Source organism: Streptomyces chryseus (assembly GCF_014650755.1).
GTDB lineage: Bacteria > Actinomycetota > Actinomycetes > Streptomycetales > Streptomycetaceae > Streptomyces > Streptomyces chryseus.
The window spans coordinates 1-57,671 of record NZ_BMVO01000018.1 but is presented as its reverse complement, the minus strand read 5'-3'; the positions used below and the strand labels follow the sequence as shown (position 1 = coordinate 57,671).

Genomic DNA, 57,671 nt, shown 5'->3' with positions numbered 1-57,671 from the left:
CGAGGGAACCGCACGACCACCCCGTGAGCGCCGTGGTGACGCCGGGGGGTGTCAGGCGCTTCACCGCCTGACGCCCCCCCGCGCCCTCGCGGCTACGGCCTGAGCACCAGCTTGTCGGTGGTGCTCTTCTCGACCGCCTCGTCGCTGAACGACCAGTCGAGCAGCTCGCCCTTCGCCCACTTGTCGGTCTGGTCGGTGTAGTGGGCGCTGTACGCGTGCCCCGACGCGCCGGTGAGGTTGATCCAGCGGGACTTGTCGAGGTCGTTGAGGTTGACGACCATGCGCATGGACGGCACCCAGATGACCTCGTAGCCGCCCGCCGCGTTCCAGCCGGTGGCGTTGACCGCCGCCTCGCCGCCGCCCAGGTTCCAGGGGCCGCGGTTGAGCAGCGACTGGACGAGGCCGGGGCCGCTCGTGCCGAGCGTCTGGTTCTTCAGCTCCAGCTGGTGCAGGCGGCCCCAGCTCCAGGAGTCGACGTCCTTGCCGAGCTTGGCCGTCAGCTCCCAGCGGGCGTCCTTCAGCGCGCGGGCGAGCAGTTCGTCACGGGTGTCGGTGGCCTCGTCGAGGCGGGTGCTCGGCGCCTGCCACCACTCGTTCTTCTCGTCCGTCAGCATCGTGCGGACGACCTCGTACCAGCGGTCGCCGCCGTCGGGCTGCGCGGAGTCCTTGGCGCGCTGCCCGCACTCGCGGACCCGCTTGTCGGGGTCGTCGACCGGCCCGGTGCTGTCGGCGGGACGGACGGAGAGGCACTGGCCCTTGACCCGCAGCTCCTTGGGGAGCTTGTTGCCGAAGGCGAGCTTGAGGACGTTGCGCCAGACGGCGTTGAAGTACGCGGCGGCGCCGGAGTCCGGCTCCTGGGTGTAGTCCCAGCCTTCGAGCAGCTTCTGCGTCTCGCGGACGTTCGGGTCCGACACGTCGATCTTGAGCAGGTGGGGGGTGAGCAGCTTGGCGATCTCGCTGCTGTTGTCCATCTGCATGGTGCGCATGTCGTCGGTGGAGATCCGGCCGCCGTCGGCGATCTTCGACTCGATGAGGTCGTTGATGCGCTGGCTGCGGGCGCCGTAGCCCCAGTCCTCGGTGAGGAGGTACGGGTACTTCTTCTTGTCGATCACGGCCTGGTTGGCGGTGACGATGTAGCCGCGCTTCGGGTTGTACTCGTACGGCAGCTCGGCCTGCGGGATGAAGCCCTTCCAGCCGGAACGCGGGTCCCAGCCGGCGGCGGGCAGGGTGCCGTCGTGGCTCGCGCCGCGGACCGGGATGCGGCCGGGGGCCTGGTAGCCGATGTTGCCGGCGGTGTCGGCGTAGATGAGGTTCTGCGAGGGGACCTCGAAGTGGGCGGCCGCGGCGCGGAAGCTCTTGAAGTCCGTGGCGCGGTTCAGCTCGAACACGGCGTCCATGGACTTTCCGGGCATCAGCGCGGTCCACTTGAGGGAGATCCCGTAGCCGTCGCCCCGGTCGGGGGCGGCGTTGTCGACGGGGGCCTTCTCCCCGACCTTGCCGAGTTCGTCGCTGCGGTCGGAGAGCAGCGGGCCGTTCTTCGTCGAGCGGACGGTGATCTGCTTCGACTTGCCTCCGGCGACCTTGATGGTCTCCTGGCGGGTCGTGAAGGGCTTGGTGGCGCCGTCGTAGAGGTAGCCCTCGTCGGAGACCTTCTCCAGGTAGAGGTCGGTGACGTCGGCGCCGAGGTTGGTGAAGCCCCAGGCGATGCTCTGGTTGTGGCCGATTATCACGCCGGGCATGCCGGAGAAGGTGTAGCCGGCGGTGTCGTACGCGCAGGTGCTGGAGACCTTCCGGCAGTGCAGGCCCATCTGGTACCAGAGCGAGGGCAACTGCGGCGCGAGGTGCGGGTCGTTGGCGAGCAGCGGCTTCTTGGTCGTCGTGTACTGCCCGGAGACGACCCAGGAGTTGGAGCCGATGCCGCTGCCGTTCGGGCCGAAGAGCGCGGGGATCTCGTCCAGGGCGTCGGAGATGCCGGAGAGCTGGCTCTGGAGGCCGTCGGCGGTGCCGGCGGCGGAGTTCCCCGCGGTGCCGGTTCCGGTGCCCGTGCCCGTGCCCGTGCCGGAGGTGCCGGATCCGGTGCCCGTGCCCGTGCCGGAGGTGCCGGTGGCCTTCGGGTCGTACTTCTTCGTCGTCGCGTCGACCGCGCCCTCTTCGACGACCGTCCTGTTGCGGTCGTACGGATAGGCCGGGTAGAGGTCCTTGATCTGCTGGGCGTTCAGCCGGCTCGTCATCAGCGAACGGTCGATCTCGTCCTGCATGTTGCCGCGCAGGTCCCAGGCCATCGCCTTGAGCCAGGCCACCGAGTCGACGGGCGTCCACTTCTCGGGCTTGTAGTCGTTCACGAAGCCCAGGGCGGCGTACTCGACCGAGATGTCCTTGCCCTCGCGGCCTTCGAGGTAGGAGTTGACGCCCGCGGCGTACGCCTGGAGGTTCTTCTTCGTCTCCGGCGACAGCTTGGTGTCGTACTCCTGCTGCGCGACCCGGCGCCAGCCGAGGGTGCGCAGGAAGGCGTCGGTGTCGACCTGGTCCGCACCGAACATCTCGGACAGCCGGCCCGACGTCATGTGACGGCGGACGTCCATCTCGTAGAAGCGGTCCTGCGCCTGGACGAAGCCCTGGGCACGGAAGAGGTCTTCGTCGGTGTCCGCGTAGATCTGCGGGATGCCGTAGTCGTCGCGCTTGACGTCCACGGGGCCCGAGAGGCCGTCGAGCTCGATCGACCCGGTGGTCTGCGGGAAGGAGGCGCGCACCGTGCTGATGCTCCAGAACGCGCCGTAGCCGACACCCGCGACAAGGGCCAACACCAGCACGATCACGATCAGGCGGGCGCGGCGCCCCTTCTTCTTCTTGCCGGAAGAGGCGGTGGTGTTGGCGGGCATCGCTGTCCTTCGAGGGGCAGGGTGGTCCTTGAGTGCTGGAGCAACCATAGGCGCAGCGCTCTCGCGCCCCGGACGCGGTGCCACTATCGGCGATCGTACGGAGGATCTCGCGTCAAGAAAACGTTAAAGATTAGGTAAGGTAACGAAGTACCGGCCGTCGGAGGAACGATCCGGCAGGCGTGCGAGGGAAGGAACGCCCGCTGACTGTCCACCAGCTCAACGAACTGCTGCTCATCTGCTCGCTCGTCCTGCTCATCGCCGTCGCCGCGGTCCGCATCTCGTCCCGCAGCGGCCTCCCCAGCCTGCTCCTGTACCTGGGCATCGGCATCGCCATAGGGCAGGACGGCTTCTTCGACGTCGAGTTCGACAACGCCGAACTGACGCAGGTGATCGGCTACGCCGCACTTGTCGTGATCCTGGCCGAGGGCGGTCTGGGCACGAAGTGGAAGGAAGTCAGGCCCGCGTTGCCCGCGGCCGTCGTCCTGTCGACCGTCGGCGTCGCGGTGAGCGTGGGCGTCACGGCCGCCGGCGCGCACTACCTCGTCGGCCTCGACTGGCGCCAGGCGCTGATCATCGGCGCGGTCGTCTCGTCGACGGACGCCGCCGCGGTCTTCTCCGTGCTGCGCAAGGTGCCCCTGCCGTCCCGGATCACGGGCGTGCTGGAAGCGGAATCGGGCTTCAACGACGCACCGGTCGTGATCCTGGTTGTCGCCTTCTCGACCGTCGGTCCGGTGGACGAGTGGTACGTCCTTATCGGCAAGATCGCCCTGGAACTGGCGATCGGCGCGAGCGTCGGTCTCGCGGTGGGCTGGCTCGGGGCGTACGCGCTGCGGCACGTGGCACTTCCCGCGTCCGGTCTGTACCCGATCGCGGTCATGGCGATCGCCGTGTCCGCGTACGCCGCCGGAGCGATCGCGCACGGCAGCGGGTTCCTCGCCGTCTACCTGGCCGCGATGGTGCTCGGCAACTCCAAGCTGCCGCACTGGCCGGCCACGCGCGGATTCGCGGACGGGCTCGGCTGGCTCGCGCAGATCGGGATGTTCGTCCTGCTCGGCCTGCTGGTGACGCCGCACGAACTGCTGGCGGACTTCTGGCCCGCCGTGATGGTGGGACTGGTGCTCACCATGGTCGCGCGGCCGCTGGAGGTGCTGATCAGCCTGCTGCCGTTCCGCATCCCGTGGCAGGAGCAGGCCCTGATGTCCTGGGCCGGGCTGCGCGGCGCGGTGCCCATCATCCTGGCGACCATCCCGCTGGTGTCGGACATCGAGGGCAGCGACCGGGTGTTCAACATCGTCTTCGTCCTCGTCGTCGTCTACACCCTCGTCCAGGGGCCGACCCTGCCCTGGCTCGCGAAGTGGCTGAACCTCGGCGACGACCCCTCCGAGGCGGCCGACCTCGGCATCGAGTCCGCTCCGCTGGAGCGGCTGCGCGGGCACCTGCTGTCGGTCGCGGTCCCCGAGAAGTCGCGGATGCACGGCGTCGAGGTGGCCGAGCTGCGCCTCCCGCACGGGGCAGCGGTCACGCTCGTCGTACGCGACGGGACCAGCTTCGTACCGCTGCCGACGACCGTACTGCGGCGCGGCGACGAGCTGCTCGTGGTGGCGACGGATCCGGTACGGGACGCCGCCGAGCGGCGGCTGCGGGCGGTCGCGCTGGGCGGCAAGCTGGCGGGGTGGCTGGGAACGGGTGGCACCAACCACCATTGATCGCTTTGATCACAGGCGGTGTGACGTAATCCGTACGCAATCACAGGTGCACCGCGCGCGTCGCCCTGTAACATGAAGGCCTACTGATCGACCAACTCTGCCTGACGCAGAGCTGGCGCGACCGTACGGCGGCCGGCCCCCTCGCAGTGGGTGTCCTGGTATCTACCGCCGGTCCTGCGCAAGAGGACAGCTCTCGGCGGCTCCCGCACGCTCACACACCGCGTGCACAGGGGAGCGTCACCAGGCGGCAGAAAGGCAAGGACCGTGTCCGACACGGTCACCACCACCCGCCCCGGCTACGGCCAGCTGCTCCGTACCCCTGGAGCCTGGACGTACCTGGTGCCCGGGTTCCTGGCACGCCAGCCCTTCGCGATGCTGACCATCGGCATCGTGCTGCTCGTGCAGCACACCACCGGCTCGTACGGCAGCGCGGGCGCCGTCGCCGCCGTCACCGGCGTTTCGATGGCCCTGTTCGCACCGCAGAGCGGCAAACTGGCCGACCGTTTCGGCCAGAGCGCCGTGCTGGTTCCGGGCGTTCTCGTGCACACCGCTTCCGTCGTCACGCTGACGGTGCTCGCGCTCTCGGGAGCGCCCGTCTGGGCGCTGTTCCTCGCGGGCGTTCCCACCGGTGCGTCCGTTCCGCAGATCGGTCCGATGGTGCGGGCCCGCTGGGCGGCCAAGCTGGAGGGCTCGCCCCTCATGTCGACCGCCGCGGCCTTCGAGTCCGTGACGGACGAGTTCACCTTCGTCGTCGGACCGGTTCTCGCGACCGCGCTGTGCACCGGCGTGCACCCGGCGGCCGGTCTGATCGCCGAGGCCGCGCTCACCCTGGTCGGCGGCCTGTTCTTCGCCGTACAGCGGAGCACACAGCCGCGGGCGGGCCGCCTGTCGCTGTCCGACGGGCCGCGCGTCTCCGCCCTGTCGGTGCCCGGCGTGCGGGTCCTCGCGGGAGCCTTCCTCGGCATCGGAGCGGTCTTCGGCGGAATGCAGGTCTCGCTGACCGCGTTCTCCGAGGAGATCGGCAATCCGGGCGTCAACGGGCTGCTCTACGGAACGTTCGCCGCGGGCAACATGCTCGCCGGCATCGTCTGCGGCGCGGTCGCCTGGAAGGTCGGCCCCCGCCGCCGCCTGATCGTCGGGTACGCCGCGCTGACGCTCGCCGCGTCCGGACTGTGGGCGGTGCACTCCGTGCCGCTGCTCGCCGGTCTGGGGCTGCTGGTCGGCCTGTGCATCGCGCCCGCGCTGATCACCGGCTACACGATGGTCGAGACGCTGGTGCCGGCCTCGGCCCGTACCGAGGCCTTCACGTGGCTGACCGGCGCGGTCGCGCTCGGCCAGGCCGCGGGCGTCACGGTCGCGGGACGCCTGGCGGACGCCAACGGGGCGAGCGCCGGGTTCCTGGTGCCGATGGTGGGCACCGCGCTCGCGCTGGCCATCCTCGTGGCGCTGCGTTCGCGGCTCGCGCCGAAGGCACCCGGACGGGTCGCCGCACGTGGCGTGAGTCACCGAGTGCCTGTGACGGTGGACTGATCGAGCGGAATGCGTCAGTATTGAACGTCGTTAGCACTCATTGAGTGAGAGTGCCAGGAGGAGCAAGTGCCGACCTATCAGTACCAGTGCACCGAGTGCGGCGAAGGCCTCGAGGCGGTGCAGAAGTTCACCGATGACGCACTGACCGTGTGCCCCAGCTGTGAGGGACGCCTGAAGAAGGTGTTCTCCGCGGTCGGCATCGTCTTCAAGGGATCCGGTTTCTACCGGAACGACAGCCGCGGCTCCTCGTCGAGCAGCACGCCGGCCACGTCGTCCTCGAAGGCCGCCGCGTCGTCCTCGTCGTCGTCGGGGAGCGACTCGAAGCCCGCCGCGTCCTCGTCGAGCTCGTCGTCGTCCTCGTCGTCGAGTTCCGCGACCTCCGCCGGCAGCTCCTCGGCCGCCTAGGCCCACCGCCCTTCCCGGGTGACCCCGCCGTTCCCGACGGCGGGTCCTCGGCGTTTCCCGGCCCGGCTACTGTGACCGCCATGGCGAACGCGAACGCAGAGTCCGACGTCGAGATCGGCGTGATCGGCGGCTCCGGCTTCTACTCCTTCCTGGAGGACGTGACCGAGGTCGAGGTCGACACCCCGTACGGGAAGCCGAGCGACTCGCTCTTCCTGGGCGAGATAGCGGGGCGGCGGGTCGCCTTCCTCCCCCGTCACGGGCGCGGCCACCACCTGCCGCCGCACCGCATCAACTACCGCGCCAACCTGTGGGCCCTGCGTTCCGTCGGGGCCCGCCAGGTGCTGGGGCCGTGCGCGGTCGGCGGGCTGCGGGTCGAGTACGGCCCCGGGACCCTGCTCGTGCCGGACCAGCTCGTGGACCGTACGAAGTCACGCGCGCAGACTTTCTACGACGGCGAGACGCCGGTGGACGGGAAGCTGCCGAACGTCGTGCACGTGGCGTTCGCCGACCCGTACTGCCCCGAGGGGCGCAGGGCCGCGCTCGCCGCGGCGCGCGGGCGGGCGTGGGAACCGGTGGACGGCGGGACGCTGGTCGTCGTGGAGGGGCCGCGGTTCTCGACGCGGGCCGAGTCGCGGTGGCACGCGGCGGCGGGCTGGTCGGTGGTCGGCATGACCGGGCACCCGGAGGCGATCCTCGCCCGGGAGCTCGGGCTCTGCTACACGTCGCTGGCACTGGTGACCGACCTGGACGCCGGGGCGGAGGCGGGCGAGGGCGTCTCCCACGGGGAGGTGCTCACGGTGTTCGCGGCGAACGTGGGCCGGCTGCGCGACGTGCTCTTCGACGCGGTGGCGGGGCTGCCGGCGGACGGGACGCGCGACTGCCTCTGCTCACACGCGCTGGACGGGCTGGACACGGGGATCGCGCTGCCCTGACTCTCGGGCGGGCTCGCGTCGGGCCGCCGGGGAGCACGCTGGGCGGGTGACCGGGATATCCACAGTCGGACGGCTGTCCACAGGGTCCGGCGGGATGCGGGCGGGACGGGGATCGTGAGGAGCGTCCAGGCGGATTCCTGGTCGACATCCTCGTGGCAGGCGGTGGTCACCGTGTCCCTCTACCCCTACGTCCCCACTCCCCCGGTGCCCGTTCCCGGGCCGGACCCGTGCGGTGTGCCCGAGTTCGCGCCGCTGCGGGTGCGCGGCGGCCGGCACCGGCTCCGGCGTGCGGTACGCCGCAGGAGGCGGGCGATGGCGGCCGGGCTGGCGATGACCGCCGCCGCGCTGGCCGCTTCGGGGGCGCGGGACGCGGGGCGCGCGGGCGGGGCTGCTCAGGCGCGGCCGCAGGCCCAGGAGCGGGCCGACGCCGTGGCGGCGCCGGGGCGGGAGCGGGCGGTGCGGATGGTGTCCGCTCCGGTGCGGATCGCGGACGCCGCGACCGTACGGCTGCTGCGCCGGGGCGACCGGGTCGATGTGATCGCCGCGGCGGCCGGGCCGTCGGTGCCGGGCGGGGAAGCCCCTGACGCCCGGGTGGTGGCCGCGGGTGCGCGCGTGGCGGATGTCCCGCGGGCGCGCGAGAGCTCCGGGGGCGAGGGCGGCGGAGCGCTGGTGGTGCTGTCCGTGCCGCGCGCCACAGCCGCGGCGCTGGCCGGCGTGGGGGCGACGTCGCACCTGGCGGTGACGCTGTGCTGACCAGAACTGAGGAGCTGTCACGTCACCGGTACGGGAACGGGGATTGGACAGGGCCGTCACCTGCTGACGTAGGTTTCGGAACTGTTCGCTCCGCCCCCGGTACATGCGAAGAGAGGCTCATTCGTGAGCGAGGAGAAGAAGCAGAGCGTTCTGGCCGGCTTCAAAGCCTTCCTGATGCGCGGCAACGTGATCGACCTGGCTGTCGCGGTGGTCATCGGCGCCGCGTTCACCAACGTCGTGAACTCCATCGTGAAGGGCGTGATCAACCCGCTGGTCGGAGCGTTCGGCACGCAGGACCTGGAGAAGTACAGCTCCTGCCTGAAGCAGCCGTGCAAGCCGGACGAGAACGGCGTGATGCAGGGCATCCCGATCAACTGGGGGCTGGTCCTCAGCGCGGTCCTCAGTTTCCTGATCACCGCGGCGGTCGTCTACTTCCTGATGGTGCTGCCGATGTCCAAGTACCTGGCGAGGCGGGCCGCGCGGGAGAAGGCGAAGGACGCCACCGCGGAGATCATGGAGGTCACCGAGATCGAGCTGCTGAAGGAGATCAGGGACGCCCTGGTCGCCCAGCGCGGCTCGGGCCACGACACGACGCCGTAGCCCGGGTCGCTCAGAGGTGGTGCGGCGGCTTCTCGTCCAGGAACCGGGCGAGGTCGGCCGCGCTGCCGCCACTGCCAGGAGGCCGCTCGCCCCACCCCCGGTCCGTGTCGTCCGCTGATTGCTGGTCCAGCGGATCGCCGAAGTCCAGCGCCGGCTTCGGCCGTGGTGCGCGTTCGGCCTGCTGCTCGGTCGTCTGCTCCGGATCTCGCGGTCCGTGGGCGGGGGCGGTGCTCATGCTTCCAGGGTACGGCGGGCGGCCGGTCCTGATACCCCGGCGGCCTCTGGGCCGGGGGCGATCCGGCGTGATACGCAGTCCGCATGGGACACCAGAAGAGGGCCGACGCCCTGACCGATGTGGCCGGACTGCGGGTCGGCCACGCGCGGGTGCCGGGTGACCGGGCGCTCAGCGGCACCACCGTCGTGCTGGCGCCGGAGGGCGGGGCGGTGGCCGCCGTGGACGTGCGGGGCGGTGGTCCGGGCACCCGCGAGACGGACGCCCTCGACCCGCGCAACCTGGTGCAGCGCGTCGACGCGATCGTCCTGACGGGCGGCAGCGCGTACGGTCTCGACGCCGCGTCCGGGGTGACGGCCTGGCTGGAGGAGCAGGGACGGGGCTTTCGCGTCGGGCCGGACCCGGCGCAGGTGGTGCCGGTCGTTCCGGCCGCCTGTCTCTTCGACCTGGGGCGCGGCGGCGACTGGCGGGCGAGGCCGGGCGCCGCGACCGGGCGGGCCGCCGCCGAGGACGCCGCCGGCACCGGCGTGGGGGCGGCCGTGGCGCAGGGTGCGGTGGGCGCGGGGACGGGTGCGGTCGCGGGTGGTCTGAAGGGGGGCGTCGGCACGGCCTCCGCGGTGCTCGGCTCGGGTGTCACGGTGGGGGCGCTCGTGGTCGTCAACGCCGCCGGGTCGGTCGTCGATCCGCTGACGGGGGTGCTGTACGGGAGTTACTTCCAGGGGCGGGTCGCGTATCCGCCGGCGCGGGTGCACGCGGCGGCGCGGGACGCCCTCGCCGACGCGCGGGCGGAGACCGAGCGGCGTGCGGCGAGCTCGGCGCGCCCCCCGCTGAACACCACGCTGGCCGTCGTCGCCACCGACGCGGTGCTGACGCGCGCGCAGGCGCAGAAGCTCGCCGGGACCGCGCACGACGGGCTCGCGCGGGCCGTGCGTCCCGTGCATCTGCTCAGCGACGGGGACACCGTCTTCGCCCTGTCCACAGGTACCAGGGCGCTGGCGGGCGGTTCTACGGAGCCCGCGTTCGCGGTGCACACGGAGGCGGCCGCGCTCAACGAGGTGCTGGGGGCGGGGGCCGACGCGCTGACCCGGGCAGTGGTGAAGGCCGTGCTGGCGGCGGAGGGGGTCGAGGGGCCGGGCGGCGTTTACCCGGCGTACCGGGACCTCTACTGACGTACCGGCGTGGCGAGTTGGCCGGGCGGCGCGGGAACCTCGGGTGCGCCCCCTTCGTTTTGCCCAACCCCGGCGACGTTGTCAGACCCAGGGGCTACGTTGAGCACTCGGCAAGTAACAAGCGGCGACGGCCTGGAGAGACCCTTGAGCGATCCGTACGAGACAACCGAGGAGCACCTCGAGCGACTCCTGGGGCGCGCACTCAACTCGTTCGACCTGCCCGACGCGGCGGTGGAGCGGCTCGAATCGGCGCTGGCGCACAGCACGTCGCTGCACTCCTCGCACCACAGCGCGGGGCTGCACCGCGAGACGTTCAAGCATGTCTTCCTGCTGTCCGACGGCAGTGCGCTCACGCTGTGGGAGCTCGCCCACAACGCGGGCCGCGACGGCACCACACGGCACGAGCTCTACACGGAGGCCGCCGAGGTCCGGCTGGCCGCGTCCAGGCTGCCGCGCGCGGGCGGGTTCGGCTGGGCCCCGGGGGACACGGACGGGCGCGATCCGGAGGGCGGGGAGACACAGCTCGACGCCGACCTGGAGATCCTGGCCGCGCTCATGGCCGCCCGGCCGGCCACCGCGCCGCGCATCTTCATCCCGGACAACTCCGCCGACCACGCGCGCCGGGTGCTCCGCCGGGCCGAGAACGCGGACCGGCCGGGGCCGGACGCCGGGCTGCGGCTGGCCTCCGCCGTCGCCCACCAGATCACCCAGGCCTTCGGCCGCCAGTGCAGCGTGGAGGGCCGGGACGCCGGCTTCACGCTGTACGAGCACGCGTTCCTGCTGCGTGACGGGTGCGAGGTCAGCCTCTGGGAGGTCGAGCACACCGCCACGCCGGACGGCCGTCACATGTGCGAGGTGTACGGGACGGAGCGGGCGGCCCGGGAGGCGATGGAGCTGCGGGCCCGGGTGCGGTGACGCGAGGGGCGTGACGCCGGCGCGGTGACGCGGGTGTCGTTGACGTGAGTGTGTGACGCGAGTGTGTGACGCGAGTGTCGTTGACGCGAGTGCCCGACGCGGGTGCTCGGGTGCGGTGCGGTCGGGCGGGTTGCCGTCCGGGCAACGGAAGCGGCGCCCGGCAGGAGGCCGGGCGCCGGCGGGTGGGAGTCGGGGTCAGGGGGTGAGCGCGGGCTCCTTGGCCACGGGGGCCTCCGCCTCCGCCGCAGCCTCGGCGCCGATCTTCGGGCGCGCCGGGAGGGCGAACATCAGGAAGAAGCTGGCCACCAGCACCGCCGTCGCCCACCAGAGCGCGTTCTGGAACGCCGCCACGAAGGCCGTCCCCACCTGGCCGGGCGCCAGGTGGTCGTCGATGACGCCGAAGAAGACGACCGAGACGAGGCCGAGGCCCAGCGCGTTGCCCATCTGCTGCATGGTGTTGATCAGGCCGGACGCCGAGCCCGCGTGCTCACGCGGCACCTCGGAGAGCACCGCGTCGGTCAGCGGCGCCACGATCAGGCCCATGCCGAGCCCCATCACCACGAGCGGCAGCGCCATCTGCCACGGGTGGATCGCCGTGCCGTACCGGTCGGCCTCCCAGATGTAGAGCAGCAGCCCGGCCACCATGGTCAGCGCGCCGGCCTGGAGGACCTTGCGGCCGAAGCGCGGGACGAGCTGCTGTACGGAGAGGCCCGCCGCCAGGGAGACCGCGATGGAGAACGGGATGCCCGTCGTACCGGCGCGCAGGGCGCTCCAGCCGAGGCCGACCTGCATGTAGAGCGTCCAGACGAGGAAGAAGATGCCCAGCGCCACACCGAAGGTCAGCTGCACCGCGATGCCGGCGGCGAAGCTCTTCACCTTGAACAGGGAGAGCTCGACCAGGGGCGAGCCGTCCTTGCGGGTCTTGTAGCGCTCGTACGCGACGAAGAGCGCGAACACGGCCGGGCTGGCGATCATCGACAGGTGGCCCCACAGCGGCCAGTCCAGCTCCTCGCCGCGGGTGAGCGGGTAGATGAGCATGAGGAGGCCGAGCGTCGCGAGTGCCACTCCGACGAGGTCGAGGCGCAGCGCCTTGGGGGCCTTGGACTCGGTGATGAAGCGCGCGCCGAGGATCAGGCCGGCGACGCCGACCGGGAGGTTGATGAGGAAGATCGGCCGCCATTCCAGGCCGAAGAGGTTCCATTCGGTGAGCAGCGCGCCCAGCATCGGTCCCGACACGGCGCCGAGGCCGACGATCGCGCCGAAGAGGCCGAAGACCTTGCCGCGCTCGTGGGCGGGGAAGGTGGCGTGGACGATCGACAGGACCTGCGGCACCATCAGGGCTGCCATCCCGCCCTGCAGGACGCGGGAGGCGACGAGGATCTCCGGGTTGCCGGCGAAGCCGCAGAGCGCGGAGGCGAGCGTGAAGCCGCCGATGCCGATCAGGAAGAGCCGCTTGCGGCCGTAGATGTCTCCGAGCCTGCCGCCCGTGATCAGCCCGGCGGCGAAGGCCAGGGCGTATCCCGCGGTGATCCACTGGATCGCGCCGAAGGTGGCGCCGAGGTCCTGCTGGATGCTGGGGATCGCTATGTTGACGATCGTCACGTCGACCAGGTCCATGAAGGCGGCGGTCATCACGATGGCGAGCGCGAACCACCGGCGGCGGTCGGGCGGGGCTGTTGAAGTCATGACAGCGAGACTAGGGGCCATGTAGGACAGGTTGTGTCCTAGGCGGCGGGCATTCTGGGAACATGACGACCGATACTCCGGCCCGGCTGCTGCACCTGCTCTCGCTGCTCCAGACGCCCCGGGAATGGCCGGGCAGCGAGCTGGCCGAGCGGCTGCGGGTGAGCCGCCGCACGGTCCGGCGGGACATCGACCGGCTGCGCGAGCTGGGCTATCCCGTGCAGGCGACCATGGGCGCGGACGGCGGCTACCGCCTCGTCGCGGGCAAGGCCATGCCGCCGCTGGTGCTCGACGACGAGGAGGCCGTCGCGATCGCCGTGGGGCTGCGCGCGGGGGCCGGGCACGCGGTCGAGGGGATCGAGGAGGCGTCCGTACGGGCGCTGGCGAAGCTGGAGCAGGTCCTGCCGTCCAGGCTGCGCCGGCAGGTCTCCACGCTTCAGGCCGCCACCATCCCGCTGACCAGCGGCGACGGGGCGACCATCGACCCCCACACGCTGACGGTGATGGCGGGTGCGGCCACCGGGCAGGAGCGGCTGCGGTTCTGCTACCGGTCGGGCGACGGGTCCGAGAGCAAGCGTCTGGTCGAGCCGCACCGGCTGGTCAGCACCGGGCGGCGCTGGTATCTCGTCGCCTACGACCTGGACCGCGACGCCTGGCGGACGTTCCGGGTCGACCGGGTCAGCGAGCCGTTCGCCACGGGGGCGCGGTTCGCGCCCCGGGGGCTGCCGAGCGGGAACGCCGCCGAGTTCATCCGGCGGTCCCTCAACCGCTTCCAGGAGCGCTACCGCGTGGTGGCGACGTTCGACGCGCCGGCCGCGTTCGTCGCGGCCCGGCTGCCGTCGTCGCTCGGCGCACCGGAGCCGGTGACGGACGACGACGGCCGCTGCCGACTCGACGTCACCTGCACCGACTCGATGGAGTGGCTGGGGATCCGACTGGCTCTGGTGGACTGCGAGTTCACGGTGTCCGAGCCGCCGGAACTCGTCGACTTCCTCGCCCAGCTGGGCGGCCGGGCGAGCCGGGCGACCGCCGGACGCGGGCGCTAGGGGGCGCCGGGCAGGGGGGAGCCCCGACGCCGGGGGGGAGGGCGCCGGGGCTCGTTCCGGGGGTGGGGCTGGGGGCCTCAGGCGGCCGACTCGAAGCCGGTGTCGTGGGCCAGGCGCTTCAGCTCCAGCAGCGCGTGCTTCTCTATCTGCCGGATCCGCTCACGCGTCAGTCCGTGCTGCTTGCCGACCTCGGTCAGGGTCCGCTCGCGGCCGTCCTCGATGCCGTACCGCATGCGGATGATCGAGGCGGTGCGCTCGTCGAGGTGGCCGATGAGATTCTCCAGCTCCTCGCTGCGCAGCAGCGAGAGCACCGACTGCTCGGGCGAGACCGCCGAGGTGTCCTCCAGCAAATCTCCGAACTGCGTCTCGCCCGCGTCGTCGACCGGCATGTTGAGCGACACCGGGTCGCGCGCCCAGTCGAGGACGTCGCTGACGCGCTCGGGCTTGGCCTCCAGCTCGGCCGCGATCTCACCGTGCTCCGGGTCTCGCCCGTGCATGCGGTTGAACTCGCGCTGCACGCGGCGGATGCGGCCCAGTTCCTCCACGAGGTGGACGGGGAGGCGGATGGTGCGGGACTGGTCGGCTATGGAACGGGTGATCGCCTGCCGGATCCACCAGGTCGCGTACGTCGAGAACTTGAAGCCCTTGGTGTAGTCGAACTTCTCGACCGCGCGCACCAGGCCCGCGTTGCCCTCCTGGATCAGGTCGAGCAGGGGCAGACCGCTGCGCGGATAGCGGCGCGCGACGGCCACGACGAGACGGAGGTTGGAGCGGATGAAGAGGTCCTTGGCGCGCTCGCCCTGGGCGACCAGCGCTTCCAGCTCCTCGCGGGAGGCTCCGTCCGCACCGCTCTCCCCCGCCGTGGCGACGGCCGAGGTCACTTCCTTGTCGAGGATCTGCTGCGCGTACACCCCCGCCTCGATGGTCTGGGAGAGGTCCACTTCCTTGGCGGCGTCGAGCAGCGGCGTCCGTGCGATTTCGTCGAGGTACATGCCGACCAGGTCACGGTCGGCGATCTCCCCGCCTGCGGCGCGAACGCTGCGTACCCCGCCGGACCCGCTGGACGCGGTCTGACGACGGGCGACGGCACGGGTTGCCATGCGTGCTCCCTTGCTGAGTAGGTCGCGATGGGTTGGCTGCCGGACTCCCTTCGGGTGCCCCGCTTCCGATGGAAACAACGACTGGAAACCGGACAGAATTCCCACGGCGTGCATTCATTTTCGTGATCTTGCAGTACCCTGTCCGCCGCCGAGGGGAGACATATGGCGCAGGGACCCGCTGAGGTGCAGGTCAGGGCGGGCACGGAGGCCGATCTCGATGCCCTGACGGACCTCTACAACCACTACGTCCGCGAGACGGCGATCACCTTCGACACCGCCGTCTTCACGCCCGAGCAGCGCCGCCCGTGGCTGCTCTCCCACCCTGAAGACGGCCCGCACCGCCTCCTGGTTGCCCGGGACGTGCGCTCCGGCCGACTGCTGGGGTACGCGACGAGCAGCCCGTTCCGCCCGAAGGCGGCCTACGCCACCTCGGTCGAGGTCAGCGTGTACTGCGCTCCGGACGCCGGGGGCCTGGGCGTCGGCACGCTTCTGTACGAGGCCCTCTTCGCGGCCCTGGAGGGCGAGGACGTCCACCGCGCGTACGCCGCCATCGCGCAGCCCAACGAGCCTTCCGCCCGCCTGCATGCCCGCTTCGGCTTCCGTCATGTCGGTACGTACCGGGAGGTGGGCCGGAAGTTCGGCCGCTACTGGGACGTCGCCTGGTACGAACGCGGCCTGGGCGCACCGCCCGGCCCGGCGACGCCCGCCTGACACGCGCCGCCGCCCGATCACGCGCCCTGCCCGACCACCCGCCACCGCCCGACCACGCGCCGTCCGCGCCCGCCGGGTCACCCGCCGCCCGTACGGCTCAGCCGAACTGGAGCGACCGCTTCGCCAGCCCCATCCAGAAGCCGTCGATCACATCGCGCCGCGCCCCCAGCTGGCCCTCCGCAGCACCCAGCGTCACGAACAGCGGGGCGAAGTGCTCGGTGCGCGGGTGCGCGAGTCGCCCCGCCGGGGCCTTGTGCTCGAAGTCGAGCAGCGCGTCCACGTCGGCCGCCTCCAGCGCCTCGCGCCCCCACGCGTCGAACTCCGCCGACCAGCCGGGGACGCCCCCGCCCGGGTGGCGCAGGGCGGCCAGGTTGTGGGTGAAGAAGCCGCTGCCCACGATCAGCACGCCCTCGTCGCGCAGGGGCGCGAGCTTGCGCCCGATGTCCATCAGGCGGCGCGGGTCGAGGGTGGGCATGGAGATCTGGAGTACGGGGATGTCGGCCGCCGGGAACATCTCGACCAGCGGGACGTACGCCCCGTGGTCGAGCCCGCGGTCCGGGATGTCCTGGACGGGCGTGCCGGCGCCGCGCAGCAGCTTGCGCACGGAGTCGGCGAGCGCGGGGGCGCCGGGGGCGGCGTACTCCACGCGGTAGTAGGGCTCGGGGAAGCCCCAGAAGTCGTACACGAGCGGCACGGTCCGCGTGGCGCCGAGCGCGAGCGGGGCTTCCTCCCAGTGGGCGGAGACCATCAGGATCGCGCGTGGGCGCGGCAGGGCGGCGGACCAGGCGGCGAGCTGGCCGGGCCAGACGGGGTCGTCGGCCAGCGGCGGGGCGCCGTGGCTCAGGTAGAGGGCGGGCATGCGCTCCATGGCCGGACCTTCCCTTGAAGTTTCAAGTGATGCGTGACACGACCCTACGCCCATCTAGTTTAACCTTCAAGAAGTGGGCCGTAGAGTGGTGGCATGACGACGGCACCCCGCTGGCTCAGCGAACAGGAACAGCGCACCTGGCGCGCCTACCTCCAGGCCACCACGCTCCTGGAGGACCACCTCGACCGCCAGCTCCAGCGCGACGCCGGCATGCCGCACGTCTACTACGGCCTGCTCGTGCAGCTCTCCCAGGCGCCGGAGCGCAGGCTGCGGATGACCGAGCTGGCCCGGATCGCGAAGATCACCCGCTCGCGGCTCTCGCACGCCGTCGCCCGCCTGGAGCGCAACGGCTGGGTGCGCCGCGAGGACTGCCCGTCCGACCGCCGGGGCCAGAACGCCGTACTGACGGATGAGGGGTACGCGGTCCTGAAGCAGACCGCACCCGGCCATGTCGCCACGGTCCGCCAGGCGATGTTCGACCGGCTCACCCCGGAACAGGTGGGACAGCTCGGCGAGATCATGCGGATCATGGCCGAGGGGCTCCAGCCCCAGGACACGGACGCGGACCTGCCCTGGCTCCGTTAGGAAGCCGGGGCAGGTCCGCGTGGTCGCGGGACGTCCGTGCGCGGCGGGCCGGCGCGAGGGTCAGTGCGCGATGACGGGGATCTTCACGTCGTCCTCGGCGGCCGCGGCGTCCGTGCCCGCTCCCGCGCCCCCGGCGGCGACCGTCGTCGTACCCGGGCGGCCGGTGTTGATCAGCGTCAGCGCGATCGTGGCGGAGACGGCCAGGATGCCGACCGCCCACCAGATGGCACTCGCGTAGCCGTGCACCATGGCCTGCGCCTGGAGCAGCTGCGCGTTGGTGGCGCCGGCCGCGTGCGAGGCGACGTACGCCGTGGTGGCGCTGGCCGCGATGGTGTTCAGCAGCGCCGTGCCGATCGCGCCGCCGACCTGCTGCGAGGTGTTGACCATGGCCGAGGCCACGCCCGCGTCACGCGGCTCGATGCCGTGCGTAGCCAGCGACATGGCCGGCATGAACGCCGTGCCCATGCCCAGGCCGAGCAGCAGCTGCGCGGGCAGGATGAGTCCGGCGTACGACGAACCGATCTCCAGCTGCGTCAGCAGCAGCATGCCGAGCGCCGCGACCAGGAAGCCGGGGCCCATCAGGTAGCGGGGCGCGACCCGCGTCATGAGGCGGGCGCCGATCTGGGTCGAGCCCGTGATCATGCCCGCGATCATCGGCAGGAAGGCGAAGCCGGTCATGACGGGCGAGTAGCCCTTCACGATCTGGAGGTAGTAGGTGAGGAAGAGGAACAGGCCGAACATCGCGATGACGGCGAGACCCAGCGACAGGTAGACACCGCCGCGGTTGCGCTCCATCAGGACGCGCAGCGGCAGCAGCGGCGACTTGACCTTCGACTCGACGAGCACGAAGGCCCCGAGCAGCACGGCGGAGGCGACGAACAGGCCCACCGTCGCCCCGGCCGCCCAGCCGTCGGACTCGGCGCGCGTGAAGCCGTACACCAGCGCGACCAGACCCAGCGTGGAGAGCACGACGCCGGGGATGTCGAGCGGCGAGCGGTTGCGGCCGCCGGCCGGCTCGCGGATCACGAAGTACGCGCCGGCGGCGGCGACGATCGCGAAGGGGATGTTGACGAAGAAGGTCCAGCGCCAGTCCAGGTACTCGGTGAGGAAGCCGCCCAGGATCAGGCCGACCGCGCCACCGCCGCCCGCGATCGCGCCGAAGATGCCGAATGCCTTGGCCCGCTCCTTGACGTCGGTGAACGTCACCGCGAGCAGCGACAGGGCCGCCGGTGCGAGGAGCGCGCCGAAGGCGCCCTGGAGGGCGCGCGAGCCCAGCATCATCGCCTCGTTGGAGGCGGCGCCGCCGAGCGCGGAGGCCGCGGCGAAGCCGAGCAGACCGACGACGAAGGTGCGCTTGCGGCCCCACAGGTCGGCGATGCGGCCGCCGAACAGGAGCAGTCCGCCGAAGGCCAGGGCGTACGCCGTGATGACCCACTGGCGGTTGGCGTCCGAGATGCCCAGGTCGCGCTGGGCCGACGGCAGCGCGATGTTCACGATCGTCGCGTCCAGCACCACCATCAGCTGGGCGAGGGCGATGAAGACCAGCGCTTTCCAGCGGTTGGGGTCAGGAAGGAGGGTGTCGGCTGTTTTTGGCATGGAGGTGTCCACCTAGGGGTGCGAAAAGGCTGAAAAGGTACGTAAGCGTGTGGGCAGAGGCGGGGCGGGGTGGGAGTCAGGACTCCCGGCGCAGGTCCTCCAAGGTCGCGGGGGAGCCGGGGAGAACGGAACGCGCCGGTGCCTCCAGGCCGTCGAGGAAGATGTGCAGGTGCCGGTGCACGAACTGGTCGAAGTTCATGCAGGCACTGCCCGGCAGGGGCCGGGTGAGCTGGGAGAGGCCGACCAGCAGATCGCCGACGGCCACGTCGTCACGGAGCCGCCCGGACCGCCGCGCACGCTCCATGAGGCCGCCGACGGCGACTTCGAGGCGCTCACGCGCGGCGAGCAGGTCCGGGTGCTCCTTGTCGAAGGCGCCGGAGAGCATGGGGCACAGGGCGCCGATGCGCTCGTCGGCGGCCGCGTGGACGAAGCGGCGCAGCGCTTCGAACGCGTCGGCCTCCTCGGCGGTGGCCGCCTCGGCCTGGTCGGTGCTGCGGGACATGACGGAGACGACCACGTGATGGATCAGCTCGTCACGGTCGGCGAAGTGCCGGTACAGCGTCGCGTTGCCGACGCCCGCGCGGCGGGCGATCTCGTCGAGCGGGACCTCGGGACCGGACTCGACGAACATCTCGCGCGCGGCCGCGACGATCCGCTCCCGGTTGCGCAGGGCGTCGGCCCGCGGGCGCGGAGCACGGCGCCCGGCGGCGGTCTCGGTGCGGGTGACGGTGGCCACGGCGCTTCCTCTCGTACGTGGTCGGGTGAACCGGGGACCGAGTCCCCGCTTCGGCGAACACTGGTGCAAACGGGGAGAGCGTCCCCGGTTATTTCCCACCGGAGCACATGTGAGCCGGATCACAGCATGTGCCGAAATTCGCACGATCGGGCCACCCAGCGGGCGCCCGGACGGCCCCCGGCACAGGGTGATCGAACGAGAGCAGTCTGGGACGGCCGGCTGCCGCGGACCCGAAGGCGAATCTATGCAGCGGACCCGCCCCCGGATACGCAAGCCCCGCCACATCGTCAGCGTCGCCGTCCTCACCGGTCTCGCTCTCACCTCGGTCACCTCGGCCGGTTCCCCCCTCACCAGCGGTTCCAACGCCGCGTCCGGCCCGGTGTCCAGCGCCGACCAGGCCGTGTCGGTGGCCGACGAGGCCGCCCTCAAGCCGTGCCGGATAGCGGGCACCATGGGCGTACAGATGTCGGAGGGGCTGCCCACGCCGCCCGGCTACGCCCGCTCGACGGGTGACATACGCGCCCTCACCCTCATGATCGACTTCGCGGACGCCCCGGGGAAGGGCCCGGCGCGCGACCGGTTCGAAGAGTTCTTCCCGCAGACGACGCGGTGGTTCGCGACCAGTTCGTACGGGCGGCTGCGCTACCGGCCCGTCACGCCGTTCACCGACTGGGTGCGGATGCCGCTGCCCTTCGCGGCGTACGGCATAGACCGCGGCTCACCGTACGAACCCGGCTACCGCAACCTCGTGCAGGACATCATCGCGGAGACCGACGACCGGGTGGACTTCCGCGCGTACGACCTGGTGAACATCCTCGTCACGCCCAACGCCGGGCCCTCGGCCCTGGACACCGTCCTGTCCGTCACCTTCTCCGGGCACGACGACGCGCCGCGCGCCGACGGCGTCCCGCTCGCCAACACCTCGTTCGTCTACAGCCGCCAGGACGACGGGTCCGGATCGTACGGCGAGACGGGCTTCCGGGTGCTGCCGCACGAGAACGGCCATGTCTTCGGGCTGCCGGACCTCTACACCGTGGACGGCGGCGGGGCGGTCGGGCACTGGGACATCATGTCCGAGGACTGGGGCGCCAACAACGACCTGCTGGGCTGGCACAAGTGGAAGCTGGGCTGGCTCGACGGCGAGCAGATCCGCTGCGCGTCCGCGCGCGGAACCAGCGAGCACGTCCTGGCGCCGCTCGCCGCCCGCGACGCCGGCGACCGGGCGAAGCTGGTCTTCGTACCGCTGACGGAACGGACGGGGTACGCCGTCGAGGTGCGCACCCGGGCGGGCAACGACGACGCCGTGTGCAAACCGGGTGTGCTGATCTACCGCGTCGACGCCGACGTGGACACGGGCGACGGACCGGTGACCGTCGCCGACAGCGAGCGCGACAGCGGGGGCTGCACGCGGCAGCCCAATGTGCACGCGGAGCTTTCGGACGCGCCGTTCGAGGAGGGCGAGTCGTTCCGGGACCGGCAGTACGGGGTCCGGATCTCGGTGACCGAGGAGGACGAGCGCGGCAACTTCCGGGTGCGCGTCGACCGGCGCTAGCACCGCTTCACGCCCTGGGTCACCCACCACCGGCGAACCGGCCGGCGGCGGCGCGCAGTTCCCGTTTGAGGATCTTGCCGGTGGCGTTGCGCGGCAGGGGTTCGTCCCGTACGAGCAGGTGCGCGGGCACCTTGAACGCGGCGAGCCGCCCGCCGACGTGCGCGCGCAGCTCGTCCGCGCCGGCGGTGGCGCCGGGCCGCCGCTGCACGACGGCGGCGACCTCCTCGCCCAGGACGGGGTGCGCGACGCCGAGCACGGCGGCGTCGAGCACGTCCGGGTGGTCGTGCAGCACGCTCTCCACCTCGGCGCAGTACACGTTCTCGCCGCCGCGCACGACCATGTCCTTGATCCGGTCGACGATGCTCACGCGGCCGTCCCGCACGGTCGCCAGGTCCCCGGTCCTGAACCACCCGCCGTCGGCGAAGGCCCTGGCGGTCGCGTCGGGGTCGTTCCAGTACCCGCGGAACAGCGACTGCCCGCGCAGCCACAGCTCGCCGACCTCGCCCTCGGGCAGCGGCTGCCCCTGCGGCCCGGCGACGCGTACGTCGGTGCCCGGCGCGGGACGGCCGACGCTGCCGGGGTCCGCGCGGTAGGACGCGCCGAAGTTGGCCATCACGCCGCCGCTGGTCTCGGTGAGCCCGTAGCCGTTGCGCGGCTCGACGCGCTCGCCGTAGCCGGCGGTGAGGCGGGCGACGAGGCCGGCGGGCGCGGCGGCGCCGCCGGTGTTGAGCATCGCCAGGCTCTCCAGCCCGTCCCCGGCGGCCTCGGCGGCGTCCAGCAGCTGCAGGGCGGTGGTCGGCACGCCGGCGTAGTGCGTGACGCGGTGTTCGCGGATCAGCGCGAGTGCCCGGCCGGCGTCCCACTTGCGCATGAGGACGAGGGTGCCGCCGGCCGCCATGACGGAGTACAGCGCGGTGAAGGCGGCGACGTGGAAGAACGGGAACGTCATGAGCGACACGGGGGCGGGCCCCTGCCCCGGGATCCGGCCGCGCCCGAGCGCGGAGAGCGCGGCGTGGAAGCGGGGATGGGTGGCGGCGCCGGTCTGGGCGAGGTGGGTGGCCACGGCGCCCTTGGGGCGGCCGGTGGTGCCGGAGGTGTAGATGATCGTGGCGTCGTCCTCGGGCCGTACGTCGACGTCCGGCGGCCCCAGCAGCGGATCGGCCGCCCGGATCCCCTCGTACGCCTCACCCCACTCCCCCGCGTCGCCGTGGAACACCACGACGGGGGGCGGCTCCTCGCGGCCCGCGACCCACGGCTCGACCCGGGGAAGGCGCTCGCCGTCGACGAGCAGCACGCGGGGCGTGCAGTCGTCCAGCGCGTACGCGACCTCCGCCTCGGTCCACCAGGCATTGAGCGGCACAGCGACCAGACCGGCCAACTGGGCGGCCCAGAAGGCGACTTGCCACTCGGGGTGGTTGCGCATGGCGATGACGGCCCGGTCCCCGGGCACCAGCCCGTGCACGTCGGTGAACCGGCGGGCCAGGGCGCAGGCCGCCGCGAAGAACTCGCCGTACGTGTACGTCCCGCTGTCCGCGACGAGGAACGGCCGGTCGCCGTAGGCCCAGGTCGCCTCGACGAACTCGCGCAGCGTCCGGGGCCCGCCGGCGTACAGCGGACCGCCGTCCTCGCCGCGTACGACCTCGAAGGGCGCCCCGGGGGCGGTCAGCGCGGCTTCGGCGGCGCGCAGCGGATCGTTGTGGGGCACGGACCGACCTCTCCAAGCGGTTGCTCAGTCCTGCGGACGCTATGCCGGGGGCCGCTTCCCGTCAAGATCCGTGCACCAGCCATCTTTCTGCCGCGCGACCCGCTCGGGCGACCCGCTCGGGGTGCCGTGGCCGTCATGAGGCCACCTCCGTCCCGGGGCGGTCCCGCTGGTCGTTCCGGTCGCGCACGGAGGCTGCGGCGAGGACCGCCGCGGCAGGCAGGAGCAGTCCGCCGGACACGATGATCGACGCGGCGACGCCCATGAGGTCGGCCGCCAGGCCGCCGACGATCACGCCGATGATGGTGAAGTTGACCATCAGGGCGTTGAGCAGCCCGACCCCGCGCCCGCGCAGTTCCTCGGGCAGGTCGCTGATGAGCGTGTTGGCCACCGGCACCTGGAAGAGGCCGGAGCCGATGCCCGCCAGCACGCACCAGGCCAGTACGACGCCCACACCCAGCGCGTCGCGCAGCCGGCCGGTCGGGGCGAGCAGCAGCAGGGACACACCGAACAGGGCGATCGAGCCGATGAGCAGTCCCCGGCCGGAGAACCGGCGTACCAGCGGCGGACCGGTGAGCGCGCCGATCACGCAACCCGCGCCGAACGCGGCCTGCGCCAGGCCGAAGTCGAAGGCGGACAGGTCGAAGACGGTGAGGAGCTGGGAGTTGAGGTTGGTGGCGAACAGCCCGAGGACGAGCATCACCGGCACCAGGACGACCGCGAGGAAGCGCAGCGACGGCACGGCGAGCACCCCCGACATGCCGGTGCCGAGCGACTTCCAGTACGACTCCCGGCCGCTGTCGGGGCCGGGAACCGGGACCTCGCGCAGCACGGCCATGCTGCCGAGCAGCACCGCCGAGATGACGAACGTCGCCGCGTCGATGACGAAGACGGCACAGACGCTGCCGAACGCGAGCAGCAGACCGCCGAGAACCGGGCCCACCAGGTTCAGGGTGTGGTTCGTGGACTGGAACAGCGCGACCGCGGTCGGGATGCCGTGCCCCCGCACGATGAGCGGGATCGCGGCGATCCGGGCCGTTTCGAAGAACGCCTTGGCGACGCCGGTGAGCAGGATCAGTACGAGCAGCAGCAGCGGCGAGTCGCGGACCGGGATCATCGCGAGGACGAGCGCCACCCGCACCAGGTCGGAGCCGACCAAGAGGCCGCGCGCCGGGAACCGGTCGGCCAGCGGGCCGACGAAGGCCCCCAGCACGCCGGACGGCAGCATCTGGGCGATGACCACGAGGGAGACGTACAGGACCGGGTCGGAGGTCTCGGTGGCCACCACGTAGATCAGGGTGATCCTGGTGAGGGCGTCACCGAGGAAGGACGCGACGACGGCCAGCCAATAGCGGATGTACGTCCGGTCCTTGAGCAGTTCGAGCACGGTCGGCCACCTCGTTCGGCATCGTGGCGACGCCCTCGATGTACGGGTGGCGCATCATCACATGTTCGAAGCGGGCGTACGGGCGGTCCAGCGCGGCCGGCTCCCGCACGAACGCTGACCGGAAGCGGCGCCGCCGGCCCGGAGCGGCCGACGGGCCGCACGGCGCCCCCGGCCCACCGCCCGCTCCCCACCGCCCACCGCCCACCGCCGGACGGCTGCCCCGATCCCCCACAACGGCAGATCCGATGCCCCCGCCGCCCCGATGATCTTCCCACCCGCAATGCCGCACCCGCACGAGCACCCATCCGGTACCCTGTGGACCGGCACCCTCACGGGCGCCACATGTGTTTGCCTCCGTAGCTCAGGGGATAGAGCACCGCTCTCCTAAAGCGGGTGTCGCAGGTTCGAATCCTGCCGGGGGCACCAGCTAGATGGCAGTTCAGAGGAACCGAGGGCCCTCCCGTTCATTCGAACGGGAGGGCCCTTTCATGATCAGGTGCCACACAGTTGCCACTTCCCCAGATGCTCTACGTTTGGCGTCACCCTAAAGGGGGGGGGCTTGCTCAGCAGCGTCGAAGCCGTAGGGTGCTGCCACTGAACGGGGCCGGCGCACCTCCCCACGACGCCAGACGCATACCGTTCGTGATCCTGTGGCGTTCGGACGGGGAGGCCCGACCCGCAGGTGAGACCCCCACCGCGAGAATCAAAGGGGGTCTTCTCGTACAGCCAAGCCCAAAAGAACTGCCCCGCCCACGGTCGTGGGCAGCCCCGGCCGCCGCAAGGCGCCGACCGGGGCATCGGGTCAGCCCTTCGGCGCGGGGATGACGAATCCCCTCACCGGCCGAGGCCGCGGGTCCCGCGAGTCCGGCTGCTGCGCGCGCTTCCACGCAGCAGCCAGCCACGCGTACCTCGGGTCAATCCACTGCTTGCCCATGGTGCTCCCTTCCAATTTCAGCGTAGAGGGCCGGCTACTTGGGCTTGGGCGTGATGACGATGGTGCCGCCATCGTCGGAGTGCTGGCACGAGGCCCTGACGGGGATGCTCCCGTCGGTGGGTGCAGTCCACATCTCGGGGCGCGGGATGTACCCGGCAGCGCGGATGGCGTCCTCGGTGCGCAGAAGGCTGTCCATGCTGCGGTTTTCGGGGTCGGGTGCCTCCGGCGTGTGGTGAACGAAGTACCCGAGGCGGGCGGCCACGCCGGCCTTCACTCGCGTGTGCAGGATCAGCGCGTGCCAGCCCGCGTCGACCACTCGGGACGGCGCCAGGCCGACGGCGGGATGCGCCGCGCAGGCGGCCTCGAACTTCAGCGCCTCCAGGATGACGGCCTGCGCGATGTCGTAGGCCATGCCGGGGGTGTCCCGCTGGACGGTCGCGGCCACGGCGGCGAGGTCGTCGGGGGTGATCAGGTCGCGGGCGTCCCGGGTCACGGGCGCCTCGGTGGTGATACTCATGGGTGGTGCCTCCTCGTAGTGGTGGAGGTGCAGAACCCGTCTCGGCCGTCGACCTGTCCAGGGGCGTGCCGGCCGAGGCGGGGGACTCAGTGGGGGTGCCGGCCCAGCGCGCGCGGCGCGGGCGGCGGGAAGCGCCGGCCGTGCGGCTCCGGCGTGAAGTCTTCAAGGGTGATCGGCGGTCCGTGCCAGAGCAGGGTGACGCCGTGCTCGTCGCAGTGGCCGCGCGTGTCGTCCTCGTAGGGCAACTCGTGGGCGCCCTTGGGGCACTGCGTCATCGCCGGGCCTCGCGCTCAGCCCGACGCAGGCGGGCGCCGACGAGGCAGCCGGACTCAAAGCAGCGCGGGCACTTGGTCGCGTGCTTCAAGACTGCCTTGTACTCGGCGTCGTCCGGGGGCGCGGGTACGGTCTGCGGTCGGGCCGCTTCCTGAATCACTGCTCTACCTCTCTGTCGAGTTCCGCCCAGACGATGTCGCCGCCTGCGGCGCGGTCGTGTCCGTATCGCGGGGCCCGCGTGAGCGCCGCAAGGACTGCGGCGCGGGTGAACGAGGGGAGGTCCTCGGGGATGTCCGCCTCGACGCGGATGCGGTCGGGCGTCTCGTCGAGGCGCGGGTCACTGCCGGTTGCCGCAGTGAGCATCGCGGCGATGGCGGCTGCCTGGGTCTCGGCGGAACGCATGGGTGTCCCCTCGTGACCACTCGATCACCGATCGTGATGCTGAGTATTCAGCTTCAACCTGATGGGTTAGCTTTGCCAATGTCGAGTGCGACCCCCGGAGCTGCCGCATATGCCACGCGAAACGCCCTATCTTCAGGTGGCCGACGCCCTGCGCGCCCGGATCAAAGCGGGCGAGTGGGCCATCGGCGAAAAGCTCCCCAGCCGCGCCCGGTTCGCCGAGGAGTACGGGGTCGGTCAGTCCGTCGCACAGCGCGCCATGGAGCGCCTCATCATCGAGGGCCTCCCCGAAGGCAGGTCCGGGTCCGGCACCTACGTACGCCGGCCGCGCGAGCGCCTGCGCATGGTCCGCTCCCGCCACCGCGAGCGCCGCGGCGGGTCGCCGTTCCGCGCGGACATGAAGGAGCAGGGGCGCGCCGGGACTTGGGAGTCGCGCAGCGTCGCCCGCACACCCGCGCCGGACCACATCGCGGAGCGGCTGGCCATCGAGCCCGGTGACCTGTGCGTCGTGACGACCTACGAGTTCCTCGCTGACGGGCTGCCCGTTCAACTCTCCGAATCCTGGGAGCCTATGGCCATCACGGACGGCACGCCCATTGTGCTGCCCGAAATGGGTCCGCACGCCGGCGCCGGGGTGGTCGAGCGGATGCGGTCCATCGGTGTCGAGATCGACACGGCGGTCGAGATCCCACGCCCTGCACGCGCGAGCCAGGCGCAGGCAAACCTCCTCGGCATCTCCGTCGGCGACCTGGTCATGCAGATCGAGCGCACCTACTACGACATGGACGGACGGCCGGTCGAGACCGCGGACATCGTCGTCCCTGACGTGCGCTGGGAAGTCGCGTACGAGATCGGCATACAGCGCGACTGATCAGGACGTACGAAGGGCCCCTGCCCGGGCAGTCCGAACAGGGGGCGTCGTTGTTCACGGGCACTGGCGGCGGAACGGGGTCAGGCCGGTGGGCTGGGAGCTGCCGGGCGCGCGTTAGCCCCAAGTCCCGGGAGTAGAAGGGGTTGGCAGGGCCTCTGGCCCTTGGGTGGCGCGGCCCGGGTGGTGAGGGGACGCTGGAGGCGGGGCAACGTGATGGGGAGACCCCGTGGCTCAGACCGGCACAGACCACAAGGCGCACACGCCGTTCCTTTCCCGCCCGGCCGTCCGGCGCCTCGTACCGTTCGTCCTGATCACCGCGGTCGCTCTGGTCTTCATCTTCGAGAACCGCGCGAGCGTCGAGATCCGCCTGCTCGTTCCGGTGGTGACGATGCCGCTGTGGGGCGCGCTGCTGATCTCCTGGGCCCTCGGCGTACTCGGCTGCGCCCTTGCCATGCGCAGACGGTCCAGCCGGCGCTCACGCCGGCCGAAGCAGTTCCCCGCCCCCGGGGCTACGGGCCCGTGCGCGGTCGGGTGGCGGAGCGCCGCGCGGCAGGGCGGGAGCGCTGGGATGCTGGGGGGACATGAGGAAGCGCTGCCCATGACATCACGCTGAGAGACAGGGGTGGTGAGCGCGCCGTGGCCGAGGCCCACGAGGACCCCGAAGGACCGGCTGTACCGGCCGTTCCGTACGCCGATCCCCTGGGAGACCCGCTCCTGCGCACCCGGTTCGCCCCCGCGCGCCCGGCCACGTTCCTGCGGCGGCAGCGGCTCGTCGACCACCTCGGCCAGGCGCTGCGGACACCGTTGACGCTGCTCAACGGCGTGGCCGGAGCCGGCAAGACCTGCTGGCCGCCGACCAGGCAGCCCGGCTGCCCGGGCCGGTCGCACCGCCGACCAGGGTCCACGGCGGTCCCCGTGAGGCGGCGCGGGCACGCGCCGCCTCACAGGAGCGCGAAGGCAACCACGCGGAGACGGCCGCGTGGGCCCGGGGGGTGCGTCAGCGGGCGAAGACGGCGGCGAACTTGCGGCCCTCGACGACCGGGTAGCCGAAGTCCGTCGCGTTGAAGGCCGTCGCGTCGGTCGTCGTCAGGCCCGTGGCCGCGCCGCGCAACACCCAGGCCGCCCCGTCGTCGTACCCGTTGGGCACGACGTCCTCCCCGAACGCGCCGACCGCGAGGTCGGCCCTGCCGTTGCCGTCGATGTCGCGAAGCCGCAGCGAGGAGCCGAAGTGGTCGCCGGCCTCGGCGGCGCCCGGCACACCCGATGTGGCCTGGTGGACGGACCGGGCTCCGCTCGTGGTCAGGCCGGCGGCACTGCCCTTCAGGAACACCACGTTGCCGACGCTGCGGCGGCCGTCGACCTCTTCGTAGGTCGCGCCGACCGCGATGTCCGCGTAGCCGTCGCCGGTCGCGTCGCCCACCGCGACGGCGGCGCCGAAGTTGTCGTACGCCTCGTCGGTGCCCGGGACACCCGCACTGTCCTGGGTGTACGTGGTGCCCTGGGCGGGGAGTCCGGCCGCCCTGCCGTACCGCACGGTGAACGAACCGCCCTGCCCGGCCGCCCTGTTGCCGGTGACCAGGTCGTCGAACCCGTCGCCGTTGATGTCGCCCGCCGCCACGGCCGCCGCCCATTCGGTGGCGCTCGGGTCGCCTTCGGCCAGGACCGCGTAGGAGGAGCCGATGTCGCCGGGACCGCCGCGCAGCAGTCCCACGTAAGGGGCGACGCTGTGATCGTTGTTGCGCCGGCCGTGCAGGACGTAGTCGCTGCCGTCGGTGCTGGAGAAGTGGCCGGCCACGACACCGTCGAGTTGCACGTCCTCGGGGAGGAACTTCGCCGTCGGCGCGAGCGCCCCGCCCTGGGTGGGGTTCCCGTCGTCGTACGACCAGAAGGTGTTGCTGCCGACGACCACGAGGTTGCCGGTGCCGTCGCCGTCGAGGTCGGTGAAGGAGGTGCTCTGGCCGAACAGGTGGGCGTCGGCGCTCGGGGCGGTGAGCATGGCGCCGCCGCGTGTGAACGGCTTCGCTCCGCCCCAGACGATGGTCACGGCGCCGTTCGCGCTGCCCGTGATCCGCTCGTGGGGGGCGCCGATGATCAGGTCGGCGTAGCCGTCCCCGTCGACGTCTCCGCCGGTGACGTTCTCGCCGAACTGGTCCACGGACTCCGAGGTCCCGGGCACGCCCGGGGTGTTCTGGGTGATGTTCACCGAGCGGGCGGGGCTGACGCCGGACGCCGAGCCGAAGAGCACGGTGACCGTGCCGCCGCTCGCCTTCGGCGTGCCGATGGCGAGGTCGCGGTAGCCGTCGCCGTTGAAGTCGTCCGACAGGCCGGAGGGGGCCGCGACGGCCGCCGGGGCAACGAGCCCCGCGACGGCGAGGGCGGCAGCCGTGACAACGGCCAGGGTACGTACGCGCAAGGTGGTGCTCCTGTCTGGAAACCGACGCCGCTTCGCGGCTTCGGTGTCCTATGACAAGCGCGATGGCCGAAAAGTTGTACGCGGCCGAAGACCGGGTGAACGACGCTCTGCGGCCGTCGTCGCGGCCGTTCCGGCGCGCACGGCAGCGGCCGGTGATCGTACGCCGCGCCGTCCTACGCGCGGCAGGAGAGTTTCATCTGGGCCGCCGCGTGGTGGGCTCCCACCAGGTCGTCGTCGCCCCAGTCACGGCCCCGGTCGACGAGCTGGACGGCGAAGCTGTCCCCCTTGACCTCGTAGCTGCCGACGGACACCAGGCTGCCCCGGTGGGCGGTCTGGCGGACGGCGAAGGCGGCGTACGACGACGAGTTGTCGTCGGGGTCGGCGAGCAGCCGGTAGAAGGTGGGGTGGCCGGCGACGTCCGTGTCGCGGCGGCTCTCGGGTACGTAGACGGACAGCGCGCACGCGGCGAAGCCGTCGCCCACCCGCCACGACCAGGTCGCGGTGTTGCCCCGGTCCTGGTCCTCGGCGCCCGACATGGGGACGGCGGAGAAGCGGCCGTCGCAGGAACCGCCCTCGTAGCCGCCGGAGTCGACCGTGTACCAGCCGGCGTCGCCGTTCTCGAAGCGGCCGAACTCCTCGTAGCGGCCGGAGGAACAGCCCGGTCCCGCCCACGCGGTGAAGGCGGGGTGGCGGGCCGCCGGTGGGCGCTTGGGCGGCTTCGGCTTCTTCGCCGGGGGCCGGGAGGTGGCGGCGGGGCTGCTCGGGGCCGGGGTCCGGCTCGCGCTCGCCGAGGGCGTGGCCGGGGTGTCGGGCGGGCCGGTCGGGCCGATCCGGGTCGGTACTCCGCGGGCCAGGTCGTCCGCGTTGCCCACGGGGCCGCCCGTACCGCCGCCGCTGTCGCCGTCCGCGTCGGCCAGCAGCGTGGCCGAGGTGACGAGGACGGCCACGGTGAGCACGACCGCCGTGACCAGCAGGGCCTTTCGCGGCCGGGAGAGGGTGGACAGGCGGCCCGCCACGGTCTCGCGGGCGACCCACGAGCCGCCGGCCACCCGGCCGTCACCGGCGGCGGTCCCGCAGTCCGGACAGGCCATGCCCGGCAGCGCGCCTCTGCGTCCGCCACCGCACCGTTCGCACACCATGAAGACCTTCTCGCACCCGAGCTCGTGGATCCGCCTGGACGGTCGGCCGGCAGCTCCCCGGCAGCCAAGGGCCCACTATGCATGAGGCCGCCGTCGTGAGACAGAGGATGCGCACGATTGGGCGCCGGGGCGGCTCGTGCCCGTACGGGAGGGCCGGTCACCGTGACCGGCCCTCCCGTCCTAGTCGGCGTCCTCCACCTGTCCGCCCACATCGAGTACGCCGCCGGAGTCCCGCCCCCGGGGCTGGAGTTCCACCTGGATGCGGTGGGTGGTGTCGTTCGCGGTCGTCCTGCCCACGTCGGCCGTGACCACCCCGATGCGCAGACCTCCCTTGCCGCCCGTCTCCTGACGGATCTGCACCGCGAACTCCAGGCTCACCTTCTCCACCCGGAACCGCAGATCACTTTCCCTGCCCCGGCGCTGCGCCTCCTCCAGATCGGCTCGCACCTGGCTGATCACATCGGCCAGTTTCGCGCCCTGCGGTTCGGCGTCGACGTTCATATCTGCTCACATCCCCCCTCTGCCGCCAAGGCCCCATTGTCACCTACCGCGACTATGCTGGTACAGCATGGGGGCGTCGCGCGGTGAGAACAACTTCCGTACGGATCAAGAAACTTGGCGGGTACGACTGCGCCTTCCCGGACCGCGGGAACAGGTGCTCGGAGCCGGTGTGCTGCTCGGTGACGGGCTCGTGCTGACCTGCGCGCACGTCATCCGGATTCCCGACACGGACGACCACCAGCCGTTCGTGACGGTCGAGTTCCCCGGCGCCGGCGGCGGGGACACCGCAGGTCTGCGGGCCGTCGTCGTACCGGGCCACTGGGTCCCGCGCGCCGACGACCACAGCGGCGATCTCGCCCTCCTCCAGCTCTCCGGGCCGCCACCCGTCACCGCGTACGCCACCCTCCACCGCATGCCGACCATCTGGAATCGTCGCGTCCATTTCGCCGGTTACCCCTCCCGCATCACCGGCGGCAAGTGGGCCGAGGCGCTCATCAAGGGGCCGGGCGGGCCCGGCGACGAGTGGGTGCAGATCGATCCCGTCACGGAGACCGACACCCTCATGCGGCGCTTCAGCGGCGCCGGGGTCGTCGACAACCGCACCGGCCGTGTCATCGGCATCGTCGTCAGCAAGCTGGACTCCGAGCGTGAGGGCGCGCGCCACCGGCACGGTTACATGATCCCGACCGGCACGGTCGTCAAACACCTGGACCTCGTGCGCGAGCGCTGCGTGAGCGGCCGCCGTCCGGTCCCCGCCACCCTGTCCGTCGACCCCGCCACCCTCGCCGCCGTTCCCGGCCTCCTCGCCGCCGAGGCGGACCTGCTCACCACCGCACCGGCCGCCCCCACCACGGACGGGACCGGCCCGCCCGCCGGTCATACCGGCCCCACCGACCCCACAGACGCCACGGACCACACAGGCCCCGCATCTCTCGCGAGCCCCAACCACCCCACCAGCCCGGCCCGCCCCCACTCCCGCCGCGCCCCCGACCCCGGGTTCGCCCGCTGGCTCACCCGCTGGCTGGCCGGCGAGGACGACCTGGCCGACGTGGAGATCACGTTCGTACGGGACGAGGACCTGGACGCCGCCCTCGCCCTGCGCACCACCCTCACCCTGGCGGACCGCGAGCAGTCGCCCCGCACCTCCGTCGCCGCCTCCGGCCCCGGGCGCGGCGTCACCGCGCCCCGCGCGGGCAGTCTCGACCTGGCCGTCGACGTGAGCGGCAAGTCCCCGGCCCAGATCGCCGAGGAGATCGCCGAGGGCATGGCGCTCGACGGGCCCGGCCTCCTGCCCATGCCCGCGCGCATCGCCGCCGACGCCCTGCCGCTGACCACCGTGGCCCGAGGGGTGGACGACGCGCTCCAGCCGCTGGAGACGGTCGAGTTGCTAAACACGCTGGTGCGGCGCGGCGGGCGGCTCCTGCTCGTCTTCCGGCAGCACGAATCGCCGGCCCTGCGCCGTACGTACGAACTCCTCCTCGACCCGTCCCGTCCCCGGCTCTGGCTGGACCGCGTCGGCCGCCGCATCCGCGCGCTCGCCCGTACCGAGGAGAGCGCCCGGGAGTTACGGCGGCGGGCGGCGACCTGCGTCACGCCGCTGCCCGCCGTCCCCCGGTACGCCCCGGACCTCGAACTCAAGGCGGCCCGCCTCGAAGCGGACCCGCAGCGGGGCGCGACCGGATTCCTGGTCAAGCTGTCGTACGTCGAACGAACCGTGGAGACCGCCCTGCTGGAGGCGGAGGCCGCCCACCGGCTGCTGGCCCGGCAGCTCGCCCGCCACCAGGACCTGCGGGGGCTCCTCGACGGTCACCAGGCGCGCCTCGCCGCCCACGGTCTGACCGAGACGGCGGCCTCCGCGCACCAAGAGGCCCAGCGGCTGCTGACCGGCGGTCCCTGCGAGCTGAGGGTGGCGGAGGCAGCGGTCGACCGGTTCGTACGGGAAGCCCGCGCGGCACTCGCGCCCGGTGCGCGGGCGGCGGATCGCCCGGCGGAACCGGCACCGGACCCCGGACCGGCGGCAACGGCGGCGACGACGGCGGAGGGGGACCGATGAGACCGTGTCCGCACCCCGGGTGCACCGGGCACGTCACCGAGACCGGCTTCTGCGACCTCACCGGCCTGCCCGTGGACTCCGGGACGGAGGCCGAAGCGCAGGCACCGGCGCGGACGGAGGCGGAGGCGAGGGCGACGGCGGAGCTCAGGGCGGCCCGCTCCGGAGCCCGGGCCGCCGCCCAGTTCGTCCTCACCCCCGCCGGCGAGAACCTCATGGACCTGCCGCACGTCGAGGTCCCCGACCCCGCCCTCCTCGTCGAACCCGTCGAGGACCAGCCCTCCTCCCACGTCATGCGCTGCGGGAACCCGGACTGCACGGAGCTCATCGGCGTCGTGACGACCGAGGGGCGCTGCAGCTGCGGCACGCCGTACGCGCTCCAGCCCCAGCTGTCCGCCGACGACGTGCTCGCCGACCAGTACCAGGTCGTCGGGCCCATCGCCCACGGCGGACTCGGCTGGGTCTACCTCGCCGAGGACGCCCAGCTCTACCACCGCCCCGTCGCCCTCAAGGGGCTGCGCAACCCGCACAGCCCGCTGGCCCGCGAGGTCGCGCTGCGCGAACGCCGGCACCTCACCGACCTCAACCACAAGGACATCATCCGCGTCATCAACTACGCGACGCACCGCCCCACCGGCACCGACTACATCGTGATGGAGTTCGCGGGCGGTATGGCGCTGCACCAGATCGCCGAGCGGATCGCGCGCGACGAGGAGCCGTTCGCCGGTCCGCGCGTGCACGAGTTCATCGTGAGCTACGGCATCCGGATCCTCGACGCGCTCGGCTACCTGCACACGCACGAGCGCAAGGTGTACGGCGACATGAAGCCGGACAACGTCATGCACTGCGGCGACGGCATCAAGATCATCGACGTGGGCGGGGTACGGGAGTTCGGCGCGCCCGGCCCGTACACCGACCCGTACAAGGGCCCCGAGGTCGAGCAGGACGGCCGGGCGCACCCGCAGTCCGACCTCTACAGCGTCGGCGTGACGCTGCGCGAGCTCACCGACTCCGCGCACCACCCCGCCCCCGGCCTCGGCGCCGAGTCCCTGCGCCGCGCGCTGGCCCGCGCCACCGACCCGGAGCCGCGCAAACGGTTCGCCACGGCCGCCGAGATGTCGCTCCAACTGCGAGGCGTCATCCGCGAACTGCGGTCACTGCGGCTCGGCACGGAGACCTTCGAGCCCTCCCGGCTCTTCGAACCGGCGTCGGCCGCACTCGACGGCGGGCTCGGCGAGGCCCCCACCCTCGACCGCTGGGCGTACGGCACGCACCGCCTGCCCCTCAACGCCGCGCGCCCCTCCCCCGACGAGGTCGCGGCGGGCCTGCCCGTGCCCAAGACCGACCCCGACGACCCCCAGGCGGCCTCCCTCGCCCGCATCTCGTTCGACGCGCCGGGGCTGCTGCAACTGCTGGCGGACTGGACGCCGTCCCCGGAACTGCACCTCCTGCGCTGCCGCCTCCACCTCGGCCTGGCCCGCCGCGCTTCGGTCCGCCGCCCCCAGCCGCGCGCGCACCACCACGAGCGGGCCCGCATCGAACTCGACCTGGCCACCGCCCTGATCGGCGCGATGGCGCCGCACGACTGGCGGCTGCACTGGCACGCCGGGCTGCTGCACCTCGGTGACGACCGGATCGCCGAGGCGCGCGCGGAGTTCGACCTCGTCTACGACTCACTGCCCGGCGAGTACGCCCCGAAGCTCGCCCTGGGGTACTGCCACGAGCGGCTCGGCCGCCCGGACCGCGCCCGCGACTACTACGAGGCGGTCTGGCTGCGCAACCACTCCCTCGGCAGCGCGGCCTTCGGGCTGGCCCGCATCCATCTCGCCCGCGAGGAACGGGAGAAGGCCCTGGACATCCTGGAGCACGTGCCCAAGGACTCCCGGCACCGCACGGCCGCGCGGACCGCGATCGTACGGATCCTGGCGGGCCGGCGGTCCCCGGACGGCGCGCCGCCTCCGCTGGAGTCCATCGCCGCCGCGCTCGCCCGGGTGACCCGGCTGCGGGAGGAGGAAGGACTGACGGACCGGCACGCGTCCCTGCGGCTGGAGACGCACATCCGGGAGGTCGTCCTCGACTGGGTCCGCGGGGCGCCGGACGACGCCCGGGGCGCGGGCCGGCGGCTGGCCGCCCTGCGCGAACGCGTCCAGGACCCCGACCTCACCGAGAACAGACTGCGCGGACGCCTGGAGGAGGCGTACCGGGGCCTTTCCCAGCAGGCGGGTGACGCACGCGCGCACGCACTCCTCGACCTGGCCAACGGGATCAGGCCACTGCGCTGGACACACAAGGAGCACGCATGGCTCAGGACGGCACGCGAAGTGCGCACGACACGGGAGACGGGGAAGGTGCCCCGGCCGCTGGAGTCGTCTCCCTCGAAGTGAGCCAGCAGCCCTACGTCTGGGCCGAACGCGGGGCCGAGGGCGGGACGCGCATGTGCGCCGTGGTGACCGTGACGGTGTCGCTTCCGGCGGCCGGGGAAGGAGCGGCGGCTCCCGCGCCCCCCGCCCGGGCCGAGGTCCTGCTCCTCGACTGCTCGGCCTCCATGGGCTACCCGCGCGAGAAGCTGTGGGCCGCCCAGGCAGCGGCGGCGGAGGCGATACGCGCGCTGCCCGACGGCACGTACTTCGCGGTCGTCGCCGGACGCCACACGGCGGAGCTGGTCTACCCCGGGGGCCCTGGGCAGTCCCCCGCACTCGTACGGGCCGACGCCACCACCCGCACGGAGGCCCAGGACGCGGTGGAACGCCTCGCGCCGGGCGGCGGCACGGCCATCGGCAGCTGGCTCGCCCTCGCCCGCGAGCTGTTCGGGGGCCTCCCCGGGCCCGCCGTCCGGCACGCGCTGCTGCTCGGCGACGGCCGCAACGAACACGAGCAGCCGGACGCGCTGACCGCCGAACTCGTTGCCTGTTCGGGCCTGTTCACCTGTGACGCCATCGGCATCGGCGAGGACTGGGACCCCGACGAGCTGCACCTGGTGGCCGACAGCCTCGACGGCAGGGCCGACGCCGTACGGGACCTCGACGCGCTGCCCGGCGAGTTCCGTTCCGTCACCGCCGAGTCCACCGCCCGGCACCTCACCGGTCTGCGGCTGCGCCTCACCCACCGCGCGGGCAGCGAACCGCTCACCGTGCGGCAGGTCCACCCCACCCGCCGGGACCTGCTCCCGGAGCGGGTGCCGGCCGGCGACCGGTGCGTGGAGTTCCGTACGCCGCCGTGGGGCGACGAGACCCGCGAGTACCTCGTGTGCGTGGCCGCCTCCCGTTCGCCGCGGGAACCGGTCGACCGGGCCCTGTGGCTGGCCGACCTGAAGATCGTGCGGGAGGCGCCGCAGGACGCCCCGCCGGGAGAACTGGGGCCGGTGCTCCCCCCGGCGCGGCCCGTGCTGGTCCACTGGACGCGGCACCGCGACCTCTACAGCGCGTACGACCCCAAGGTCGCCCACTACGCCCACCACGACGCCCTGGTCCGCGGCCTGGAAGCGGGCCGCGCCGCCCAGCGCGCCGGCGACACGGAAGGGGCCCGCGCCGCGTGGGGCGAGGCGGTGCGCCGGGCCCACGCGATGGGCAACGAACCGATGCTGCAACGGCTCGGCGACGTCGTACGGATCATCGACGCGGCCGCCGGCGAGGTGGAGGTGCGCCCCGACATCCGGCCGCTCGACATCAACTCCGCGATGGTCCTGCGCGCCCACAGCACGATGCTGCCCCAGCGGACCGGGCCGCGCCCCGGGCCCCGGGACGGTGACGCGTGATCTCCGGCCCGTCGCGCCGGTTCTGGCGCTCGGCCACCGGGGCCGACGGCGTCTCCACGGTCGGCTACCTGCGCCGCCAGCTCACCTGGCTGCTCGCCCTGACCGCCGTCGGCGGCGCGGCGCTCTTCGGCGCGTACGACGAGGTCCACCGCGACTCCGTGTCGATCCGCGAGCGCACCGGCCCCGCCGTCGTCGAACTGGCCAGGGCGCACACCTTCCTGCGCCAGGCCCACACCACCGCCGACGACCACCTGGACTACCGGACCGACCACCACGAGTGGCCGGACATCCTGCCGCGCGGCGAGGAGTACCGGACCCAGGTCGCCGAGGCGAAGAGCAGCCTCGGCCGGGCCGCCGCCACGGGCTCACTCGACCGCGAGGACCGGCAGACGCTGCGGATCGTGGCCGGGCTCGTCGACAGCTACGCGCTGCGCATCGACGGGGCGTGGACCCAGTCGCACCAGCCGAAACTGAGCAGCGCCAACCTCACGTACGCGCGGCGCATGATGCACGAGCCCGAGACGGGCATCCTCGCCCGGATCGTCACGCTCCAGGCCCGGCAGACCGACGCGCTGGACCACCAGGAGGACTGGGGCGCCGCGCCCCTGCTGGCCTGGCCGGTCGCGGTGGCGGCCTGCGCGCTGCTCGGCGTGCGGCTGGTGGGCACCCAGGTGTTCCTGCGCCGGCGCTTCCGGCTGCGGCTGAGCGTCCCGCTGGCGGCGGTGACCCTGCTGCTGGCGGCCGTTCCCGTGCTGGCGTTCGGGACCTGGCAGGCGCACGCGAGCCAGACGGGGATGCAGGAGGCGGTCGCCCCGCTGACGCCGGTCGGCACCCCCGGGGCTCAGACGGGGGCCGTGGCCGCCGCCGAGGACGGCATCGCCGAGGCCGTGCGGGAGGGCAACACCGAGGCATGGGTCCGGGGCACGGTGTTCATCCCGCTCGGGACCGGGCTGATGGCGGGGGTCGTCCTGTGGACGCTCCAGTCGCTCCTCGTCGAGTACGCCGTTCCCCGGAGCCCCGCAGGAGGCCGCAAGTGAAACGCCCCGCCCGTCCGCCGCGCCTCCTGCTGTCCCTCTGCCTCCTCGCCGGACTCGCGCTGTCCTGCGCCGCGTGTGCGGAGGAGCCGCCACCGGTCGTCAGCGTGCTCGGCCCGTGGACCGGTGACGAGGAGAAGAGCTTCGAGACGGTGCTCGACCAGTTCGAGAAGAAGTACGGGATCAGGTACGACTACCAGGGCACCACGTCGTTGCGCGAGACGCTGCTCGCCCAGGTGGAGGCCGGATCGCCGCCGGACATCGCCGTGCTGAACAGCCTCGGCGAGCTCACCGAGTACGCGCACCAGGGTGTGCTCGTACCGCTTCCCGAGAACGTCCGCGAGCGTTCCCCGGAACCGTGGGCGCCCGAACTCACCGTCAAGGGCCGCAAGAACGCGTACTGGACGCCGATCAAGGTCGACCTGAAGAGCGTGGTCTGGCACTACCCCGGCCGTGCGCCCCAGAAGGGCGACTGGTGCGTCGGCGTGGGTTCCGGCGCGACGTCGGGGTGGCCCGGCAGCGACTGGATCGAGGACATCCTGCTCCAGAAGTGGGGCCCGGACGTGTACGAGCTGTGGGCCACCGGCGAACTGCCCTGGGACAGCGACGAGGTCCGCACGGCCTGGGAGACGTGGGGCCGGCTGATGGCCCCCGGCGGTGACCGGTCGCAGGCGGACGCCGCTCTCGGCAACGACTTCAACGGCAACGACGGCAAGGGGCTGCTGAAGCGGTCCGGCGACGGATGCCGACGCGAGCACCAGGGCAGCTTCGTCCGGCGGCTGTACGACGAGGACATCACGTACGTGCCGACCACCCGGGCCGTCGCCGAACTCCGCAACGAACGGGGCGCGTACGAGGTGGCGGGCGACATGGCGGCGCTGTTCGACGACACGAGCGGCGCGCGGGCCCTGATCACCTTCCTCACCGGGGACGAGGCGCGGGCCACCTGGGCGCGGGCGGTGCCGGAGAGCAACCGGCCGTTCTTCCCGGTCTCCGTCGGCTCGTACGGCGAGACCTGGGCGAACCGGGCCGTGCACGACACCCTGACGGGCGCGAAGCGGCTGTGCGCGGACGCGTCGGACGTCATGCCGCCGGGGGTGCGGGGCGCCTTCTACCGGGCGGTACTGGAGTTCCTCGCGGCTCCGGAGGACAAGAAGCTGCTGAAGGGCCTGCTCGCCCAGCTGGAGGACGAACGGCTGCGGCACGCAGAACTCGGCACGCCCCGGGTCCCGTCGGTCTGCGCGGCGCCGACGGGCGGGACGGGGACTCCGTAACCGTCGCGCACGGGGGCGGCGGGCGCTCGCCGCACGGGTCGGGGGCCTCGCACCCGCGCCTGCGCACAGGGGCCGGCCACCGCCGCCCGTCCCCGGCGCCGCTCCCGCGCGCGCTCCCTCAGCGCAGCTCCTGCGGGCAGGCCGTCCCCCGGGTCAGGCCGTAGGGCGCCGCCAGCCGGTACACCCCGGGCCTCGGCGCGAGCAACTGCGTCCACTCGTCGCCGGCCGCGTCCTCGTCCGCCTTCATCAGGCAGCCGTTCGGATTGGTGAACTCCCGGGGGGTCTGCCCCCGGAGCTTCGACTCCGGCGTCTCGGCCGGCGGTTCGACCCGCTCGCCCTCGGCGTCGACCAGGCCCAGCCACGGCGAGTACGGGATCCGGATCAGGACCCGGCCCGCGCTCCGCACCCGGATCGTCAGCTCGCCCGCGCCGGCGCGGTCCACGGTCGCGGGCGGGTCGGCGAGCGGGGTGGGGTCGTCGACGCGGAAGAGCCGCCAGTTGTCGTCCGCCCAGACCTGTTCCAGGTACGGCTGGCCGGCGCGTACGAGCTCGTACTCCTGCGTGGCGCCCGACCTGTCCGGGGCGCCCTTGGGCAGCACGACGTAGTGCACGGCCCAGCGGTCCAGCCACTCGCGGTACGTGTCGGGGTGCAGGGTGTCGTCGTAGAAGAGCGGGTTGCGCTCCATGTCGGCCTGCCGGTTCCAGCCGCGCGCCAGATTGACGTACGGAGCGAGCGCCGACGCCTCCCGGTGACTGCTGGCCGGGACCACCTCGACCCGGCCCTTCTCCGCGCCTACCTCCTGCAACTGGTTGACCAGCGGGGCCAGCTCACGCGCCCAGGACGCCGTCGGCGCGGTGCGGATGATGTCGTCGACGCTCTTGTAGCCGATCCAGAAGGTGAAACCGGCGAAGGCGACGACGAGGGCGTACCACTTGGCGGTGCGCGGGGCCACGAACGGCAGCGCGGCCAGCAGCACGACACCGGCGAACACCATCGCCAGGCGCGAGACGTTGCTGCCGATCTGCGAGTCGATGAGATAGGTCAGCAGCACGCCGACGGCGTAGACGGCGGCCCCCGCCCGCACCGTCTTCCAGTCCGCCGGTACGAGCACGGCCACCAGCACGCCGAACAGGAACGGCAGCGACGCCGTCCCGACCGACATCGGCTGCGTACCGGAGAACGGGAACAGCCAGGACGACACGGCGACGACGAGGACCGGCGCGAGGCCGAGCGCGTAGGCCCCGGGGCGGCGCTTGTTGAGGAACAGCGCGGCCGCGACGACGCCGAGGAACAGGCCCGCGACCGGGCTGCTCGCCGTGGCGAGACCCGCGAGCGGCGCGGCGACGCCCGCCTTCGCCCACCGGTTGGCGGCCCAGCGGCGCGGCCAGCAGAACACCGCCGCCACCGCGCCGAGCGCGAACATCATGCCCAGGCCGAAGGTGACCCGGCCCGACAGCGCGTTGCAGAGGAAGGCGAAGACCCCGGCGAGCGCGCACCACAGCGGGTTGCGGACCGCCTTGACGCGGACCAGGATCAGCGCGGTCAGGGCGGCCGACACGGTGCCGACGATCATCATCGTCGTACGGACGCCGAGGACCGACATCAGATACGGCGAGACCACGCTGTACGACACCGGGTGCATGCCGCCGTACCAGGCGAGGTTGTACGCCGAGTCGGGGTGGCGGCCGACGAACTCGGCCCAGGCGTCCTGGGCGGCGAGGTCGCCGCCGCTGTTCGCGAAGCAGAAGAACCACACGACGTGGACCACGGCCGCGGCGGCGGTCGCGATCGTGACGGGGTGCCGGAGGAAGCGGCGCGCCCGTCCGCCGTCCGGAGCGGCGGACACGGGCGCGGGCGCGCGGCCCGGGGCGGTGCGAGCCGCCGGTGCGGGGCCGCTGCCCGGGGCCGCGGCACGCTCCGGGCCCGGCCTGATGCCGGCGTCCCGTATGCCGGTGCGGCCGTCACGGCCGGCGTCGTCCCCGTCCCCGTCGCCGCCCTCGGCGCGCCTGGGCTCAGCGGTGGTCATTACGGCTCTCCCCGTCTCCCCCGGGTACCAACAACCCCCCGACACGCAGTAGGACGCCGTCCCCGTGTCCCGTAGTTGCCCGGACGTTAACACGCGGTGTACGGGCTGCCGCCGCCGGTTTCCACGCCCGGCGGCGGCACTCCCTCGTCGGACCGGCCCCGGCTCAGCCGATCCGGGTCAGCTTGTCCCCGAGGCCCGGCTCGACCAGGTCCTTCTCGAGCACGACGGGTGCCGTGACCTGGCCGGGGCCCGAACCGACGGTCACCCGACCGACCTCGTCGCCCGCCTTCGCGGTGTGCGGCAGCGGCTTCCCTGCGTCGGAGATCGCCAGCTCCACCTTCAGGCCCGGCCAGCCGACGGCCTTCAGGTCCTTGGTCGCGACGACCGGTGTCCGGCCGCCGAGGCCGTCGTCGACGTACCCGACGACATCGCCCTTCTTCACGACGGTCGCCGACGTGACGTCCCGCTGGGCCGCCTGGATCAGCTCGAGGCTCCGGCTGATGGCGAGCTGCAGCTTGCCGTCGAGCGTGGTGGCGTCCTCCTGGCCCATCACCGCACCGACGATCCGGCGCTCCTCGCCGTCGACGACGGTGTTGGCGGACCACAGCAGGTTGCCGCCGGCGGGGGTGGACGAGCCGGTCTTGATACCGCTGACTCCGGGCTTGAGCAGGATGTTGTTGTTGTTGTAGATCTTCCCGTCGATGCCCGGGATCTCGACCTCCGGCAGGTTCACGATCTCGCGGAACACGTCGTTCTCCATGACCGCCTTCGCCAGCTTGAGCTGGTCGGTCGCGGTGCTGACCGTGGTGGCCTCCAGGCCGCTCGGGTCGGTGTACGTCGTGTTCTTCATGCCGAGGTCCTTGGCGGCGTCGTTCATCTTGCTGACGAACTCCTCCTCGGACTTGGCATCCCAGCGGGCCAGCAGCCGCGCCGCGTTGTTGCCGGAGGGGACCATCAGCAGCTGGAGCATCTGCCGCTCGGTGAAGTGCTGCCCCTCCTTGATGCTGGCGGTCGACTCCGCTTTGTACGTGGACTCCTTCTCGGCCTGAGCGTCGACCCTGATCTTCGGGCCGTTCTCGGCGCCCTTGAGCGGGTGCTCCTTGAGGATCACGTACGCCGTCATGGTCTTGGCGACGCTGGCGATCGGCCAGGGCTTCTGCTCCCCGTGCGTACCGATGGTGCCGACGCCCGGCACCTCGACGGCCGACTGGCCCTCCTCGGGCCACGGCATGCTGAGCGCGTCACCGTCGAAGGTGTACGTCGGCTTCGCCGTCAGCGCGAGCGCGGGCGAGGGCAGCGGCCGCACGAACTGCACGACCGCAAAGACGATCACCACGAGCAGGACCAGCGGCGCCCAGATCTTGACGCGCCGCACGGCGGTCCTGACCGGGGTCTCCGGCGGGGGCGGGGTGTTCGTCAGCTCGGCCAGCAGGTCGAGCGGCGGCTTGGGCGGCAGCGGCTGCTGCCGCGTGCGCTCGGCCTCCGGCACGGGCCCGGCGGTTTCCGCGGGGGGCGCGGCGGCCGGGGCTGCGGCGGCCGGCGCGGCAGGAGTGATGCTGCGCGGGCGGCCGGCCGGCGGCCTCACGTCGTCCCGCTTCAGCGGGACGAACTGGCTGGTGCGCTCGGCGGCGGACTCGGGCGTGCCGACGGCCTTCAGCGCGGTGGTCGGCTGGTCGACGGCCTGGCGCGGCCGTACGGCCTTGAACACGGCGGTGGCCTGGTCGACCCCACCGCCGGTGGCTGCCGCGTCCCGCGCGGCGCCGGAGCCCTCACGCGGGCCCGCTCCACCGGACGGCGCGCTCCCGCCACCCTTGGAGCTGTCCCGCGCCACGGCGTCGGCGGCGGGTGCGTCCTCGCCGCGGCCCTCGTCGTCGCCCTCGTCGTCCTGCTCGCCGCCGGGCTTGGCGTCGCCCTTGCCGTCGGCCGTGGCGGAACGGTCCTCCACGGCGTCGGCGGCGTTCGCATCCGCATCGGCCGGGGCGGGAGCGGCCTTGTCGTCGGCCGCGCGGCGGGAGTCGTCCGGGTGGTCCGTACCGGACGCGGACGACTCGTCGCCGTCGTCGCCGTCCGAACCGGAAGCCTCACCGGCGTCGGCGTCGGCATCCACGTCGGAGGCGCGGGCGCCGGTGCCGGCCTGCGGCTCGGCGGCCGCCCGGTCCGCCGGAGCACCGGCGGTCTTGACGTCCGTACCGGACAGCTCCACCGCGTGCTCGCTCCATCCGGCGCCGGCCGCGTCCGCCGACGGCTCACCGGCGTCGTCGGTGCCCGTGTCCGTACCGGAAGCGTCGGCCTCGTCGGCCGTCGCCCCGGCGGTGTCCTCGGCCGCGGCGGGCTTCGGCGCCCGGGGCGGCTCGGGGTCGCCGACCGGGGTGTCCGTGACGGCCGTGGTGGCCGTCGGCGCGTCCTGGGAGGTCGTGTGCGGGGCCGGCGCGTCGGCCGGGGCCTGCGCTGCCGCCGCCGCCCGCGCGTCGCCGGAGCGGCCCTCGGCCGCCTTCGCGGAGCCGTCGGAGCTCGCCGCGTCGTCCGGGGCCTCCGGTGTGTCCGCCGTGGCGACCCAGGCCGCCACCGCCTTCCGCAGGCGCGCGTCGCCCTCGGGGACCCGGTCCTCCGGGGCCTGTGCGGGCTCCGGGGCCGCCTCCGGGGACTCCGGGGCCGTCGGGGACTCTTCTCGCGGCAGCTTGAAAACCGCCGTCGGCTGATCGACGCGGCCGCTGTCCGCCGGTTCGGCCCTGCCGGCCGATTCCCGGAAAACGGCGAGCCGCGGATCGCGTTCGCCCGGGGCCGTCTCCCCCGACGACTTCCGCTGCTCCGACCTGTCGGGGGACTCGCCCGCCACCGATGCCTCCTTCATACGCGCCCGCGCATACGCCCGCTGTCCGCGGTCCGATGTCCGAACCATGTACCAGTGTCCTGTCTGAGACCCTGGCTCCCTCGCTAGACGAGAACGACATACGTGCCGGTTCCCGTACGAAGCACCCAGGCGCTCTCGACAGATGAATGTGAGAGGGGTCACCCTGTCATTCATCCACGCGGGGAGGCATGGATGGGCAGGAGCCGCAGAACACTTCCGGAGGAGCTTCTGCTGCTCGCTCTGGACCCGACAACGGGTACCACAGCGCAGCCGCAGTCGCTCGACCTCGGCCTGGCCGGGGCACAGCTAGTAGAGCTGGCTCTGGCAGGACGGATAGCCCCAGACGGGGATCGTATCGCCGTGGTGATGGCACGGCCGACAGGAGATCCGACTTTGGACTCCGCACTGGAACTGCTGCGCAGGCGCGGCAGCCCGGTCCGGGCCGTCCACTGGATCGGCGGACCCCGGCTGGGGCTCCGCCAGACGTATCTCTCGCATCTGGAGCGGTGCGGCATGGTGCATGCCGTGGCGGGCCAGATGTGCGGGGTGCTGCCGACGACTCGCTACCAGGCGACGGAATCGGTGATCTGCCGGGAGATCAGGTCCCGGCTCGACAGTGCGATCCGCACCGGCGTACCGCCGGACCCGCGGACCGCGGCGCTCGCCGCGCTCGCTCACGCAGTGGGACTCGGCAAGCACCTCTACCCCGGCAACGAGGGGCGCTCATCACGCTCCCGCCTCCGGGATCTGATCAGGCACGACCCGATGGGCGGACTCGTGGCGCACGCCGTGATGGACGTCCAGAACGGTGCGGCCGCACAGCCGCGCCGCGCCCCTGCGGGGGGCGGTCGACCGCAGTCGGCCGTACCGATGCAGGCGCAACCGCAGCAAACGCAGTCACGCCGCGACGGCATGGCGCGCCTCGCGGCGCACTGAACCCGGCCGCAGCACCGAGAGCAGCACCCGTACGACCATCGCCGCACCGATGTCCCCAAGACCCGGTTCGGGAGCCGCACCCCGGCGCGCGGGGTGGCGGACCGGTCGGCCAGGCCATCCTGGCCCCGACCGGACCCGCCACCCCGCGCGCTCGCGTCGGCACCCTGTGTGGGCATTTCCCAGCGCGGACATGACCATTGGTGGCAGTCTGCTGAGAAGTAGAGCGTGTAGCAGTACATACGCACAACGCACTCAGCCGGAGGTGCAGTTCCCGTGGCGTCGAACGTCAACCCCACCGTCAGGCGACGCCGATTGGGCCAGGAGCTCCGCCGGCTGCGCGAGCTCAAGGGCATGACGGCCGAGGAGGTGGCGGAGCGCCTCCTGGTCTCCCAGTCGAAGATCAGCCGCCTGGAGAACGGCCGCCGCTCCATCAGCCAGCGCGACGTACGCGACCTGTGCGGGGTGTACGACGTCGAGGACCACCGCATCGTCGACTCGCTGATGCAGATGGCCAAGGACTCGCGCCAGCAGGGCTGGTGGCACGCCTTCGGCGACATCCCGTACAGCGTCTACATCGGCCTGGAGACGGACGCCGCGTCCCTGCGCGTGTACGACCCGCAGATCGTTCCCGGCCTGCTCCAGACCCCGCGCTACGCCGAGGCGCTGATCACCGGCGCGCTGCCCGAGACGGCCGCCGGCGACGTGGAGAAACGGGTCAACGTCAGACTGCGCCGGCAGGAACGCATCCTCACCGCCGAACAGCCGCTGCGGCTGTGGGCCGTGATCGACGAAGCGGCGCTGCGCCGCGTGGTCGGCGACAGACAGCTCATGCGGGAGCAGCTGGAACACCTGGTGGAGCAGTCCCAGCTGCCCCATGTGACGGTCCAGATACTTCCGTTCGACATGGGCGCGCATCCCGGCATCAGCGGCCACTACGCGATCCTGGAGTTCCCGGACGCGGCCGACTCCAGCGTGGTCTACATCGAGGGCGTCACGAGCGACCTCTATCTGGAGAAGGCGAACGACGTACAGAAGTACAGCGTGATGTACGAGCACCTGCGCGCCCAGGCGCTGAACGTCGAGGCCTCGCGCCATTTCATCGCGAACATCGCGAAGGATTACGCCCGCTGATCAGCCCCTGAATCAGAGCTTCCGCCGAGGGAACCGGAACGGTACACCTTGGTCACGGCGCAGCGGAAGTCCCTCATGGAATATGCCATCCGGTCGGGTGAACGACCACTTCACGCGAGGTGGTTCGCGAGTAGCGTCGCTCACGCCAGCAAGAACGTTGGCGTCTCACTCTCCACGACCAGCAAATTCGGAGTGAACATGGCAATCCATCAGGGCGCTACGGACACCTGGACGAAGTCCTCGTACTCCGGGGGTAACGGCGCATGTGTAGAGGTCAAGTCCCCGGTCAGCCACGCTGTCGCGGTGCGGGACTCGAAGGCGCCCGAGGGCCCTTCGATCACCTTCGCCCCCGGTTCCTGGAGCGCGTTCGTGGGCGGGGTCGGCCAGGGGACGTTCGACCTCGGCTGACCGGTCCGGGGCGAGTCACGACCCGCCGTGGACGACGCGCCGAGACCGACCCACCGAGGCGCGGGTACCGAGCACCGAGGCGCGGGAACCGACGCGCCGAGCACCACCGAAGTGAGCCCTCTCGACCGGTCCGCCGTCCTGGCCGAGGGGGCTCCGCCACGTCCGCCGGCGCCCGGCGGTACGCCCCTCAGCGCAGTTCGTCGACGTACCGGTCCGTCCCCGGGACCGTCGGGACGAACGGCGCCACCAGCTCCACCCGGCCCAGCCCCGACGCCGCCACCTCCTCGTCCAGCCCGCCGAAGCGCTCCTCCCACGCCTCGCGCGGATCGGTCTCCAGGAACCAGAGCAGCGTCAGCCGGGTGTCGACCCCCTCGACCTGCTTCACGTAGCTCATCCGGTCACCCGGCAGCGGCGTCGGCCGGAAGACGGTGACCATCGCGGCCGGCCCCCCGGCGCCCGACCGCTCCGCCAGCCGGCGCGGGAGGTGCGTGTCCCGCAGCCACTCCAGCAGCTTCGCCCGCCGCCCGGGGCTTTCGGCGTCGACGACCTCCAGCACCAGGCCCCGGTACGGGTGGTCGAGCGCGTGGAAGTCGCGCGGCCCGGCGTCCCCGTCGCGGTAGACGGTCGCCTCATGGTCCTGGAAGGCCGTGAAGACGTGCGTACGGTCCTGGTGGACGCGCCCGTCGCGGTTGAGGCGCTTGTTGATCCCGACGGTCCACTTCATGTGCTCGTCGTAGCGCCCCTCCGTCACCCAGTACGTCGAGAGGTAGCAGCCGGCGGTGACCGGCTGCGCGACGGCGGACTTCTGCGGGTAGCGCAGGAGCTGGAGGTCACGGGTGGCGACCCAGCGGCGCCCGGCGTACATCCAGGGCATGGCCATAGCGCCGGCGACGTAGTGGTCGTCCTCGTACCAGCGGTTGTACGCGTACTCGTGGCCCGGGTGCGGTTCGACCATGGTGATCAGGGCGTGTCCCGGCCGGACACCGTAGGGCCCGACGCTCGCCAGTTCCGCGTACACCTCACTGCGCGTGTCCTCACCCATGGCTGCCGATCCCTTCCTTCCGCCGCCGGACGGACCTACTCTGACGCCTCGTCAGATGAATGGCCAGACCTGGAACCGGAAGGGCGACCGGATGCTGCTTCAGGGGAAGACCGTCGTCGTGTCGGGCGTCGGCGCCGGGCTCGGGCACCGGATCGCCGCGGCCGTCGTGCGCGACGGCGGCAACGCGGTGCTCGGCGCCCGCACGGAGGCGAACCTCGTCAAGTGCGCCGCCGAGATCGATCCGGGCGGCCGGCACACGGCCCAGCTGGTCACCGACATCACGCACGAGGACCAGTGCGAGGCGCTCGCCGCGCTCGCCGTGGAGCGCTTCGGACGGATCGACGCCGTCGCCCATGTCGCGGCCTGGGACAGCTACTTCGGCGGCGTCGAGGACGCCGACTTCGCCACCTGGCAGAGCGTGCTCGACGTGAACCTGCTCGGCACGCTGCGGATGACCCGCGCCTGCCTGCCGGCGCTGAAGGAGCGGGGCGGCTCGGTCGTCATCATCGGCACGCAGTCGGCGATCGCCGCGCCGTCCGAGGTGGAGCAGGCGGCGTACGCGGCGTCGAAGGGGGCGCTCACCTCGGCGATGTACTCGATGGCGCGCGAACTCGGGACGCACCGGATCAGGGTGAACACCGTGCTGCCCGGGTGGATGTGGGGCCCGCCGGTGCAGGCGTACGTCCAGTTCGCCGCGCACACCGAGGGCGTACCGGAGCAGGAGGTGCTGGGGCGGCTCACCGCGCGCATGGCGCTGCCCGAGCTGGCCACCGACGGCGACGTGGCGCAGGCCGTGGCGTTCCTTGCCTCCGACCGGGCCCGCGCGATCACCGGCCAGTCGCTGCTGGTGAACGCGGGCGAGCTGATGCGATAGCCACTGCCTCCGCCTCCCCCTTTCCTCCCTCTCTCCTCACTCCTTCTTCCGACCGCACGGGACCCGCATCCCGTGCGGTCGTTTCCGTTGCACGTGACGATGCGCCCGCTCATCGTGTGGCTGCCGTCACGTGCGCGACAACGCCCCGGAGGGTCAAGAAACGGCAAAGAGGTTCCGCTTTATGACCTGCGTTCACATCCTTGACCCCGAGGGGCCTTGACCGGCTGCCCGCACAGGCGGTTCAATCCCCGAAGTCCCCGCTCCCGCACGGGGGCGCCCGCCATCCGGACGTACTGACGAGGCGCGCTCGGGTTCATTCAGATGAACGCAGGACAAGGCGGACCCCTGGAGGGGGCATGAACAGTCTCGACTGGGCCGTGCTCATCGGCTACTTCGGAATCATGGTCGCGATCGGCGTCTGGTCCCACAAGCGCGTGGACAACGTCAGCGACTTCTTCACGGCCGGCGGGAAGATGCCGTGGTGGCTCTCCGGCATCTCCCACCACATGTCCGGTTACAGCGCCGTCATGTTCACCGGCTACGCGGGCATCGCGTACAAGTACGGCGTCACGTCCTTCGTGACGTGGTCCTTCCCCATCGCGATCGGCATCGCGATCGGGTCCAGCCTGTTCGCCCCACGGCTCAACCGGCTCAGGTCCAGGCTGCATGTCGCCTCGCCGCTGGAATACCTCAAGAACCGCTACAACCTGCCCACCCAGCAGGCCCTCGCCTGGTCCGGCGTACTGCTGAAGATCGTGGACGTGGCGGCCAAGTGGGCGGCGATCGCCACGCTGCTGACCGTCTTCACCGGCATCTCGCTCAACCAGGGCATCCTCATCACCGGCGTCATCACGGGCATCTACTGCACGGTCGGCGGACTGTGGGCCGACGCCCTGACGGAACTGGGGCAGTTCGTCATCCAGCTCTTCGCCGGGCTCGCGATGCTCATCGCGGTGATGGGGGAACTCGGCGGCTTCAGCTCGCTGTGGACGGTGTGGGACAAGCTCCCGGAGACCCACAACGACCCGCTGACCGGCGACTTCACCATGATGTTCCTGCTGGCCTACCTCTTCATCAAGACCTTCGAGTACTCCGGCGGCATGTGGAACCAGGCCCAGCGCTACATGGCAACGGCGAGCGCCCGCGAGGCCACACGCTCGGCCCGGCTGTCAGCGGCCCTGTGGCTGGTGTGGCCGCTGGTCCTCTTCTTCCCGATGTGGTGCGCGCCGCTGCTGGTCGACGCGCAGAAGCCGGACGCGTCGGACTCGTACGCCCTCATGACCGAACAGCTGCTGCCGCACGGTCTGCTGGGGCTGGTCATCGTGGGCTTCTTCTCCCACACCATGGCGATGTGCTCCTCGGACGCCAACGCCATCGCCGCCGTCTTCACCCGCGACATCGCGCCCGCGCTGTCGGCGAAGGCGCGCGGGTGGTCGCAGCGCGCGGGGCTGGTGGCCGCGCGGCTCTCGACCGTGGCGTTCCTCGCGCTGTCGATGGCGATCGCCACCCAGGTCAACTCTCCGGCGTTCAAGGACATCATCACGATCGTCATCAAGTGGGTCGCGGGCCTGATGGGCCCGATCGCCATCCCGTTCATGCTCGGGCTGCTGCCCCGGTTCCGTAAGTCCGGTCCCACGGCCGCCCTGGTCTCCTGGGCGTGCGGGCTGTTCGCGTTCTGGGTGGTGAACTACGGGATGGACGGCGTGGCGACGCAGTACCAGGTGTCGGTGCCGCTGGTCGTGTCGCTGATCCTGTTCGTGCTGATCGGCCACCTCAAGCCGGAGGACACTCCAGAGCGCGACGCGGTGCTGGCGCGCATCAACACGGACGGGGACGACGGCACGTCGCCGGACACCGCGGGCGCGACGGTCCCCGCGCCGGCCGGTGCGGGGGACGCGATTGCGCGCGAAAGGAGGGGGGACTGAGTGGAGGAGACGTCGGGGTAGGCATGGCGCCGTCGGGTGAGGCGGGGTCGTCCGGTCGTCGGGCGGCCGTCAGCCCCTCGGGTAGCGGTTCAGCCAGCCGGGGGCGTTGATCGCGGGGCCGTGCAGGGCGGGGCCCTGGGTCATCTCCATGGCGAAGTCGTCGGCCAGTTCGAGGAGCGTGGAGCGCCCTTCGAGCTCGGCCACCCAGCCCGGCGGCAGCGCCGTCTCGCCGTGCAGCGCGCCGAGCAGGCTGCCGCAGAGCGCGCCGGTGGCCTCCGAGGCTCCGCCGTGGTTGACGGCCAGGCGCAGACCGTGCCGGATGTCCTCGCCGACGAGGGCGCAGTAGACGGCGACGGCGAGTACGTCCTCGGCGGTGCGCCCGTCGCCGAGCGACTCGACGCGGGCGGGCGACGGCATCCCCTGGCGTACGGCGCCGAGGGCCTGCTTGAGGGCGTCGGTGACGGGCTGGTGACCGGGGCGGGCGGCGAGCAGGACGAGGGCGCGCTGGACGGAGGCGTCGACGGTCTCGCCCCGCGCCAGGCCGTGCACGATCACGGCGAACGCACCGGCCGAGAGGTACGCCGTGGGGTGGCCGTGGGTCTGGGCGGCGCATTCGACGGCGAGCTGGAAGACGAGCTGCGGCTCCCAGCCGACGAGGAGCCCGAAGGGCGCGGAACGGGTGACGGCGCCGGAGTCGCGGGCGGTGGGGTTCCTGGGCCGGTCGAGCGTGCCCATGGTCTCGTCGGCGAGGCCGGTCAGGCATTCGCGGGAGGGGTCGCGGCGTGCGTACAGCCACTCCTCCCTGGCGAGCCAGCCGCCGTCCTTGCGGCGCTCGTCGGGCCCCCAGTCGCGCTGGGTGACGGCCCACCGCAGGTGGGCGCGGTGTATGTCGGTCGGCGGGTGCCAGGCCCCGGTGTCGCGACGCACCTGGGCCCGTATGAGGCCGTCGACGGTGAAGAGGGTCAGCTGGGTGCCGGCGGTGACGGCGCCGCGTCTGCCGTACACGGGGACGAGGTCGGTGACGGCGTCGACGCCGTGGGCCGCGTGGATCTCGTCCAGGCTCAGCGCGGACACGCCGGCGCCGAGCGCGTCACCGACCGCACCGCCGAGCAGGCAGCCGCGCACCCGGCTGCGGAAGTCCTGCTGCTCGGCACGGCCCCATACGGATGTGACTGGTGCGCTCACCGCTTCTGCCCTTCGCGTGTGCCGGTCGCGTGTGCCGGTGTACGACGTCTGGCGCAGCACTGTAATCGAAGGGGAACGGGGTGCTCAGGGGACGGGTGTGCGAGCGGACGCCACGGGTCCGGCCCGTCAGGCGTGGCTCCGCCCTGCCGGTCCGCCCGCCGCTTCTCCCGCGACGGGGAGGGTGAGCGGCGGGGGACCGGCCGGAGACGGGGCAGGTCGGAGGCGGGGCGGAGGCCGGGGCGGCTCAGTCCGTGATCTGGATCTTGCCGTTGGCGTCGGCCGGCTCCGGGGCCGGCTTCCCGCCGCGCTGGGTGATGCCCTTCAGCAGCTCGGCGAGGTCGACGCCGGTGGTGGAGCTGAGCATCTCCATGCCCTGGGCGACGTTGTCGGTGACCGTACGGGAGAGCTGGCTCGCGCCGTCCGTGGAGATCACGGTCAGCTTGTCGATGGCGCTCATCGGCTCGGCCGCCTTGGCGACGACCTGCGGCAGCACCTCGACGAGCATCTGGAGGACGGCCGCGTCGCCGTACTGCGCGAAGGCGTCGGCCTTCTTGCGCATGGCCTCGGCCTCGGCCGAACCCTTCGCGGCGATGGCCGCCGCCTCAGCCTCGCCCTCGATGCGTACGGCCTCGGCGAGCGCCGCGCGGTGCAGCTTCTCGCCCTCACCGGTGAGGCGGGAGCGCTCGGCGTCCGCCTCGGCCTCCTTGACCTGCGCGATACGACGGGCCTCGGCCTCCTGCTCCGCCTGGTAACGGGCGGCGTCGGCGGGCTTGCGGACCTTGGTGTCGAGCTCGCGGTCGGTCAGCGCGGCCTGGCGCTCGGCGACCTTCTCCTGCTCGGCGAGTACTTCCTGCTGGCGCGCGGCGTCGGCGAGCGGGCCGGCGGCGTTGGCCTTGGCCGCGGCGGCCTCGGTCTCGACGCGGATCTCGGCCTGCTTGAGGTAGAAGGTCCGCTCGGCGACGGCGATCTCCTCCGCCGCCTTCAGCCGGGCCTGCTCCGAGGCCCGCTTGGCGATCGCCTCGGCGATGTCGGCCTCCTGGCGGGCGCGGGCGGCCTCGGGCCGGCCGAGGTCCTCCAGGTAGGAGCCCTCGGTGGTGATGTCCTGGATCTGGAAGGCGTCGAGGATCAGACCCTGGCCGGAGAGGCTGGCCTCGGCCTCCTCGGCGACCTGACCTGCGAAGGCGGCGCGGTCGCGGATGATGTCCTCGACCGACATGCGGCCGACGATGGCGCGCAGCGCGCCGGACAGCACTTCCTGCGTGAAGCCGACGATGCCGTCCTGCTGCTGGAGGAAACGCTGGGCCGCGGCCCGGATGGCGTCCTCGCTGCCGCCGACCTTGACGATGGCGACGCCTTCGAGGTTGGCCTTCACACCCCGCAGGGTGACGGCGCCGCGGACGGAGATCGGGATGTGCCGGCTGGAGAGGTCGAGAGTGAACTTCTGCTGAACGAACGGCACGACGAAGACGCCGCCACCGACGACGACCTTCTGGCCGCTGTTGTCGGTGGAGGTGTGGCCGGTGACCGGGTCGACGGAGGTCTTACCGCGGCGGCCGGTGATGATGAACGCTTCGCTGGGGCCGGCGACCTTGTAGCGCGTGATGACGACAAGGGCCAGCAGGACGAGGAGTACGACGACTCCCACGACGGCGATGACGACTGGACTCATGATGCATTCCCCCCTGCCTTCCCAGGGGAGGCAGCAGTTGGAGCGATGAAGGACTGGTGCGTGGAGCTGGTTACGGACACGGACTCGGCCAGGGGCACCCGTGCGCGCGTGGACCCGGCCACCCGGCCGACGTATCAGCGTTGGGGCGGGGCGTTCGGCGTGCCGGGTGAGGAGTTCGGGCTGCGGCGTGCGGGGTTCAGCGCTCGACCGGGCGCACCGCGACCGAGGTGCTCGACAGTGACGCCTCCACCCAGATCTCGGCGCCGCGCGCGACCGGCACCGCGCTCTTGGCCGCGAGCTTGACTGGCTGGCCGCCGAGCCGCAGCAGCACCTCGCCGTACCCGTCGGCCGGGATCGCGGTGACGACGGACCCGGCGGTGCCGACGAGATCGGTGCCGCGCGGGGTGGCGTCGGTCTGGTCGCGCATCAGCGCACGGCTGAACCGCCACGCGAGCCAGCCCGCCAGAACCCCCGCCGCCACACCGACGCCCGTGGCGACCCCGCCTCCGAGACCCGTGGTGCCGAGCATGATGGCACCGCCGAAGCCGAACATCGATATGAACCCGGCAATGACGGGCAGTGAAAGAAGCCCGTCGAAAAGGCCGTCGAGGACTCCCCCGAAAAGCCCTTCCAGAATCCCGTCAAAGATCAACGAGAGCGCCAGCAGCACGATCCCCGCGATGCCGAGACCGAGAAACACCGTCATTCCGCTCACCCTCCCCCGTGGGCCGATCTCTTGGACCAAAGGGATCGTCTCACGCAGGACTGACAGAAAGCATTGCCGGTCCCGGGCAATCTTCACTCGCCCTTGCTGCCGCATCACTCCAGCACAGGCAGCAACTCCGGAAGGTGGCCGTCCGATGCGGTGGCCGACTGCCGGCGCTCGGGGGGGACCTCGCCGTAGAGAGTGGTGCGGGGCTTGGAGGGGCGGCCGGCGGAGTCCGCGATCGCCACCAGGTCCTGGATGGAGCGGTACGAGCCGTAACTGGAGCCCGCCATACGGGAGATGGTCTCCTCCATCAGCGTGCCGCCGAGATCGTTCGCACCCGAGCGCAGCATCTCGGCGGCGCCCTCCGCGCCCAGCTTCACCCAGCTGGTCTGGATGTTCGTGATGTACGGGTGGAGCAGGAGACGGGCCATGGCGGTGACGGCGCGGTTGTCGCGGTTCGTCGGGCCGGGGCGGGCGATGCCGGCGAGGTAGACCGGGGCGTTGGTGTGGATGAAGGGGAGGGTGACGAACTCCGTGAAACCGCCGACGTTCTTCGACAGCGCCGTCCGCTGGATACGCGCCAGCGTGCGCAGGTGGCCGAGCCAGTGGCGGGGCTGGTCGACGTGCCCGTACATCATGGTCGACGAGGACCGGATGCCGAGCTCGTGCGCCGTCTCGACGACCTCGATCCAGTTCGCGGTCGGCAGCTTGCCCTTGGTGAGGACCCAGCGCACCTCGTCGTCGAGGATCTCGGCTGCGGTACCGGGGATCGAGTCGAGCCCCGCCTCCTTCGCCGCCGTCAGCCACTCGCGGATCGACATGCCGGTGCGCGTCGCGCCGTTGACGACCTCCATCGGCGAGAAAGCGTGCACGTGCATGCCGGGGACGCGCTCCTTCACGGCACGCGCGATGTCGAAGTACGCGGTGCCGGGCAGGTCGGGGTGGATGCCGCCCTGCATGCACACCTCGACCGCGCCGACGTCCCATGCCTGCTCGGCCCGGTCGGCCACCTGGGAGAGGGAGAGCGTGTACGCGTCGGCGTCGGTGCGGCGCTGCGCGAAGGCGCAGAAGCGGCAGCCGGTGTAGCAGACGTTGGTGAAGTTGATGTTGCGCGTGACGATGTACGTGACGTCGTCGCCGACCACGTCCCGGCGCAGTTCGTCGGCGATGCGGGTGAGGGCGTCCAGGGCGGGGCCGTCCGCGTGGAGGAGCGCGAGCGCCTCGTCGTCGGTGAGCCGGGTGGGGTCGTCGGCGGCCTGGTTCAGGGCCTGGCGCACGTCGGTGTCGAGGCGCTGGGGCACCATGCCGGGCGCGGCGGCCTCGCGCAGGGCGTCCCAGTCGCCGTACACCTCGTCGAAGTCGTCACGGCGGTCGGTGGTGCGGCCGATGGTGTCGATGGTGCGGTGGAGGTCCGTACGTCCGGTGCCGGCGGACGGGGCAGCGGCGGTGGTTGTGGACGGGGCCGCCGCTGCCGGGTTGAACCCTCCGTCGGGTTCCTGCCACGGGAGGCCGGTGGGGCGCACGTCCGTGCGGGCCAGCCCGGTCTCCGGGTCGGCGAGCGCCCGTACGTGCGGGAGGAGACGCGGGTCCAGCCACGGCTCGCCGCGCTGGACGAACTCCGGGTAGATGGTCAGCCGTTCGCGCAGCTCGAAGCCGGCGGCGGCGGTCCTGGCGGCGAGTTCGTCGATGTGCGGCCAGGGGCGCTCGGGGTTCACGTGGTCGGGAGTGAGGGGTGAGACGCCGCCCCAGTCGTCGATGCCGGCACCGATGAGCAGGGCGTACTCGGCGTCGACGAGGTTCGGCGGGGCCTGGATGCGAGCGGCCGGGCCGAGGATGTGGCGGGCCACGGCGATGGCGGCGGCCAGCTCCTCCAACTCGGCGTCGGGCATGCCGCGCATGGCGGTGTCCGGCTTGGCGCGGAAGTTCTGGACGATGACTTCCTGGATGCCGTGGTAGGCGCGGGCGGTCTTGCGGAGTTCGAAGAGGGAGTGGGCGCGCTCCTCGTACGTCTCGCCGATGCCGATGAGCAGACCGGTCGTGAACGGGACGTTGGACCGCCCGGCGTCCTCCAGGACCCGCAGGCGTACGGCGGGCTCCTTGTCGGGGGAGCCGTGGTGCGGGCCGCCGGGCTCGGACCACAGGCGGGTGGCGGTCGTCTCCAGCATCATGCCCATCGAGGGGGCGACGGGCTTGAGCCGCTGGAGGTCGGTCCAGGACATGACGCCCGGGTTGAGGTGGGGCAGGAGCCCGGTCTCCTCCAGGACGCGGATGGCCATGGCGCGGACGTACGCGAGGGTGTCGTCGTACCCCTCCGCCTCCAGCCACTCACGTGCCTCCGGCCACCGGTCCTCGGGGCGGTCGCCGAGGGTGAAGAGGGCCTCCTTGCAGCCCATCTCGACGCCGCGCCGGGCGATGTCGAGCACCTCGTCGGGAGAGAGGAACATGCCGTGGCCGGCGCGGCGGAGCTTGCCGGGGACGGTGACGAAGGTGCAGTAGTGGCACTTGTCGCGGCACAGGCGGGTGAGCGGGATGAAGACCTTGCGCGAGTACGTGATGACGCCGGCCCGCCCCACCGCCTCCAGCCCCGCGTCCCGCACGCGCGCGGCGGAGGCGGCGAGGTCGCGGAGGTCGTCACCGCGCGCCTGGAGCAGTACGGCGGCCTCGGCGGTGTCGAGCGCGACCCCGTCCCGGGCCCGCCTGAGGGCGCGGCGCATGCTGGTGGAGGTGGGGGGCGTGGAGATGCGAGGGGTGGGGGTGGATGGGGAGGGTACGGCGGGGGCGGTCCCGCGTGGGGTCACGTTTCCTTGCGGTGCGCTCTCGCTCGTCGTCATGCGTCCGAGCATACGAGCGCACCCTGGCCGGGCTTGCTGTGTGGAGTACCTGACAGGAACGCGGTGATGTGCGCGGCAGCGTCCCTGAGGGTCGCGAAGTGGCGGTGCACACCCTCGACCGCCGTGTCGGTGTTCACTCCCCACACGGTCATGCCGGCGCGCAGTCCGGCCTGTACGCCGGAGGGCGCGTCCTCGACGACGAGGCAGTTCTCCGGCCGGACGCCGAGGCGAGCGGCGGCGAGGAGATAGGGCACGGGGGACGGTTTGCCTTCGGTCACCCCGGCCGCGTCCACGACCACCTCGGGAACCGGCAGTCCGGTACGGGCGAACCGCCCCCGCACGCGGTGCTCGTAGTTGGAGGTGACGAGCGCCCACGCCCCGGCGGGCAGCCCGCGCAGAAGCTCCGCCGCGCCGTCGTAGGCCGCGTACTCCCCGGACCGTACGTCGGCGTCTTCCAGCGCGTGCAACGCGGCCAGGCACTCCTGCGGATCCTCGGCGGGAGCGACGACCGCGAAGGTCTCCAACGGCCGCGTCCTCAGTGCGACCCGGTACACCTCACCGGGGTCCACTCCGTACCGCACGGCCCAGTCGGCCCAGACGCGGCGCTGGTTGTCGAGGGCGTCGACGAGAGTGCCGTCGACGTCGAAGAGGACGCAGCGGGGGGCGGGGGTGGGAGTGGGAGTGGAGGCTGGGGTGGGTGTTGGGGTGGAGGCTGGGGTGATGGTCACGCCGTGATGATGCCACCCGGGGTGGGGGGTGGGTGCGGGGGCGTTGGTGTGGCGGGGGCGGTGGTTGTTTCTGGTGTGGGGGCCGCCTTTTGCGGAGTGTGGCGTCGGAG

The 57,671-nt window shown here is 72.2% G+C and carries 48 protein-coding genes, 1 tRNA gene and 1 pseudogene (1 of these 50 running past the window's edge); 27 read left to right on the top strand and 23 right to left on the bottom strand.

Annotated elements, in window-relative coordinates; all coding sequences use genetic code 11:
* Positions 1-71: the 3' portion of a 5-formyltetrahydrofolate cyclo-ligase gene (locus IE185_RS23600; protein ID WP_138895905.1), read on the top strand. Its footprint begins 520 nt before the window's first position; only the last 71 of its 591 coding nucleotides appear in the window; its start codon lies beyond the left edge, outside the window; it ends in the stop codon at positions 69-71.
* A 21-nt stretch (positions 72-92) separates the two neighbouring features.
* On the opposite strand, the gene IE185_RS23595 is transcribed toward IE185_RS23600, so the two are convergent.
* Positions 93-2,879, bottom strand: coding sequence for a penicillin acylase family protein (locus IE185_RS23595; protein WP_138895906.1), 2,787 nt, complete (start codon positions 2,877-2,879; stop codon positions 93-95).
* A gap of 200 nt (positions 2,880-3,079) precedes the next feature.
* On the opposite strand from IE185_RS23595, the gene IE185_RS23590 reads away from it, so the two are divergent.
* The 6 genes from IE185_RS23590 (at position 3,080) to mscL (ending at position 8,805) form a co-directional block, all read left to right on the top strand.
* A complete protein-coding gene (locus IE185_RS23590) occupies positions 3,080-4,585 on the top strand; it encodes a potassium/proton antiporter (protein WP_229843664.1) in 1,506 nt (501 codons plus the stop codon).
* A gap of 264 nt (positions 4,586-4,849) precedes the next feature.
* Entirely contained in the window at positions 4,850-6,115 is a 1,266-nt protein-coding gene (locus IE185_RS23585; protein ID WP_138895908.1) for an MFS transporter, read from the top strand.
* A 66-nt stretch (positions 6,116-6,181) separates the two neighbouring features.
* Positions 6,182-6,520 carry an FmdB family zinc ribbon protein gene (locus IE185_RS23580; protein ID WP_138895909.1) on the top strand — a complete coding sequence of 113 codons (339 nt, stop codon included), beginning with the start codon at positions 6,182-6,184 and terminating at the stop codon, positions 6,518-6,520.
* Between the two features lie 80 nt (positions 6,521-6,600).
* Positions 6,601-7,452, top strand: coding sequence for an S-methyl-5'-thioadenosine phosphorylase (locus IE185_RS23575; RefSeq protein ID WP_138895910.1), 852 nt, complete (start codon positions 6,601-6,603; stop codon positions 7,450-7,452).
* A gap of 171 nt (positions 7,453-7,623) precedes the next feature.
* Positions 7,624-8,205 (top strand): hypothetical protein, encoded by a 582-nt coding sequence (locus IE185_RS23570; protein WP_229843660.1) that lies wholly within the window; start codon positions 7,624-7,626, stop codon positions 8,203-8,205.
* A gap of 123 nt (positions 8,206-8,328) precedes the next feature.
* A complete protein-coding gene (mscL, locus tag IE185_RS23565; RefSeq protein ID WP_138899574.1) occupies positions 8,329-8,805 on the top strand; it encodes a large conductance mechanosensitive channel protein MscL in 477 nt (158 codons plus the stop codon).
* A 10-nt stretch (positions 8,806-8,815) separates the two neighbouring features.
* Here the strand turns inward: mscL and IE185_RS23560 are convergent, their stop codons facing one another.
* The gene (locus IE185_RS23560) at positions 8,816-9,040 is read right to left on the bottom strand and encodes a hypothetical protein (RefSeq protein ID WP_138899573.1); all 225 of its coding nucleotides are present in this window, start codon (positions 9,038-9,040) and stop codon (positions 8,816-8,818) included.
* A gap of 83 nt (positions 9,041-9,123) precedes the next feature.
* Here IE185_RS23560 and IE185_RS23555 point away from each other — a divergent pair, with 83 nt between their 5' ends.
* Positions 9,124-10,206, top strand: coding sequence for a P1 family peptidase (locus IE185_RS23555; protein WP_189715926.1), 1,083 nt, complete (start codon positions 9,124-9,126; stop codon positions 10,204-10,206).
* A gap of 144 nt (positions 10,207-10,350) precedes the next feature.
* Positions 10,351-11,121, top strand: coding sequence for a DUF6227 family protein (locus IE185_RS23550; RefSeq protein ID WP_138909701.1), 771 nt, complete (start codon positions 10,351-10,353; stop codon positions 11,119-11,121).
* A 195-nt stretch (positions 11,122-11,316) separates the two neighbouring features.
* Here IE185_RS23550 and IE185_RS23545 read toward each other — a convergent pair whose 3' ends face one another.
* Positions 11,317-12,807, bottom strand: a complete 1,491-nt coding sequence (locus IE185_RS23545; protein WP_229843659.1) for an MFS transporter — start codon at positions 12,805-12,807, stop codon at positions 11,317-11,319.
* 62 nt (positions 12,808-12,869) lie between these two features.
* Between IE185_RS23545 and IE185_RS23540 the strand changes: the two genes are divergently transcribed.
* Positions 12,870-13,850 (top strand): helix-turn-helix transcriptional regulator, encoded by a 981-nt coding sequence (locus IE185_RS23540; protein ID WP_138899217.1) that lies wholly within the window; start codon positions 12,870-12,872, stop codon positions 13,848-13,850.
* A 77-nt stretch (positions 13,851-13,927) separates the two neighbouring features.
* Here IE185_RS23540 and IE185_RS23535 read toward each other — a convergent pair whose 3' ends face one another.
* Complete coding sequence (locus tag IE185_RS23535; protein WP_189715922.1) at positions 13,928-14,950, bottom strand: sigma-70 family RNA polymerase sigma factor; 1,023 nt, start codon at positions 14,948-14,950, stop codon at positions 13,928-13,930.
* 162 nt (positions 14,951-15,112) lie between these two features.
* On the opposite strand from IE185_RS23535, the gene IE185_RS23530 reads away from it, so the two are divergent.
* Positions 15,113-15,661, top strand: coding sequence for a GNAT family N-acetyltransferase (locus tag IE185_RS23530; protein ID WP_138899350.1), 549 nt, complete (start codon positions 15,113-15,115; stop codon positions 15,659-15,661).
* Between the two features lie 97 nt (positions 15,662-15,758).
* Here IE185_RS23530 and IE185_RS23525 read toward each other — a convergent pair whose 3' ends face one another.
* Positions 15,759-16,520: a dioxygenase family protein gene (locus IE185_RS23525; protein ID WP_189715971.1), complete on the bottom strand. Its 762-nt coding sequence runs from the start codon at positions 16,518-16,520 to the stop codon at positions 15,759-15,761.
* A 102-nt stretch (positions 16,521-16,622) separates the two neighbouring features.
* On the opposite strand from IE185_RS23525, the gene IE185_RS23520 reads away from it, so the two are divergent.
* Entirely contained in the window at positions 16,623-17,114 is a 492-nt protein-coding gene (locus IE185_RS23520) for a MarR family winged helix-turn-helix transcriptional regulator (RefSeq protein WP_138897221.1), read from the top strand.
* 60 nt (positions 17,115-17,174) lie between these two features.
* Here IE185_RS23520 and IE185_RS23515 read toward each other — a convergent pair whose 3' ends face one another.
* Positions 17,175-18,710, bottom strand: coding sequence for an MFS transporter (locus IE185_RS23515; RefSeq protein ID WP_138897222.1), 1,536 nt, complete (start codon positions 18,708-18,710; stop codon positions 17,175-17,177).
* Positions 18,711-18,786: 76 nt separating this feature from the next.
* Complete coding sequence (locus tag IE185_RS23510) at positions 18,787-19,446, bottom strand: TetR/AcrR family transcriptional regulator (RefSeq protein ID WP_138908882.1); 660 nt, start codon at positions 19,444-19,446, stop codon at positions 18,787-18,789.
* A 244-nt stretch (positions 19,447-19,690) separates the two neighbouring features.
* Between IE185_RS23510 and IE185_RS23505 the strand changes: the two genes are divergently transcribed.
* Positions 19,691-20,998 (top strand): M6 family metalloprotease domain-containing protein, encoded by a 1,308-nt coding sequence (locus IE185_RS23505; protein ID WP_138897224.1) that lies wholly within the window; start codon positions 19,691-19,693, stop codon positions 20,996-20,998.
* Between the two features lie 19 nt (positions 20,999-21,017).
* Here the strand turns inward: IE185_RS23505 and IE185_RS23500 are convergent, their stop codons facing one another.
* A complete protein-coding gene (locus tag IE185_RS23500; protein WP_189715914.1) occupies positions 21,018-22,703 on the bottom strand; it encodes a class I adenylate-forming enzyme family protein in 1,686 nt (561 codons plus the stop codon).
* A gap of 133 nt (positions 22,704-22,836) precedes the next feature.
* On the bottom strand, positions 22,837-24,087 hold the full coding sequence (locus IE185_RS23495; protein WP_138897225.1) for an MFS transporter: 1,251 nt from the start codon (positions 24,085-24,087) through the stop codon (positions 22,837-22,839).
* A gap of 350 nt (positions 24,088-24,437) precedes the next feature.
* Here IE185_RS23495 and IE185_RS23490 point away from each other — a divergent pair.
* Positions 24,438-24,513: transfer RNA gene (locus IE185_RS23490), tRNA-Arg, on the top strand.
* Between the two features lie 542 nt (positions 24,514-25,055).
* On the opposite strand, the gene IE185_RS23485 is transcribed toward IE185_RS23490, so the two are convergent.
* From IE185_RS23485 to IE185_RS23475, 3 genes are all read right to left on the bottom strand, one after another.
* Entirely contained in the window at positions 25,056-25,538 is a 483-nt protein-coding gene (locus IE185_RS23485; protein WP_138906029.1) for a UCP032817 domain-containing protein, read from the bottom strand.
* 86 nt (positions 25,539-25,624) lie between these two features.
* Positions 25,625-25,813 (bottom strand): hypothetical protein, encoded by a 189-nt coding sequence (locus tag IE185_RS23480; RefSeq protein WP_138899287.1) that lies wholly within the window; start codon positions 25,811-25,813, stop codon positions 25,625-25,627.
* A gap of 154 nt (positions 25,814-25,967) precedes the next feature.
* The gene (locus tag IE185_RS23475; RefSeq protein WP_138899288.1) at positions 25,968-26,213 is read right to left on the bottom strand and encodes a hypothetical protein; all 246 of its coding nucleotides are present in this window, start codon (positions 26,211-26,213) and stop codon (positions 25,968-25,970) included.
* A 109-nt stretch (positions 26,214-26,322) separates the two neighbouring features.
* Between IE185_RS23475 and IE185_RS23470 the strand changes: the two genes are divergently transcribed.
* The 3 genes and pseudogenes from IE185_RS23470 to IE185_RS33270 all read left to right on the top strand — a co-directional run.
* Positions 26,323-27,081: a GntR family transcriptional regulator gene (locus IE185_RS23470; protein WP_138899289.1), complete on the top strand. Its 759-nt coding sequence runs from the start codon at positions 26,323-26,325 to the stop codon at positions 27,079-27,081.
* Between the two features lie 226 nt (positions 27,082-27,307).
* Entirely contained in the window at positions 27,308-27,694 is a 387-nt protein-coding gene (locus IE185_RS23465) for a LapA family protein (RefSeq protein ID WP_229843658.1), read from the top strand.
* Between the two features lie 23 nt (positions 27,695-27,717).
* A pseudogene (locus IE185_RS33270) lies at positions 27,718-27,968 on the top strand (hypothetical protein); the annotation flags it as partial.
* A 110-nt stretch (positions 27,969-28,078) separates the two neighbouring features.
* Here IE185_RS33270 and IE185_RS23460 read toward each other — a convergent pair.
* The 3 genes from IE185_RS23460 to IE185_RS23450 form a co-directional block, all read right to left on the bottom strand.
* On the bottom strand, positions 28,079-29,494 hold the full coding sequence (locus IE185_RS23460) for an FG-GAP-like repeat-containing protein (RefSeq protein ID WP_229843657.1): 1,416 nt from the start codon (positions 29,492-29,494) through the stop codon (positions 28,079-28,081).
* Between the two features lie 173 nt (positions 29,495-29,667).
* Positions 29,668-30,633, bottom strand: coding sequence for an adhesin (locus IE185_RS23455; protein WP_229843656.1), 966 nt, complete (start codon positions 30,631-30,633; stop codon positions 29,668-29,670).
* A gap of 180 nt (positions 30,634-30,813) precedes the next feature.
* On the bottom strand, positions 30,814-31,134 hold the full coding sequence (locus tag IE185_RS23450) for a trypco2 family protein (RefSeq protein ID WP_138899497.1): 321 nt from the start codon (positions 31,132-31,134) through the stop codon (positions 30,814-30,816).
* Positions 31,135-31,201: 67 nt separating this feature from the next.
* Between IE185_RS23450 and IE185_RS23445 the strand changes: the two genes are divergently transcribed.
* Genes IE185_RS23445 through IE185_RS23430 form a run of 5 tightly spaced genes read left to right on the top strand, consistent with a single transcriptional unit; the run spans position 31,202 to position 39,246 of the window.
* Positions 31,202-33,187: a S1 family peptidase gene (locus IE185_RS23445; RefSeq protein ID WP_189715910.1), complete on the top strand. Its 1,986-nt coding sequence runs from the start codon at positions 31,202-31,204 to the stop codon at positions 33,185-33,187.
* Positions 33,184-35,568 carry a serine/threonine-protein kinase gene (locus IE185_RS23440; RefSeq protein ID WP_189715908.1) on the top strand — a complete coding sequence of 795 codons (2,385 nt, stop codon included), beginning with the start codon at positions 33,184-33,186 and terminating at the stop codon, positions 35,566-35,568. The genes IE185_RS23445 and IE185_RS23440 overlap by 4 nt, the downstream gene beginning before the upstream one ends.
* The gene (locus IE185_RS23435; RefSeq protein WP_189715906.1) at positions 35,565-36,938 is read left to right on the top strand and encodes a vWA domain-containing protein; all 1,374 of its coding nucleotides are present in this window, start codon (positions 35,565-35,567) and stop codon (positions 36,936-36,938) included. Before IE185_RS23440 ends, IE185_RS23435 begins: the two co-directional genes overlap by 4 nt.
* Entirely contained in the window at positions 36,935-37,975 is a 1,041-nt protein-coding gene (locus IE185_RS33265; protein ID WP_229843655.1) for a GlnX family signal transduction membrane protein, read from the top strand. Before IE185_RS23435 ends, IE185_RS33265 begins: the two co-directional genes overlap by 4 nt.
* Positions 37,972-39,246 (top strand): extracellular solute-binding protein, encoded by a 1,275-nt coding sequence (locus tag IE185_RS23430; protein ID WP_229843654.1) that lies wholly within the window; start codon positions 37,972-37,974, stop codon positions 39,244-39,246. The genes IE185_RS33265 and IE185_RS23430 overlap by 4 nt, the downstream gene beginning before the upstream one ends.
* Positions 39,247-39,364: 118 nt before the next feature.
* Here the strand turns inward: IE185_RS23430 and IE185_RS23425 are convergent, their stop codons facing one another.
* Both IE185_RS23425 and IE185_RS23420 read right to left on the bottom strand, forming a co-directional pair.
* Positions 39,365-41,272: a DUF8823 domain-containing protein gene (locus tag IE185_RS23425; protein ID WP_138896134.1), complete on the bottom strand. Its 1,908-nt coding sequence runs from the start codon at positions 41,270-41,272 to the stop codon at positions 39,365-39,367.
* Positions 41,273-41,435: 163 nt separating this feature from the next.
* Entirely contained in the window at positions 41,436-44,108 is a 2,673-nt protein-coding gene (locus IE185_RS23420; protein ID WP_138896135.1) for a serine hydrolase, read from the bottom strand.
* A gap of 207 nt (positions 44,109-44,315) precedes the next feature.
* Between IE185_RS23420 and IE185_RS23415 the strand changes: the two genes are divergently transcribed.
* The 3 genes from IE185_RS23415 to IE185_RS23405 all read left to right on the top strand — a co-directional run bounded on the left by IE185_RS23415 (position 44,316) and on the right by IE185_RS23405 (position 46,598).
* Positions 44,316-45,059: a GOLPH3/VPS74 family protein gene (locus IE185_RS23415; RefSeq protein WP_138896136.1), complete on the top strand. Its 744-nt coding sequence runs from the start codon at positions 44,316-44,318 to the stop codon at positions 45,057-45,059.
* A gap of 273 nt (positions 45,060-45,332) precedes the next feature.
* Positions 45,333-46,190, top strand: a complete 858-nt coding sequence (locus tag IE185_RS23410) for a helix-turn-helix domain-containing protein (RefSeq protein WP_138896137.1) — start codon at positions 45,333-45,335, stop codon at positions 46,188-46,190.
* Between the two features lie 198 nt (positions 46,191-46,388).
* Positions 46,389-46,598 carry a DUF397 domain-containing protein gene (locus IE185_RS23405; protein WP_138902904.1) on the top strand — a complete coding sequence of 70 codons (210 nt, stop codon included), beginning with the start codon at positions 46,389-46,391 and terminating at the stop codon, positions 46,596-46,598.
* 187 nt (positions 46,599-46,785) lie between these two features.
* Here the strand turns inward: IE185_RS23405 and IE185_RS23400 are convergent, their stop codons facing one another.
* Entirely contained in the window at positions 46,786-47,640 is an 855-nt protein-coding gene (locus IE185_RS23400) for a hypothetical protein (protein WP_189715904.1), read from the bottom strand.
* Positions 47,641-47,731: 91 nt separating this feature from the next.
* Here IE185_RS23400 and IE185_RS23395 point away from each other — a divergent pair, with 91 nt between their 5' ends.
* Both IE185_RS23395 and IE185_RS23390 read left to right on the top strand, forming a co-directional pair.
* Positions 47,732-48,514 carry an SDR family oxidoreductase gene (locus tag IE185_RS23395; protein WP_138898323.1) on the top strand — a complete coding sequence of 261 codons (783 nt, stop codon included), beginning with the start codon at positions 47,732-47,734 and terminating at the stop codon, positions 48,512-48,514.
* 356 nt (positions 48,515-48,870) lie between these two features.
* Complete coding sequence (locus tag IE185_RS23390) at positions 48,871-50,439, top strand: sodium:solute symporter family protein (protein WP_138898321.1); 1,569 nt, start codon at positions 48,871-48,873, stop codon at positions 50,437-50,439.
* A gap of 69 nt (positions 50,440-50,508) precedes the next feature.
* Here IE185_RS23390 and IE185_RS23385 read toward each other — a convergent pair whose 3' ends face one another.
* From IE185_RS23385 to IE185_RS23365, 5 genes are all read right to left on the bottom strand, one after another.
* A complete protein-coding gene (locus tag IE185_RS23385; RefSeq protein WP_138898322.1) occupies positions 50,509-51,624 on the bottom strand; it encodes an ADP-ribosylglycohydrolase family protein in 1,116 nt (371 codons plus the stop codon).
* A gap of 244 nt (positions 51,625-51,868) precedes the next feature.
* A complete protein-coding gene (locus IE185_RS23380) occupies positions 51,869-53,293 on the bottom strand; it encodes a flotillin family protein (protein ID WP_138908896.1) in 1,425 nt (474 codons plus the stop codon).
* A 196-nt stretch (positions 53,294-53,489) separates the two neighbouring features.
* Positions 53,490-53,999 carry an NfeD C-terminal domain-containing protein gene (locus tag IE185_RS23375; RefSeq protein WP_138898310.1) on the bottom strand — a complete coding sequence of 170 codons (510 nt, stop codon included), beginning with the start codon at positions 53,997-53,999 and terminating at the stop codon, positions 53,490-53,492.
* 113 nt (positions 54,000-54,112) lie between these two features.
* Positions 54,113-56,833, bottom strand: a complete 2,721-nt coding sequence (locus tag IE185_RS23370) for a bifunctional FO biosynthesis protein CofGH (protein ID WP_268246673.1) — start codon at positions 56,831-56,833, stop codon at positions 54,113-54,115.
* Complete coding sequence (locus IE185_RS23365; protein ID WP_189715967.1) at positions 56,830-57,555, bottom strand: HAD family hydrolase; 726 nt, start codon at positions 57,553-57,555, stop codon at positions 56,830-56,832. The genes IE185_RS23370 and IE185_RS23365 overlap by 4 nt, the downstream gene beginning before the upstream one ends.
* Between the last annotated feature and the right edge of the window lie 116 nt (positions 57,556-57,671).

Bases quoted from the DNA above. Each gene is read 5' to 3' on its own strand.
- IE185_RS23575 (WP_138895910.1), top strand. From the start codon at position 6,601: ATGGCGAACGCGAACGCAGAGTCCGACGTCGAGATCGGCGTGATCGGC.
- IE185_RS23375 (WP_138898310.1), bottom strand. From the start codon at position 53,999: ATGACGGTGTTTCTCGGTCTCGGCATCGCGGGGATCGTGCTGCTGGCG.
- IE185_RS23560 (WP_138899573.1), bottom strand. From the start codon at position 9,040: ATGAGCACCGCCCCCGCCCACGGACCGCGAGATCCGGAGCAGACGACC.
- IE185_RS23545 (WP_229843659.1), bottom strand. From the start codon at position 12,807: ATGACTTCAACAGCCCCGCCCGACCGCCGCCGGTGGTTCGCGCTCGCC.
- IE185_RS23400 (WP_189715904.1), bottom strand. From the start codon at position 47,640: ATGGGTGAGGACACGCGCAGTGAGGTGTACGCGGAACTGGCGAGCGTC.
- IE185_RS23445 (WP_189715910.1), top strand. From the start codon at position 31,202: ATGGGGGCGTCGCGCGGTGAGAACAACTTCCGTACGGATCAAGAAACT.
- IE185_RS23415 (WP_138896136.1), top strand. From the start codon at position 44,316: ATGGGCAGGAGCCGCAGAACACTTCCGGAGGAGCTTCTGCTGCTCGCT.
- IE185_RS23475 (WP_138899288.1), bottom strand. From the start codon at position 26,213: ATGCGTTCCGCCGAGACCCAGGCAGCCGCCATCGCCGCGATGCTCACT.
- IE185_RS23540 (WP_138899217.1), top strand. From the start codon at position 12,870: ATGACGACCGATACTCCGGCCCGGCTGCTGCACCTGCTCTCGCTGCTC.
- IE185_RS23370 (WP_268246673.1), bottom strand. From the start codon at position 56,833: ATGACGACGAGCGAGAGCGCACCGCAAGGAAACGTGACCCCACGCGGG.
- IE185_RS23440 (WP_189715908.1), top strand. From the start codon at position 33,184: ATGAGACCGTGTCCGCACCCCGGGTGCACCGGGCACGTCACCGAGACC.
- IE185_RS23470 (WP_138899289.1), top strand. From the start codon at position 26,323: ATGCCACGCGAAACGCCCTATCTTCAGGTGGCCGACGCCCTGCGCGCC.
- IE185_RS23455 (WP_229843656.1), bottom strand. From the start codon at position 30,633: ATGGTGTGCGAACGGTGCGGTGGCGGACGCAGAGGCGCGCTGCCGGGC.
- IE185_RS23595 (WP_138895906.1), bottom strand. From the start codon at position 2,879: ATGCCCGCCAACACCACCGCCTCTTCCGGCAAGAAGAAGAAGGGGCGC.
- IE185_RS23520 (WP_138897221.1), top strand. From the start codon at position 16,623: ATGACGACGGCACCCCGCTGGCTCAGCGAACAGGAACAGCGCACCTGG.
- IE185_RS23380 (WP_138908896.1), bottom strand. From the start codon at position 53,293: ATGAGTCCAGTCGTCATCGCCGTCGTGGGAGTCGTCGTACTCCTCGTC.
- IE185_RS23405 (WP_138902904.1), top strand. From the start codon at position 46,389: ATGGCAATCCATCAGGGCGCTACGGACACCTGGACGAAGTCCTCGTAC.
- IE185_RS23555 (WP_189715926.1), top strand. From the start codon at position 9,124: ATGGGACACCAGAAGAGGGCCGACGCCCTGACCGATGTGGCCGGACTG.
- IE185_RS23485 (WP_138906029.1), bottom strand. From the start codon at position 25,538: ATGAGTATCACCACCGAGGCGCCCGTGACCCGGGACGCCCGCGACCTG.
- IE185_RS23525 (WP_189715971.1), bottom strand. From the start codon at position 16,520: ATGCCCGCCCTCTACCTGAGCCACGGCGCCCCGCCGCTGGCCGACGAC.
- IE185_RS23515 (WP_138897222.1), bottom strand. From the start codon at position 18,710: ATGCCAAAAACAGCCGACACCCTCCTTCCTGACCCCAACCGCTGGAAA.
- IE185_RS23480 (WP_138899287.1), bottom strand. From the start codon at position 25,813: ATGACGCAGTGCCCCAAGGGCGCCCACGAGTTGCCCTACGAGGACGAC.
- IE185_RS23535 (WP_189715922.1), bottom strand. From the start codon at position 14,950: ATGGCAACCCGTGCCGTCGCCCGTCGTCAGACCGCGTCCAGCGGGTCC.
- IE185_RS23530 (WP_138899350.1), top strand. From the start codon at position 15,113: ATGGCGCAGGGACCCGCTGAGGTGCAGGTCAGGGCGGGCACGGAGGCC.
- IE185_RS23390 (WP_138898321.1), top strand. From the start codon at position 48,871: ATGAACAGTCTCGACTGGGCCGTGCTCATCGGCTACTTCGGAATCATG.
- IE185_RS23395 (WP_138898323.1), top strand. From the start codon at position 47,732: ATGCTGCTTCAGGGGAAGACCGTCGTCGTGTCGGGCGTCGGCGCCGGG.
- IE185_RS23450 (WP_138899497.1), bottom strand. From the start codon at position 31,134: ATGAACGTCGACGCCGAACCGCAGGGCGCGAAACTGGCCGATGTGATC.
- IE185_RS23505 (WP_138897224.1), top strand. From the start codon at position 19,691: ATGCAGCGGACCCGCCCCCGGATACGCAAGCCCCGCCACATCGTCAGC.
- IE185_RS23425 (WP_138896134.1), bottom strand. From the start codon at position 41,272: ATGACCACCGCTGAGCCCAGGCGCGCCGAGGGCGGCGACGGGGACGGG.